At 65.4% G+C, this 56,316-nt stretch carries 52 protein-coding genes, 1 other RNA gene and 1 pseudogene (1 of these 54 only partly in view); 28 read left to right on the forward strand and 26 right to left on the reverse strand.

The genetic code is table 11. The annotated features are described in order from the left end of the window. Together PXJ20_RS16415 and PXJ20_RS16420 are read left to right on the forward strand one after the other, a co-directional pair. Window positions 1-121, forward strand: the 3' portion of a protein-coding gene (locus PXJ20_RS16415; protein WP_421029350.1) for a hypothetical protein. It extends 164 nt beyond the left edge of the window; the window shows 121 of its 285 coding nt (coding positions 165-285); its start codon lies off the left edge, out of view; it ends in the stop codon at window positions 119-121. Between the two features lie 75 nt (window positions 122-196). Next, window positions 197-1,045, forward strand: a complete 849-nt coding sequence (locus tag PXJ20_RS16420; protein ID WP_421029349.1) for a competence protein CoiA — start codon at window positions 197-199, stop codon at window positions 1,043-1,045. Between the two features lie 66 nt (window positions 1,046-1,111). Here the strand turns inward: PXJ20_RS16420 and PXJ20_RS16425 are convergent, their stop codons facing one another. Continuing rightward, window positions 1,112-1,381, reverse strand: coding sequence for a helix-turn-helix transcriptional regulator (locus tag PXJ20_RS16425; protein WP_421029348.1), 270 nt, complete (start codon window positions 1,379-1,381; stop codon window positions 1,112-1,114). 429 nt (window positions 1,382-1,810) lie between these two features. Between PXJ20_RS16425 and PXJ20_RS16430 the strand changes: the two genes are divergently transcribed. Both PXJ20_RS16430 and PXJ20_RS16435 read left to right on the forward strand, forming a co-directional pair. Next, window positions 1,811-2,437 carry a DUF47 domain-containing protein gene (locus PXJ20_RS16430; RefSeq protein WP_421029347.1) on the forward strand — a complete coding sequence of 209 codons (627 nt, stop codon included), beginning with the start codon at window positions 1,811-1,813 and terminating at the stop codon, window positions 2,435-2,437. 12 nt (window positions 2,438-2,449) lie between these two features. Further along, window positions 2,450-3,460 carry an inorganic phosphate transporter gene (locus PXJ20_RS16435; RefSeq protein WP_017776742.1) on the forward strand — a complete coding sequence of 337 codons (1,011 nt, stop codon included), beginning with the start codon at window positions 2,450-2,452 and terminating at the stop codon, window positions 3,458-3,460. A 28-nt stretch (window positions 3,461-3,488) separates the two neighbouring features. Here PXJ20_RS16435 and PXJ20_RS16440 read toward each other — a convergent pair whose 3' ends face one another. The 12 genes from PXJ20_RS16440 to PXJ20_RS16495 all read right to left on the reverse strand — a co-directional run bounded on the left by PXJ20_RS16440 (window position 3,489) and on the right by PXJ20_RS16495 (window position 17,123). Then, entirely contained in the window at window positions 3,489-4,295 is an 807-nt protein-coding gene (locus tag PXJ20_RS16440) for an SDR family NAD(P)-dependent oxidoreductase (RefSeq protein WP_017776743.1), read from the reverse strand. Between the two features lie 88 nt (window positions 4,296-4,383). Beyond that, window positions 4,384-5,619 (reverse strand): NlpC/P60 family protein, encoded by a 1,236-nt coding sequence (locus PXJ20_RS16445; RefSeq protein WP_421029346.1) that lies wholly within the window; start codon window positions 5,617-5,619, stop codon window positions 4,384-4,386. A 269-nt stretch (window positions 5,620-5,888) separates the two neighbouring features. Beyond that, a complete protein-coding gene (locus PXJ20_RS16450) occupies window positions 5,889-7,745 on the reverse strand; it encodes a PhoH family protein (protein WP_421029345.1) in 1,857 nt (618 codons plus the stop codon). 351 nt (window positions 7,746-8,096) lie between these two features. Next, window positions 8,097-8,558 carry a peroxiredoxin gene (locus PXJ20_RS16455; protein ID WP_017776746.1) on the reverse strand — a complete coding sequence of 154 codons (462 nt, stop codon included), beginning with the start codon at window positions 8,556-8,558 and terminating at the stop codon, window positions 8,097-8,099. 203 nt (window positions 8,559-8,761) lie between these two features. Continuing rightward, a complete protein-coding gene (locus PXJ20_RS16460) occupies window positions 8,762-9,658 on the reverse strand; it encodes a polysaccharide deacetylase family protein (protein WP_421029344.1) in 897 nt (298 codons plus the stop codon). A 12-nt stretch (window positions 9,659-9,670) separates the two neighbouring features. Continuing rightward, window positions 9,671-10,738: a bifunctional UDP-4-keto-pentose/UDP-xylose synthase gene (locus tag PXJ20_RS16465; protein ID WP_421029343.1), complete on the reverse strand. Its 1,068-nt coding sequence runs from the start codon at window positions 10,736-10,738 to the stop codon at window positions 9,671-9,673. Beyond that, window positions 10,735-11,670 (reverse strand): formyltransferase, encoded by a 936-nt coding sequence (locus tag PXJ20_RS16470; protein ID WP_017776749.1) that lies wholly within the window; start codon window positions 11,668-11,670, stop codon window positions 10,735-10,737. The genes PXJ20_RS16465 and PXJ20_RS16470 overlap by 4 nt, the downstream gene beginning before the upstream one ends. Next, window positions 11,667-12,743 carry a glycosyltransferase gene (locus PXJ20_RS16475; protein WP_421029342.1) on the reverse strand — a complete coding sequence of 359 codons (1,077 nt, stop codon included), beginning with the start codon at window positions 12,741-12,743 and terminating at the stop codon, window positions 11,667-11,669. The genes PXJ20_RS16470 and PXJ20_RS16475 overlap by 4 nt, the downstream gene beginning before the upstream one ends. A gap of 238 nt (window positions 12,744-12,981) precedes the next feature. Further along, window positions 12,982-14,142: a DegT/DnrJ/EryC1/StrS family aminotransferase gene (locus PXJ20_RS16480; RefSeq protein ID WP_421029341.1), complete on the reverse strand. Its 1,161-nt coding sequence runs from the start codon at window positions 14,140-14,142 to the stop codon at window positions 12,982-12,984. 78 nt (window positions 14,143-14,220) lie between these two features. Next, a complete protein-coding gene (locus PXJ20_RS16485; protein ID WP_017776752.1) occupies window positions 14,221-14,592 on the reverse strand; it encodes an SMR family transporter in 372 nt (123 codons plus the stop codon). 106 nt (window positions 14,593-14,698) lie between these two features. Then, on the reverse strand, window positions 14,699-16,408 hold the full coding sequence (locus PXJ20_RS16490; RefSeq protein ID WP_421029340.1) for a glycosyltransferase family 39 protein: 1,710 nt from the start codon (window positions 16,406-16,408) through the stop codon (window positions 14,699-14,701). Window positions 16,409-16,748: 340 nt separating this feature from the next. Then, on the reverse strand, window positions 16,749-17,123 hold the full coding sequence (locus tag PXJ20_RS16495) for an Mth938-like domain-containing protein (RefSeq protein WP_017776754.1): 375 nt from the start codon (window positions 17,121-17,123) through the stop codon (window positions 16,749-16,751). Window positions 17,124-17,522: 399 nt separating this feature from the next. On the opposite strand from PXJ20_RS16495, the gene PXJ20_RS16500 reads away from it, so the two are divergent. From PXJ20_RS16500 to moaE, 6 genes are all read left to right on the forward strand, one after another. Further along, complete coding sequence (locus tag PXJ20_RS16500) at window positions 17,523-18,770, forward strand: pyridoxal phosphate-dependent aminotransferase (protein ID WP_421030917.1); 1,248 nt, start codon at window positions 17,523-17,525, stop codon at window positions 18,768-18,770. Between the two features lie 103 nt (window positions 18,771-18,873). Next, entirely contained in the window at window positions 18,874-20,211 is a 1,338-nt protein-coding gene (locus PXJ20_RS16505; protein WP_126877364.1) for a homoserine dehydrogenase, read from the forward strand. A gap of 45 nt (window positions 20,212-20,256) precedes the next feature. After that, window positions 20,257-21,708 carry a threonine synthase gene (gene thrC / locus PXJ20_RS16510; RefSeq protein ID WP_421029339.1) on the forward strand — a complete coding sequence of 484 codons (1,452 nt, stop codon included), beginning with the start codon at window positions 20,257-20,259 and terminating at the stop codon, window positions 21,706-21,708. 221 nt (window positions 21,709-21,929) lie between these two features. Then, window positions 21,930-23,165, forward strand: a complete 1,236-nt coding sequence (gene glp / locus PXJ20_RS16515; protein WP_421029338.1) for a gephyrin-like molybdotransferase Glp — start codon at window positions 21,930-21,932, stop codon at window positions 23,163-23,165. Window positions 23,166-23,211: 46 nt separating this feature from the next. After that, window positions 23,212-23,469 carry a molybdopterin converting factor subunit 1 gene (gene moaD, locus PXJ20_RS16520; protein ID WP_421029337.1) on the forward strand — a complete coding sequence of 86 codons (258 nt, stop codon included), beginning with the start codon at window positions 23,212-23,214 and terminating at the stop codon, window positions 23,467-23,469. A 29-nt stretch (window positions 23,470-23,498) separates the two neighbouring features. Continuing rightward, window positions 23,499-23,972 (forward strand): molybdopterin synthase catalytic subunit MoaE, encoded by a 474-nt coding sequence (gene moaE / locus PXJ20_RS16525; protein ID WP_421029336.1) that lies wholly within the window; start codon window positions 23,499-23,501, stop codon window positions 23,970-23,972. 47 nt (window positions 23,973-24,019) lie between these two features. Here moaE and PXJ20_RS16530 read toward each other — a convergent pair whose 3' ends face one another. Next, a complete protein-coding gene (locus PXJ20_RS16530; protein ID WP_421029335.1) occupies window positions 24,020-24,586 on the reverse strand; it encodes a group III truncated hemoglobin in 567 nt (188 codons plus the stop codon). Between the two features lie 234 nt (window positions 24,587-24,820). Between PXJ20_RS16530 and PXJ20_RS16535 the strand changes: the two genes are divergently transcribed. The 3 genes from PXJ20_RS16535 (at window position 24,821) to clpB (ending at window position 28,160) form a co-directional block, all read left to right on the forward strand. Continuing rightward, window positions 24,821-25,303, forward strand: a complete 483-nt coding sequence (locus PXJ20_RS16535; protein ID WP_017776762.1) for an Rrf2 family transcriptional regulator — start codon at window positions 24,821-24,823, stop codon at window positions 25,301-25,303. A gap of 74 nt (window positions 25,304-25,377) precedes the next feature. Further along, complete coding sequence (locus tag PXJ20_RS16540) at window positions 25,378-25,509, forward strand: hypothetical protein (RefSeq protein WP_421057430.1); 132 nt, start codon at window positions 25,378-25,380, stop codon at window positions 25,507-25,509. Window positions 25,510-25,562: 53 nt separating this feature from the next. Then, window positions 25,563-28,160, forward strand: a complete 2,598-nt coding sequence (clpB, locus tag PXJ20_RS16545; protein WP_017776763.1) for an ATP-dependent chaperone ClpB — start codon at window positions 25,563-25,565, stop codon at window positions 28,158-28,160. Between the two features lie 140 nt (window positions 28,161-28,300). Here clpB and PXJ20_RS16550 read toward each other — a convergent pair whose 3' ends face one another. After that, window positions 28,301-28,729, reverse strand: a complete 429-nt coding sequence (locus tag PXJ20_RS16550) for a YidB family protein (protein ID WP_042299070.1) — start codon at window positions 28,727-28,729, stop codon at window positions 28,301-28,303. Between the two features lie 207 nt (window positions 28,730-28,936). Further along, window positions 28,937-29,710: a ComEA family DNA-binding protein gene (locus tag PXJ20_RS16555; RefSeq protein WP_421029334.1), complete on the reverse strand. Its 774-nt coding sequence runs from the start codon at window positions 29,708-29,710 to the stop codon at window positions 28,937-28,939. Window positions 29,711-29,985: 275 nt separating this feature from the next. Between PXJ20_RS16555 and PXJ20_RS16560 the strand changes: the two genes are divergently transcribed. After that, window positions 29,986-30,426, forward strand: coding sequence for a MerR family transcriptional regulator (locus tag PXJ20_RS16560; RefSeq protein ID WP_413211904.1), 441 nt, complete (start codon window positions 29,986-29,988; stop codon window positions 30,424-30,426). A gap of 127 nt (window positions 30,427-30,553) precedes the next feature. Continuing rightward, a complete protein-coding gene (locus PXJ20_RS16565; RefSeq protein WP_421029333.1) occupies window positions 30,554-30,976 on the forward strand; it encodes a carboxymuconolactone decarboxylase family protein in 423 nt (140 codons plus the stop codon). Between the two features lie 44 nt (window positions 30,977-31,020). Here the strand turns inward: PXJ20_RS16565 and PXJ20_RS16570 are convergent, their stop codons facing one another. From PXJ20_RS16570 to trxA, 7 genes and pseudogenes are all read right to left on the reverse strand, one after another. Further along, window positions 31,021-32,376, reverse strand: a complete 1,356-nt coding sequence (locus PXJ20_RS16570; protein ID WP_421030916.1) for an MATE family efflux transporter — start codon at window positions 32,374-32,376, stop codon at window positions 31,021-31,023. A gap of 28 nt (window positions 32,377-32,404) precedes the next feature. After that, the gene (locus tag PXJ20_RS16575) at window positions 32,405-34,159 is read right to left on the reverse strand and encodes an ArnT family glycosyltransferase (protein WP_277596247.1); all 1,755 of its coding nucleotides are present in this window, start codon (window positions 34,157-34,159) and stop codon (window positions 32,405-32,407) included. A gap of 367 nt (window positions 34,160-34,526) precedes the next feature. Then, window positions 34,527-34,790: a type B 50S ribosomal protein L31 gene (locus PXJ20_RS16580; RefSeq protein ID WP_017773745.1), complete on the reverse strand. Its 264-nt coding sequence runs from the start codon at window positions 34,788-34,790 to the stop codon at window positions 34,527-34,529. Between the two features lie 193 nt (window positions 34,791-34,983). Further along, window positions 34,984-35,814, reverse strand: a complete 831-nt coding sequence (locus tag PXJ20_RS16585; RefSeq protein WP_421029332.1) for a M90 family metallopeptidase — start codon at window positions 35,812-35,814, stop codon at window positions 34,984-34,986. Window positions 35,815-35,852: 38 nt separating this feature from the next. After that, window positions 35,853-36,701: pseudogene (locus PXJ20_RS16590) on the reverse strand (MFS transporter); the annotation flags it as partial. An 81-nt stretch (window positions 36,702-36,782) separates the two neighbouring features. Next, complete coding sequence (gene rho / locus PXJ20_RS16595; protein ID WP_017773748.1) at window positions 36,783-38,045, reverse strand: transcription termination factor Rho; 1,263 nt, start codon at window positions 38,043-38,045, stop codon at window positions 36,783-36,785. Between the two features lie 214 nt (window positions 38,046-38,259). Beyond that, on the reverse strand, window positions 38,260-38,586 hold the full coding sequence (gene trxA, locus PXJ20_RS16600) for a thioredoxin TrxA (protein ID WP_017773749.1): 327 nt from the start codon (window positions 38,584-38,586) through the stop codon (window positions 38,260-38,262). 387 nt (window positions 38,587-38,973) lie between these two features. Here trxA and ffs point away from each other — a divergent pair. From ffs to PXJ20_RS16625, 5 genes are all read left to right on the forward strand, one after another. Further along, window positions 38,974-39,072, forward strand: an RNA gene (ffs, locus tag PXJ20_RS16605) — signal recognition particle sRNA small type. A gap of 305 nt (window positions 39,073-39,377) precedes the next feature. Next, a complete protein-coding gene (locus PXJ20_RS16610; protein WP_421029331.1) occupies window positions 39,378-41,936 on the forward strand; it encodes a DNA polymerase III subunit gamma/tau in 2,559 nt (852 codons plus the stop codon). A gap of 70 nt (window positions 41,937-42,006) precedes the next feature. After that, window positions 42,007-42,333, forward strand: coding sequence for a YbaB/EbfC family nucleoid-associated protein (locus PXJ20_RS16615; protein WP_017773751.1), 327 nt, complete (start codon window positions 42,007-42,009; stop codon window positions 42,331-42,333). A 28-nt stretch (window positions 42,334-42,361) separates the two neighbouring features. Then, entirely contained in the window at window positions 42,362-42,958 is a 597-nt protein-coding gene (gene recR / locus PXJ20_RS16620) for a recombination mediator RecR (protein ID WP_126877354.1), read from the forward strand. A 164-nt stretch (window positions 42,959-43,122) separates the two neighbouring features. After that, window positions 43,123-44,406: a CaiB/BaiF CoA transferase family protein gene (locus tag PXJ20_RS16625; protein ID WP_126877353.1), complete on the forward strand. Its 1,284-nt coding sequence runs from the start codon at window positions 43,123-43,125 to the stop codon at window positions 44,404-44,406. Between the two features lie 79 nt (window positions 44,407-44,485). Here PXJ20_RS16625 and PXJ20_RS16630 read toward each other — a convergent pair whose 3' ends face one another. After that, window positions 44,486-45,457 (reverse strand): NADPH:quinone oxidoreductase family protein, encoded by a 972-nt coding sequence (locus PXJ20_RS16630; RefSeq protein ID WP_421029330.1) that lies wholly within the window; start codon window positions 45,455-45,457, stop codon window positions 44,486-44,488. A 179-nt stretch (window positions 45,458-45,636) separates the two neighbouring features. Here PXJ20_RS16630 and surE point away from each other — a divergent pair, with 179 nt between their 5' ends. The 5 genes from surE to PXJ20_RS16655 are packed head-to-tail and all read left to right on the forward strand — an operon-like array spanning window position 45,637 to window position 50,355. Continuing rightward, complete coding sequence (gene surE / locus PXJ20_RS16635; RefSeq protein WP_017773755.1) at window positions 45,637-46,395, forward strand: 5'/3'-nucleotidase SurE; 759 nt, start codon at window positions 45,637-45,639, stop codon at window positions 46,393-46,395. Continuing rightward, on the forward strand, window positions 46,392-47,543 hold the full coding sequence (locus PXJ20_RS16640; protein WP_421029329.1) for a protein-L-isoaspartate(D-aspartate) O-methyltransferase: 1,152 nt from the start codon (window positions 46,392-46,394) through the stop codon (window positions 47,541-47,543). Before surE ends, PXJ20_RS16640 begins: the two co-directional genes overlap by 4 nt. Window positions 47,544-47,548: 5 nt before the next feature. After that, the gene (locus tag PXJ20_RS16645) at window positions 47,549-48,472 is read left to right on the forward strand and encodes a peptidoglycan DD-metalloendopeptidase family protein (protein WP_026121235.1); all 924 of its coding nucleotides are present in this window, start codon (window positions 47,549-47,551) and stop codon (window positions 48,470-48,472) included. 11 nt (window positions 48,473-48,483) lie between these two features. Further along, window positions 48,484-49,575 (forward strand): RNA polymerase sigma factor RpoS, encoded by a 1,092-nt coding sequence (gene rpoS, locus PXJ20_RS16650; RefSeq protein WP_413211897.1) that lies wholly within the window; start codon window positions 48,484-48,486, stop codon window positions 49,573-49,575. Between the two features lie 3 nt (window positions 49,576-49,578). Further along, window positions 49,579-50,355, forward strand: a complete 777-nt coding sequence (locus PXJ20_RS16655; protein ID WP_421029328.1) for a 3'-5' exonuclease — start codon at window positions 49,579-49,581, stop codon at window positions 50,353-50,355. A 66-nt stretch (window positions 50,356-50,421) separates the two neighbouring features. Here PXJ20_RS16655 and PXJ20_RS16660 read toward each other — a convergent pair whose 3' ends face one another. Further along, window positions 50,422-51,327: an endonuclease/exonuclease/phosphatase family protein gene (locus PXJ20_RS16660; protein ID WP_026121236.1), complete on the reverse strand. Its 906-nt coding sequence runs from the start codon at window positions 51,325-51,327 to the stop codon at window positions 50,422-50,424. 132 nt (window positions 51,328-51,459) lie between these two features. Between PXJ20_RS16660 and rlmD the strand changes: the two genes are divergently transcribed. Beyond that, window positions 51,460-52,920, forward strand: a complete 1,461-nt coding sequence (gene rlmD / locus PXJ20_RS16665; protein ID WP_421030915.1) for a 23S rRNA (uracil(1939)-C(5))-methyltransferase RlmD — start codon at window positions 51,460-51,462, stop codon at window positions 52,918-52,920. A gap of 119 nt (window positions 52,921-53,039) precedes the next feature. Here the strand turns inward: rlmD and PXJ20_RS16670 are convergent, their stop codons facing one another. Further along, window positions 53,040-53,828 (reverse strand): outer membrane protein assembly factor BamD, encoded by a 789-nt coding sequence (locus PXJ20_RS16670; protein ID WP_421029327.1) that lies wholly within the window; start codon window positions 53,826-53,828, stop codon window positions 53,040-53,042. 196 nt (window positions 53,829-54,024) lie between these two features. On the opposite strand from PXJ20_RS16670, the gene PXJ20_RS16675 reads away from it, so the two are divergent. Together PXJ20_RS16675 and pgeF are read left to right on the forward strand one after the other, a co-directional pair. Beyond that, the gene (locus PXJ20_RS16675) at window positions 54,025-55,314 is read left to right on the forward strand and encodes an RluA family pseudouridine synthase (protein WP_421029326.1); all 1,290 of its coding nucleotides are present in this window, start codon (window positions 54,025-54,027) and stop codon (window positions 55,312-55,314) included. Beyond that, window positions 55,311-56,177, forward strand: coding sequence for a peptidoglycan editing factor PgeF (pgeF, locus tag PXJ20_RS16680; protein WP_421029325.1), 867 nt, complete (start codon window positions 55,311-55,313; stop codon window positions 56,175-56,177). The genes PXJ20_RS16675 and pgeF overlap by 4 nt, the downstream gene beginning before the upstream one ends. Window positions 56,178-56,316 lie beyond the last annotated feature (139 nt).

The following is a 56,316-nucleotide window of genomic DNA, read 5'->3' on the forward strand; positions in this document are numbered from 1 at the left end:
TCTGTGGCCGGGCAAGACGGCCGAATCGGTCTGGAACGAGTTCAGGAACGGCAACCCGAAGATGAAGGGGGCCGAGCACATCCGATTCGACCGTCCGTACACCGGTCCGCCACAAATATGAACGCACATGAACGCACGGGCGTGGCTCGGCGCAGCGTAGTTACGAACAAGAAATCAGACGCAAAGGGGATGACGGGTGCAGTTCGCCATTGTTGAAGACGAGCGCCGCGAGGCGTTCCCGGGCGGTCACGGCAATTGCCCGACGTGCGGCGCGCCGACCGTCGCGAAATGTGGCCCGCGCGTCATGCATCATTGGGCGCACGCCAGCCGCCGCGACTGCGATCCGTGGTGGGAGAACGAAACGCCGTGGCATCGCGAATGGAAGAATCTGTTTCCTGCCGACTGCCGGGAAATTTCGCACGTCGCGCCTGACGGCGAAATCCATCGGGCCGATATTAAGACGCCAACCGGCATCGTCATCGAGGTTCAACATTCCGCGATGACCGATGCCGAGCGAATTTCCCGCGAAGCGTTCTACGGGAACCTTGTCTGGGTCATCGACGGCAGCGGCTTCCGCCACAATTTCGACATTTATCACCCACTGCCTGACCCGACGTCCGAGCTTGCGCACGATCTAGTCTGGGTCAAGGCCACACGCGAAATGCAGGGTGCGGCGCGTGGTATCTTCTTCCGGTTGTCCGAATGCCAAAAAGAGTATCCGGATGCGACAAAGGCAAACCTGCAAGGGGGCTTGTACCACGGGATCGGCGAAATCGAACAGCAGGTGCTGGAAGCATGTGTCGGCCACCATCAATATGATTGGGTACGCCCGCGTCGCACATGGCTCGATGCAGCGTGCCCGGTGTACATCGATTTCGGCGAGGATTGGCTTGCACAGCTCATGACGTACGACGAATCCGGCTTGCCCTGTATGCGCTACGTCGCGAAACGGAAATTCGTTCACGACGCGATGGTCGAGAGGGGCGCCCGAGCCATCGCAACGCGCTTTTATCCGATCCGAGAATTCGGCGTGTCCACCGAATAAATTCTTGGGCCGCTCAAAAACTGCGCCTCCGTTACATCTCAGGCGGCGCAGTTTTTGCCGGAGCGGTTATGACGCATCGGGCAGCGACGCGATGTAATCGTCAATTTCTGACTCTATCCACCCGACCACGCGCGCACTGAGCTTTTTGCGGGCCGGAAAATTCTCGTCCTGCGCTATCAGTTGGTAAACCTTCGCGCGGCTGATACCCAAGCGTTCCGCGACTTCAACCGGGCGCAAAATGCGATTGCCGCCTTTGGCGCTGTCGTGTTCGCGTCTGACCTTGCCGACCGGTTTGCCTTTCGGCACGAGCCCGGTGATAAAGTCTGCGCGGCTCAAGCGGGCTGGTTCCTTTACCATTTTCGTTTCCTTTGATCCATCTGTTGTCGCTGCATGCGGCCAAAATCTTTCGGGCTATCGACGGCCCGAGACGTTGCTGAACAAATCCGTCCAACGAACTCCATTTACTGGGGCACGCGAAATTCGGCAGTTTTTTTGTGACGGCGGGGCCGCCCTTGCTGGAACGGCGGCGGTTGCGCCGCCACGGACAGGGGCACGCAGGTTGCGATGGTGACGGGGGACAGGTCGCTTTCCGGTACACTGTGCGCCGTCACAAATTTGTCACCTGCCGTGCGAAGTCGCCCACCCAGTCGCATTGTCTGCGGGCGAACGGCCAAATTCGAAATACGTACAGAATGCGTACGAGGCGCACGAGGGGTAGGTGGCGCACTCATAACTGATTGATTTTAAGTGGTTTTAATTAATTTTATGTTTGGTCGCCTACTGCCCACCGAGGGCAAGTTCTTTGAAATTTTCAACGCCCACGCAGAGCACATCGTTTCCGCAAGCCGGGAGCTCGAGCTTCTGATCGACAACCTCGGGGAAGCCGAGGTCCACAAGCAGAACATCCAGGTTTCGGAAAAGGCCGCCGACAGGCTCACGCACGAAGCAATCGACCTGCTGCACAAGACCTTCATTACGCCGCTCGACCGCGACGAGATCCACAAGCTCATCACCACGATGGACGACATCCTCGACTTGATGGAAGACGTCGCCACGGCAATCTGGCTCTACGACGTGCAGTCGGTCACGTCCGAAGCGAGCCAGCTTGCGCACATCTGCTCGGCCACGAGCGCGCAGGTGAAAAACGCGGTCGCGTTGCTCTCGGACATGAAACAGGCGCGCCAGATTCTCAAGGCGTGCGAGGAAATCGACCGCCTCGAATCCGAAGCGGACGCCGTGCTGCGTACCGCGATGTCGAAGCTCTTCCGCGAGGAAGACGACGTCAAGACGCTGATCAAGCTCAAGGCGATCTACGAGTTGCTCGAGTCGATCACCGACAAGTGCGAGGACCTCGCGAACATTATCGAAGGCATCGTGCTGGAAAACGCGTGAGCGGACTAGACGATGCATTCGATACAACTCGCAATCTGGGCGGTGGCCATGCTCGTCATGATCTCGCTCGTGTTCGACTTCATGAACGGCTTTCACGACGCGGCGAACTCCATCGCCACGGTCGTTTCGACGGGCGTGCTCAAGCCGCAGCAAGCCGTGGCGTTTGCCGCGCTCTTCAACGTCATCGCCTATTTCATCTTTCACCTGAAGGTCGCGCAGACCGTGGGCAAGGGCACCATCGACCCCGGCATCGTGGACCACTACGTGGTGTTCGGTGCGCTGGTAGGCGCGATCGGCTGGAACCTCGTCACGTGGTACTACGGCATTCCGTCGAGTTCGTCGCATGCGCTGATCGGCGGCCTCGTGGGCGCCGCGCTCGCGAAGTCGGGGTGGGGCGCGCTGAACGTCGACGGCATTCTGAAGACCGTGGCGTTCATCTTCATTTCGCCGCTGCTCGGCTTCGTGCTGGGCTCGTTCTTCATGCTCACGGTGTCGTGGATCTATTTCCGCACGCCACCCAGCAAGGTGGACCGGCGTTTTCGCCGCCTGCAGCTGATTTCGGCGGGGCTCTATAGCCTGGGCCACGGCGGCAACGACGCGCAGAAGACCATCGGCATCATCTGGATGCTGCTGATCGCCACGGGCTATGCCTCCGCCACGGCGGATGCGCCGCCCATCTGGGTGATCGGGCTCTGCTATCTCTCGATGGGGCTCGGCACGCTCTTCGGCGGCTGGCGCATCGTGCGCACCATGGGCCAGAAGATCACGAAGCTCAAGCCCGTGGGCGGCTTTTGCGCCGAGACGGGCGGGGCGCTGACGCTCTTCATCGCCTCGTCGATGGGCGTTCCTGTCTCGACGACGCACACTATTACCGGCGCCATTGTCGGTGTGGGCGCTACCCAGAAGCTCAGCGCGGTGCGCTGGGGCGTGGCCGGCAATATCGTCTGGGCCTGGGTGCTCACCATTCCGGCGTCCGCGGTGCTCGCTGCCGCGGGATGGTGGCTGGGGCATCGTTTCCTGTAGCCCGCGGCGGGCGGTGGTTGCCGCCCGTTCAGATGAGGGGCGCGGAACCCCCATCCATGGGGATGATTGCGCCCGTTACGTAGCTTGCGCGCCGGCTCGCCAGGAAGAGCGCGACCTCGGCAATTTCCTCCGGCTTCGCGAAGCGCCCGAGCGGGACTTTGCGCTGACCTTGCTCCAGCACCTGGGCCGCGTCCAGGCCTTGCTGTGCGGCTTCGAGCTGAAGCGCCTCCTGTAGCCGCTCGGTGAGCGTAGCGCCGGGGTTGATCGCGTTGATGCGGATGCCGTAGCGGGCGTGATAGTGCGCGAGTCCCACGGTCGCGAGCATCAGCGCCGCATTGGCCGCGCCGCCCGCAATATGGATGTCGCTCGCGATCTTTCCGCCCATCCCGATGATGTTCACGATCGAGCCCGCGTCTTCGGTGCCGGCCGATTTCGCTCGTTCCACCATGCGCCGTAGCACCTCCTGCTGCGTGTAGACGTACGGGAAATATTTGGCCTCCATGGTCGCCTTGAACGCGGCGGCGTCGAGCGTTTCGGGGTCGTAGCGGCGGGCGGCACCGGCGCTGTTGACAAGCACGTCGATGGGCCCGACGGAGGTCGTCACGTCTTCCACCAGATCCGCCACGGCGTGCGGCTCGTGTAGATCGGCGCGGGTCAGATGGACGTGCAGACCTTCGGAGGCAAGCTGCTCACGTGCCCGCGCCAGATTCGCGGGATCGCGCGAGACGATCGCGACCTTGGCGCCTTCGCGCCCGAACGCGCGAGCACAGGCGAGGCCGATGCCTTTGCTCCCGCCCGTGACCAGTACCACCTTGTTACGAAGCTCGAGATCCATCGTGTTGACCCTCCGCGCCAGGAACGCTACGGCGCAACGATAGCAGAGGCTGCGGGCGGCCGCGTGCGAGACGGGCGGCGCGTGTCGCTCAGAAGTTGCCGTTGGCGAAGCGCGCGATGGGATCGTCGCTGGATTGCGTGGGCGCAGGCGTGCCGCGCGATGCCGTGGAGGCGCGCATGACCTGGACGTCTGTTGCTTCGCCTGTGGGTCGGGTTTGCTGGGCCTGCTGGGCTTGCCGGACCGCGACGGTGGCCGGCGGAGGCGGCTCGAACGCGTCGGCGGCAGCATCGATGGGGTCGGCGGCGCGCGCCGCAGTGGCTTGCGCAGGGCGATTCCCCGACGGCTCGAAGGCGGTGCCGGCCGCAGGCGCAGCTTGCGGTGCCGACACGGACGGCGCCGCGGCGACGGTCGGCGTGCCCGACGTAACAGACGAGGGCGACGTGACGGACGCCGAGGGCGCCATCGCGCCTGCCGCCTGAGCTTGTCGCTGCGCGGCGCTCATCTGGGGCGGAGGCGGTTCGAACGCATCAGCTGGCATCGTGGCAGCGGAGGCGGCAGTCACGCTCATACGACCTGCGTCCTGCGGATACGGTGGATAGGTTTGCGCCGAAGCGGGCGACGGCGCTACGTTTGCCGCGACGCGAGGCTCAGGCGGCGCAACCGCTGCCACGCGAGCCGGTGCGGGCGACGGCGCACCCGCCGCGGCAGCCACCCGCGGCGCCGGACCACGCTGGGCCGGTGTCGTCGAGGCTTCGTAAGCCGGCGCATCGAATGGCGTGGGCGCCGTCTTCGGCGGCGCGACGCGGCGAATGCCGTCGAAGCGCTTTGCCCAATAGGGGTTTGTCAGGTAATCGAGGCGCACCGTGCCGCCCGTGGACGGCGCATTCACGAACCGCAACTTGCCGACGTAGATGCCGACGTGCGAGTGCGGCCGCCCCGTCGTGTTGAAGAAAATGAGGTCCCCCGGGGCGATCTCGTCAGGGTCGACGGATTCACCGCGCCCGCTCATTTCCGCCGTCGTGCGTGGCAGATTCACCGACGCGGCACGGGCGATCACGTAGTGCACGAGTCCGCTGCAATCGAAGCCGCTCTCCGGCGTATTGCCGCCCCAGCGGTAGGGCACGCCGACAAGGCTCATCGCCTGGATCGAAATTTCTTCGCGTCCCACGCTGTGATCGACGAAATTCGGCAGACCCGGCGGCCTCGTGCGAAACGCTTCGCCGGATGTACCCGAGCCGCCTGCCGCGCGCGACACGCGCTGCGGAGGGCTCGAACACGCCGCCAGCAGCAATGCGATCAGCAGGACAGTCCAGAGACGGAGCATGGCGGAAGCGGGCGCCTGAGCGGCGCGCGCCGGATACGGGAATGTGCCGATGGTAGCCCGTGCGACGCGGCTCCGGCAAGAAATCCTCATAAGTTACGTGAAGTTTACGCGCTAAGTGTTGTATTGCCGTTCAGTTGGCGGGAGGCGCCGGCGTCGATCCGGCGCCCTTCCGGGACGGACAAAAAAAGAACCGCATCCGGCAATCCGGATGCGGTTCGTGGTGAGACTCGCGCCGCCGGGCGAGCCGGCGACGGCAGACGGCGGGCGGCCTACAGGATGTCTGAGGCGTAGTCTGCGAGCCGCGAGCGTTCGCCACGCGCCAGCGTGACGTGGCCGCTGTGCGCCCAGCCCTTGAAGCGGTCTACGACGTATGTCAGGCCCGAGCTGCCCTCCGTGAGGTACGGCGTATCGATCTGCGCGATGTTGCCAAGGCAGATGATCTTCGTGCCGGGACCCGCGCGCGTGACGAGCGTCTTCATCTGCTTGGGCGTGAGGTTCTGCGCCTCGTCGATGATCAGGTACTTGTCCACGAAGGTGCGGCCGCGCATGAAGTTCATGCTCTTCACCTTGAGCCGCGAGCGGATGAGTTCCTGCGTCGCCGCGCGACCCCATTCGCCGGCGGCGTCGTCGGTCTTCTGAAGCACTTCGAGGTTGTCGTCGAATGCACCCATCCACGGCTGCATTTTTTCCTCTTCGGTACCGGGCAGAAAGCCGATGTCCTCGCCGACAGGCACGGTCGCGCGCGTCACGATGATCTCGTTGTAGCGCTTGTCGTCGAGCACCTGCGCGAGGCCCGCCGCGAGCGCGACGAGCGTCTTGCCCGTGCCGGCCTGACCGAGCAGCGTGACGAAGTCGATTTCCGGATCCATCAACAGGTTCAGCGCGAAGTTCTGCTCGCGATTGCGCGCCGTAATACCCCACACGTTGTTCTTGTGGTGCCCGTAGTCGCGCAAGGTTTGCAGCAGCGCCGTCTTGCCGTTGAGTTCGCGCACGATCGCATGGAACGCCGGCTCGCCGTTCTGCGGCTCCAGGTACACGAACTCGTTGACGAGCATCGACGCGACGAGCGGCCCGGTCACGCGGTAATACGTGGTGCCGGTCTTGGTGTCCTGCCAGCTTTCCATGCCCTTCGCGTGTTTCGTCCAGAAGTCCTGGGGCAGGGCGCGGATGCCGGTATAGAGCAGGTCTTTGTCTTCGAGAACCTGGTCGTTGAAATAGTCTTCTGCGGGCAGGCCGAGCGCGTGCGCCTTGATGCGCATGTTGATGTCTTTCGACACCAGCACGACAAGCTGATCCTGCCGGTCGCGCTGCAGCGCGCGGACCACGCCGAGAATCTGGTTGTCGGCCTTGCCTTGCGGCAGGCCTTCGACGGGTTCGATCTCCGTGAGCTGCGTCTGGAAATACAGGCGGCCCAGCGCTTCGAGGCTGCCCAGGCGCGACAGCGGAATGCCTTCGGTAATCGGCCCCGCGTTCGCGACGAGCGAGTCGAGTGTGCGGCTCACCTGACGCGCGTTGCGTGCGACCTCAGACATCCCCTTCTTGTGGTTGTCGAGCTCTTCGAGCGTCATCATCGGCAGATAGACGTCGTGTTCCTCGAAGCGGAAGAGGCAGGTAGGGTCGTGCATGAGCACGTTGGTGTCGAGCACGAAGAGCTTGCGGACTTCCGTCACCTCTTCGGGGTGAACGCGTTTTTTGCGTGAACCCTGGGCGCGCGGCGCAGCGCCGGCACGTGCCTCGGTCGGCGCGGATTTGCCATCGCGCGCAACCGGTGCGACCGGCCTGCTGGGCGCGAGCGATACGGCAGGCGCTTCGAGTTCGTCTTCGGCGGCGCGGGTTTGCAGCAACGCAGCCGTCTGTTTCTTGCGGGCACGCGGTGCGGGCGCCACGGGCTCGAGCGCGGCGGCCATGGCGGGCGCCGAGGGCAGGGGCACCTGCCGCAAGGTGGTGGCGGCGTTCGCCGCTTCGGTCATCGGCGTGGCAACGCTGGCCGCGCCGTACTCAGCCGTATCGGTGAATTCCCCTTCGGCTGCCTGCTTCTTCACCGGTTTTGCGGGGCGGGCTTTGGCCTTGTACTCGTCAGGCGACAGCAGGTTGCCGAGTTTGCTGGGTGGGGTAGGCAAAGGCATGGTGTCCCTCGAAAAAATCGGGTCGAGTATCGTGCGCCGTCTGCGGCTTCATGCGAACGCCGGATTGGCGTTTCATGAAGGCGTATCGCGGCGCGCTCAGGTCTGAAAATGCCGGTTCGCCTGGTTTTCGATGGGCTCCTTGGGAAAAACGCGTGACCGGAGGGGACTCCGGCGGGGCGCAAACAAAAAAGCCGCTGCCCCGGTAAGCGAGGCAAGCGGCTCGACTACTACCATTGTCGCGTCGTACCTCGCGGCATCAGCGTCGGCGGACTGAACGGCCGGACGGCGGCGGGCACGACTGCGAAAAGAATGGGGTGGACAGGCACTCATTGCAACCCAATATAACGCGCCTCAAAGCGCTTGTACAGCCTCCAGGATTTCCTCGACATGGCCCGGCACACGCACGCCGCGCCACGCCTGGCGAAGCACGCCTTGCCCGTCGATGAGGAAAGTGGAGCGCTCGATTCCACGTACCTCTTTGCCATACATTTTCTTCATTTTGATGACGTCGAAGAGCGAGCAGAGCGCTTCGTCGGCATCCGATACCAAGGTAAACGGCAGTTCCAGCTTGGCCTTGAAGTTGTCGTGCGAACGTACACTGTCGCGCGATACGCCCACGATCTCGGCGCCGGCCTTCTTGAACTTCGGGTACAGGTCGCGGAACTGCAGGCCTTCGGTTGTGCAGCCCGGCGTGTTGTCCTTGGGATAGAAATACAGCACCACCTTCTTGCCCCGAAGACTGGAAAGCGTGAAATCGCCGCCAGTCGCCTGAGCGGTGAAGTCGGGGACGGGTTGGTCGACTGCGATGGGCACGTGTTTCTCCGGTTGTTGGTTTTATGACGGACATGACGGACGACGTGCGCCGCGCGACGGTATCGCGCAGGCCGCACGTCGGGAGCGGGAACGGCCGGCAGGCACGGCGCGTTGCACCTCGATGCGACGCGCGCGTGCTGCGGGGAAACGGGCTTGCTGAAGCGGCGGGATCGACCGGAGATCGATCGGGAATCGATCGACAGTCAATCGGGCTGAACGATCAACTCGCCGGAGCGGCCGGGAATTTCGCCCCACGTGACAGGGTACGATGGCAGCGCGTTGTGGTCCAGCGTCGCGTAGTAGTCGCCCATGGTGGCGAACGTGTGGCCCTGCGCGCGCCAGCCTGCCAGCAGCGCTTCGAACACGGGCGCAAGCTTCTGGCCTTCGAGCTCGGCGTGCAGCGTGAACACCTGGTCGCAGGGATTGTTCTCGGTGCGCTTGAGCATCCAGTCGGCGACGTTGCCCTCGTCGATGCCGTCCACGCCCAACACTTCGTCGAGCGTGGGCAGCGTAGTGGGCATCTGCACGTGCGCGAGCGTGCGGCCGTTGACCACCGGCCGGTACGGTGTATGTCCGCGTCCGTCGGACGCATAGTGCATGCCCCACGCGTCGATCTGCTCGAATGCCGCGTCGTTCATCTGCCAGCCGGCCGCGCCGTGCGTGACGGGCGGCGTGCCGAACACGTCGACGAAGCGCGCATGGCTCTGCTGCATCTGGGTGACGGTCCACTCGCGCGAGCGGCTGCGCACGTTGTCCTGCCAGTAGACATGGTCCCACGTATGGATGCCGCATTCGAAGCCGGCTTCGTGGATGGCGCGCATCTCCGCCGCGGCGCGCACGCCGATGTCAGGACCTGGCAGCAGCACGCCGTACATCAACTGCCTGACACCGTAGTGCTCCACTACGGACGTGCGCGACACCTTCTTGAGAAACCCCGGCCGCAGCACGCGGCGCAGCGCCCAGCCCGTGTGATCCGGGCCGAGGCTGAACAGGAACGTGGCACGGGCCTTGAAGCGGTCGAAGATGCGCGCGAGATTCGGCACGCCTTCGCGCGTGCCGCGCAGCGTGTCGACGTCGATCTTCAGGACGATACGGGCCAAGGCGCGTCCCGCTTACTGCTGCTCGACGAGCGCGCGCGCCTCGGCGACGTGGCCGCGATACGCTTCGAAGATCTTGCGCAGCGCGTCGTCGAAGGTGGACTTCGGCGCCCAGCCGAGTTCCTGCATCGTGTTGTCGATCTTCGGCACGCGGTTCTGCACGTCCTGGTAGCCGGCGCCGTAGTAAGCGCCCGACGACGTTTCCACGAGCTGCACCTGCTTGGCCATATCCGCGTATTCCGCGTACTCGCCGGCGAGCGCAAGCATCTTGTTCGCGAGCTCGCGCACCGAGTAGTTGTTCGACGGATTGCCGATGTTGTAGATCTTGCCGGACGCCACACCGCCCTTGTTTTCGATGATCTTCATGAGCGCGTCGATGCCGTCGTCGATGTCGGTGAAAGCGCGCTTCTGGGCGCCGCCGTCCACGAGGCTGATGTTCTCGCCGCGCACGATGTGGCCGAGGAACTGCGTGACCACGCGCGAGCTGCCTTCCTTCGGCGTGTAGATCGAATCGAGGCCCGGCCCGATCCAGTTGAACGGACGGAACAGCGTGAAGTTGAGCCCTTCCTGCATGCCGTAGCCCCAGATCACGCGGTCCATCAACTGCTTCGAGCACGCGTAGATCCAGCGCGGTTTGTTGATCGGGCCGTAGATGAGCGGCGAGGCGTCCGGGTCGAACTGCTCGTCGGTGCACATGCCGTAGACCTCGGAGGTCGACGGGAACACCAGATGTTTGCCGTACTTCACGGCCGAGCGCACGATGGGCAGGTTCGCCTCGAAGTCGAGCTCGAACACGCGCAGCGGCTGCTTCACATAGGTGGCGGGCGTGGCGATCGCGACGAGCGGCAGGATCACGTCGCATTTCTTCACGTGATACTCGACCCACTCCTTGTTGATCGTGATGTCGCCTTCGAAGAAGTGCATCCGCTCATGATTCACGAGGTCGCCGAGGCGCTCGGTCTGCATGTCCATCCCGAAGACTTCCCAGTCGGTGGTTTCGAGAATGCGTTTGGACAGGTGATGGCCGATGAAGCCGTTGACACCCAGAATCAGGACTTTTTTGGCGAAACCTTCGGTTTTCATGAATGACGGGAAGAATGAATGAGCTGGGCGAATCCGGCCGGCGTGACGACGGTCTCGATGCCGTCGTGCTGGTGCCGCAATTCATGAATGGCGATCGCACGGCCGTCGCCGCAGATCGCGAGGAGGGCATTATCGCTTACCGCGAGGCCCGGCGGCAAATCTGCGGGGACCGCGCCCGGCGGCGCGAGCCGCGCGCGGGCAATCACGAAACGCTGGCCGTCCACGTCGGTGAAAGCGCCCGGGTAGGGCGGCGCCACGGCGCGAATCAGGTTGTAGACCTCGCGGGCGGGCTTCGCGAAGTCGATGCGGCCGTCTTCGGGCTTGCGGCCGCCGAAATAGCTGCCGTGCGCGAGGTCGTTGGGCAGATGCGGCGCCTCGCCCGCGAGCAACCCGGGCAGCACGCGCCACAGCGTCTGCTCGGCCGCGACCGTCACCTTGTCGAACACCTGTGCGGCCGTGTCGTCGGGCAGGATCGGCACGGGCGTCTGGGCAACGATTGCGCCCGCGTCGGGCTTCGCCGCCATCTCGTGCAGCGTCGCGCCGGTTTCGGTCTCGCCGTTGAGCACTGCCCAGTTGACCGGCACGCGGCCGCGGTACTTCGGCAGCAGCGAGCCGTGCATGTTGTACGCGCCGCGCGCGGCGAGCGCGAGCAGGTCGGCGGGCAGCATGTGGCGGTAATAGAACGAGAAGATGAAGTCGGGCCGTGCGGCGCTCACGGCTGCACGCAACTCCGCGCTCTTCGGATCAGCGGGCGTGATGGTGGGAATACCGTGTTCGGCCGCCACCGAAGCGACGCTGCCGAACCAGATGTTCTCGGCGGGGTTGTCCTCGTGGGTGACCACGAGCGCGACGTCCACGCCGCGCGCGAGCAGCACCTGCAGGCAGCGCACGCCGACGTTGTGATAGGCGAATACGACAGCACGCGGTTTCATGGATTCGCCCCCGGATCGGCGAAAGAAGCGGTGGAAGCGGTAGAAACGGTAGAAACGATGGACGGGCTGGCCGCGCTGGTTGCGCGCAAGGCCTGCGCGTCGCGGTCCTCGAGAATGGTCTGGATCAGATAACGCGGACGTGCCCGCACCTGCTGGTAGATGCGTCCGATGTATTCGCCGAGCAGCCCCAGCGCGAAGATGATCACGCCGAGCAGGAAGAACGTGATGGCGAACAGCGTGAACACACCTTGCACTTCCGCGCCGATGATGAAGCGGCGAATCAGCAGCAGCACGAAGAGGGCGGCTGAGCCGAGCGAGAGGATCACGCCGATGAACGAGAGCCACTGCAGCGGCACCACCGAAAAGCCCGTGACGAGGTCGAAGTTCAACCGGATCAGGCTGTAGAGCGAGTACTTCGACTCGCCCGCGAAACGCTCCTCGTGGCCCACTTCGATTTCCACGGGGTTCTGCGCGAAGGTGTAGGCGAGCGCGGGAATGAAGGTGTTGATTTCGCCGCAGCGGTTGATCGTATCGACGATGTGCCGGCTGTAGGCGCGCAGCATGCAGCCCTGGTCGGTCATCTTGATGCGCGTGATGCGCTCGCGCAGCCGGTTCATGGCGCGCGACGCCTTGCGCCGCCACAGCGAGTCCTGGCGCTGCCGGCGGATGGTGCCCACGTAGTCGAAGCCATCGCGCATCTTCGCGACGAGGTTGCCGATTTCTTCGGGCGGGTTCTGCAGGTCGGCGTCGAGCGTGATGACGATGTCGCCGCGCGCATGCTCGAAGCCCGCGAGAATCGCCATGTGCTGGCCGTAGTTGCCGTTGAGCAGGATGGCGCGCGTGGTGTCGGGGCGCACGCGGAACTGCTCGGCGAGCATCGCGGCCGAGCGGTCGCGGCTGCCGTCGTTGACGAAGATCACTTCGTAGCCGGTGCCGAGCGCATCGAGCGCTGGGTAAAGACGCGCGAACAGGGCCGCGAGGCCGGCTTCCTCGTTGTAGACGGGGATGACGACCGAGACCTCGGGCCGTTCGGTCCGGTCCAGCAGCGAGGAGCGATGTTCGGTTTGACTCATGTGTCGTTGTTTTCCGTTTCGAGGGGTTGCGCTTCCATCCGTCTCCGTTCGGCTCTCCGCTCAGGTTCGGCTCACGGAGGGCGGCTCCCAGGTCTTGCGCCTGGTTCAGCGCGTCGGGCTGCCGCGGCGGCCCGACGTACTTCGGTTGCGCGCGCGTGCGTTCATTGCGCGCTCGTTTCGTACTTCTTTCCTGCTTGTTTCGTCGTCGTTTTGCGCCCGTTTCGTACTCAGTGCGTACTCATTTCGCGCAGGTTTCGCAGATTTCGTTCACAGCGCGGCACACGCGCGTGACGTCGTCCGCGCTCATCTGTGTGAAGAGCGGCAGCGTGACCGTGCTCGCGCCGAAGCGCTCCGCGTGCGGGAACATGCCTTCCTTGAAGCCGCGCGCGCGGTACAGCGTGAAAAGGTGAATGGCCGGATAGTGCACGCCCGAGCCGATGCCGCGCGCCTTCAACTGCTCCATGAATTCGCCGCGGCTGATCGAGAGCCGTTCGAGCGGCAGCGTGATCTGGAACATGTGCCAGTTGCTGTTCTCGAAATCCGCGACCGGCAGTCCGACGCCGAGGCGCACCGCGGCGCTGCCTTCGAAGCCGGCGAAATAGGCCCGCGCGAGTGCCTTGCGCTGCGCGGTGAAGCGCGCGAGATGCGGCATCTGGCCGAGCCCGACGCGCGCCGCGACGTCGGTGAGGTTGTACTTGCCGCCCAGCACGTCGCAATCCATGCCGTCGAGCCCCGTGCGCGTGATGCCCTGCAGCCGGTACTTCTGCGCGAGCACGGCTTCGTCCTCGTTGTTGAGCACGAGCGCGCCGCCCTCGATCGAGGTCAGGTTCTTGTTCGGATGGAAGCTGAACGACACGATGTCGCCCAGCTTGCCGATGCGCTCGCCGTGCCACGTGGAGCCCAAGGCCTGGGCCGCGTCTTCGATCACGCGCAGCTGGTGGCGGCGCGCGATCTCGTAGAGACGGTCCATGTCCACAGGCAGCCCCGCGAGGTAGACGGGGATGATCGCCTTCGTGCGCGGCGTGATGGCGGCTTCGACGCGCTCGAGGTCGATGTTGCGCGTGCGCGGATCGATGTCCACGAACACGGGCGTTGCGCCCACCTCCAGGATCACGTTGCTCGTGGCGACCCACGACGCGGGCGTGGTGATGACCTCGTCGCCCGGACCCACGCCGGCAATGCGCAGACCGATTTCGAGCGTGGCGGTGCCGGAGTTGAAGGTCCGCACCGGCCGGCCGCCGCAGAATTCCGACAGCGCGGCTTCGAAGGCGGTGTTCTGCGGGCCCGTCGTGATCCAGCCCGAGCGCAATACGTCGGCTACGCCCGCGATGGTGGCTTCGTCGATTTCGGGGCGCACGAACGGCAGGAACGGCAAGGACGAGTCGGTTGGCTGGGTCATGAGTGGCTGGAATCGAAGAAAAAGGGTGCGACCTGCAAGGATGACGGCCTGCTGCTTACGAAAAGCTTAAGCGGCGCGTCAGCTGCGCGCCAGGATGAACACGCCGATCAGAATGATGCCGATGCCGACGAGCCGCTGGACCGTCAGCGCTTCGCCGAATAAATACCACGCGGCGAACGCGTTGACGACGTAGCCGAGCGAGAGCATGGGGTAGGCAACGGACACGTCCACGCGCGACAGGCCCAGAATCCACACGACGACGCTCACCACATAGCACGCAAGGCCGCCGATGATGGGCAGTTGCATGGCGAGCTTGAGCCCGACCGGAAGGATGTTCGCACGGGTGAATTCGAAGTGTCCAACGGCGCTGACGCCGGCTTTGAGCAGCAGTTGGGCGCAGGCGTTGAGGGCAACGCCGGCGAGGATGCAGATAAGCGAGACGGGATTCATCGAAGGGTGTCCATTTCCTCGGTTCTTGAGGGTTCTTTCGCTGGGTTTCAGAGCGTTTGCCTGCGGGCCGCGCCGGCGCGTGCCGGTGCCGGCCCATCGGTCTGCATCAATACGGCTTCTCGACCACCACGCGGCGCAGATCACGCGCGACCACGCGCATCGGCAGGCCTTGCGCGGCGAACTGCTCGTAGCGCTGCGGCGACATGAGCGCAAGCGCGTAACGGTCGGCCTTCCAGCGCCGCAGCCATTCGTCGATGGTCGGTACCCATTTTTTCGGCTCGACGCTCACGCCGAACGCGAGTTCATCCGGATGCTCGACCATGATCATCGTGTGGTTCACATAGAACGGCAGTGTGTGATCGAGTACGCCCACCGAATAGAAGGGCGTATCGGGCGGCAGTTTCGCGAGTTCGGCCTTCACGGCCGGCGCGAGCGGCGCACCCGAACTCAGGCGGCCGAACACGTCGTGGCCCGTGCCGGCAATCGTGCCGAGCAAGAGCCAGGCGGCGCCGAAGGCGACCGCAGCCGCACCGATGCCGGCGCCGCGGTTGCCATCCGCCGCGCCGCCACGGCGGCGGCCTCGGACCAGCCAGAGCGCCGCAAGCGTGAGCACGAACGCGACCGCGATGGCCGCCTCCACCCACACCTGGAACGCGCGGTACAACGCGTTGGGATTGCGCGCATCGCCGAGCCGCGACAGCCACAGCGCGCCAATCGCCGCGACAACGAGAAACACCGCATAGCCCAGCAGATGGCGCCGGAACGACTCGCGCGGCACGAGCGGCAGGTACAGGCCGATCACGAGCGCGATGGGCGGCGCGATGGGCAGCGTGTACGAGAGCAGCTTGGAATGCGACGCGCTGAAGAATAGGAAGATGAAGGCGGTCCAGACCACCATCACGAGCACCGGCGAAAAGCCGTTCGGCTGGCGCGGCAGCCGCAGCGCATGGCGCAGGCTTTGCCCCGCGACAGAAAGCCACGGCAGGAAGCCGACGAGCAGCACGGGCACGAAGTAGTAGAACGCTCCGGGCCGGTTCTGCTCCGGGGTCAGATAACGGCGGAACTGCTGGACGATGAAGAAGAAATTGAAGAACTCGGGGTTGCGATCCTGCACCAGCACGAACCAGGGCAGCACGATGGCGAGAAATACCACGAGGCCGCTCACGATGTAGAGCCGGCGCCAGAGCGCCCAGTCGCGCGAGACGAGCGTGTAGAGCACGAGCACGGCGCCCGGCAGGATCAGGCCGACCAGGCCCTTCGAGAGTACGGCGAGCCCCATCGCGGCCCAGCACAGCCCCATCCAGAGCCGCGCCTGATTCCTGGGCAGACCGGGGCGCTGGGCGAGCAGCAGCGCGCAGAGCGTGAGTTCCATCCACAGCGACAGGCCCATGTCGAGCGTGTTGAAGTGGCCCATGAGGTTCCAGTACGGCGACGTGGCAAGCACGAGGGCGCCGAACACGCCGGCCGCCGCATTGAACACGCGCGCGCCCGTAAAGCCGATCAGCAGGACGCCCGCGAAGCCGGCGAGCGCCGTGTAGAGCCGCGCCTGCCATTCGCCGATGCCGAACGCCGCGAACGTGAGCGCGTTGGCCCAGGTTTGCAGCGGCGGTTTTTCGAAGTACTTATAGCCGTTGTAGCGCGGCGTAATCCAGTCGCCGGTGAGGAACATTTCGCGCGCCATTTCGGCGTAGCGGCCTTCGTCGCTCGGCAGCAAATGGCGCCAGCCGAGCGGCACGAACCAGATGACGGCGAGCGCCACGACAAGCAGGAGGATGGTGGTTCGATTGAGCGGTAGCCGGGACGGCGTATCGTTCATGGGTGATATGACCTGTTGTTGTTCGGGAATGACAGGGGGCCGGGCGGTCCGGGGAAAGCGGCATGGGGCGGCGTTTCGCTTCACTGCCTCGCCCGGAGCACGGAAGGCTGCGGCATAGCATCGCCATACCGATGGCCCGAAGTTCGGCCGAAACTCGCACGCGCGGATGTTGCCCGACCCTACGGCGGAACGACCCTACGGCGAAGCCGGCCGGCCGCGAATTGCCGCGCAGTTTACGCCATCGCGGCGCGAGGACGGAAAAATGAACGGCTGCAGGCGGGCAGGCGGCCCGTTCGGGCCGATTGCCGCAACCCGTCTTCGGGCCTCGCCGGGACGTTGCTCAGGCTTCGATCAGCAACGCCGCCGCGACCTTGCGGCCTTCGGCCATGAGGATGTTGTAGGTCCGGCAGGCGGCCTTGAAATCCATGGTCTCGACGCCAATGCCGCGGCCCGTCAACACGGCCGTGAGCCGCGGGTGGGGAAAGCGCAGCCGCTCGCCGCTGCCGAACACGACCACCTCGGGCGCGAGGGAAAGCAACTGTTCGAAGAGTTCGGGGGTGAGGGCGTCGAACGAGGAGACGGGCCAGGCGGCAACCGGTGCGTCGGGCCGCACGATGACGCTGCCGGTATGACGTTGGAGATTGATGTCGACGTAGTCGGGGCCGTATCCCGTGACGGTATTGAGCGCGCCGCTCGAGTCCTGATGTAATTTCAAAATCGGTGTTCCGGGTTGTGGCAATGCGGGGCCGCAGTGGGTGTGCCGCCATGGTGCGCCCGCGTGGCAAGCGGGTTGATCGAGACCATCCAGGCTGATCCAGACCGACCTCGAGGCCTGCCGCCGCGGTTCTTGCATTGCGGAAGTCCGACAAAATCCGCTAAATTATAGCTTTTTAGCCGCCCCCGCGGCGCTTCCCGCCTCGCGCGCCGCCCGCCACAAGCCAAGGACCGCGAATACCCAAGCCAAGGCACCCATCGCGCGCCATTGCACCGCTTCACGCTTGCCATCCCATCCATCGTGGGAGCGGGTCGTGAGACCGGGTCAGGTTACGGGGACAGCCTGCCGCGCCACCCGAGCCATTGCCCTGACGAAACTCCTGGCTTCCTATTGCTTCATCTGCTCGCCGTGAAACCGATTCTCAAATCCAACAAGCTGTTGAACGTCTGCTATGACATCCGCGGGCCCGTGCTCGAGCACGCGAAGCGCCTCGAAGAGGAAGGTCATCGCATCATCAAGCTGAACATCGGCAACCTCGCCTCGTTCGGCTTCGACGCGCCGGACGAGATCATTCAGGACATGATCCTGAACCTGCCCGATTCGTCAGGCTATTCGGATTCGAAGGGCGTGTTCTCGGCGCGCAAGGCGATCATGCATTATGCGCAGCAGAAGGGCGTGCGCGGCGTCGAACTGGACGACATCTACATCGGCAACGGCGCATCCGAACTGATCGTGATGGCGATGCAGGCGCTGCTCAACGACGGCGACGAAGTGCTGCTGCCCGCGCCCGACTATCCGCTATGGACGGCCGGTGTGAGCCTCTCGGGCGGCACGCCCGTCCACTACATCTGCGACGAGGCGAACGGCTGGCTGCCCGACCTCGACGACATCCGCGCGAAGCTCACCCCGAATACGCGCGCCATCGTGGTCATCAACCCGAACAATCCCACCGGTGCGCTCTATCCCGACGACCTGCTGCTCGGCCTGATCGAGATCGCGCGCCAGCACGGCCTCATCATTTTCGCCGACGAGGTCTACGACAAGATCGTCTACGACGGCCGCGAGCACACGTCGATCGGCGCACTTTCCGAAGACGTGCTCACGGTTACGTTCAACAGCCTCTCGAAGAGCTACCGCTCGTGCGGCTACCGCGCCGGCTGGATGTTCCTCTCGGGCCTCGGCGGCGAGAACCGCCGGCGTGCGAAGGACTATTGCGAAGGGCTCGGCATTCTCGCCTCCATGCGGCTGTGCCCGAACGTGCCGGGCCAGTACGCGATCCAGACGGCGCTTGGCGGCTACCAGAGCATCAACGAGCTGATTGCACCCGGCGGGCGCCTTTATCGTCAGCGCGAACTTGCGCACGAAATGCTCACGGCGATTCCGGGCGTGAGCTGCGTGAAGCCGCAGGCCGCGCTCTACATGTTCCCGCGTCTGGACCCGAAGCTGTATCCGGTCGAAAACGACCAGCAGTTCATTCTCGACCTGCTGCTCGCCGAACGCGTACTGCTCGTGCAGGGCACCGGCTTCAACTGGAAGTCGCCCGATCATTTCCGCGTGGTGTTCCTGCCGAACGTCGACGACCTCGCCGATTCGATCAACCGCATCGCGCGCTTCCTCGACGGTTACCGCAAGCGCCACGCAACCTGAGCCGGAGCCCGGGCCGGCGCAGGTGAGCACCGCACGTGCGGCATCTGTTTTGTCCCGGCCTGTTCCTTTTCATATCAACCCGCACCTTAGAAACACACGCTGCATGGAACCGATCAAAGTTGGACTGCTGGGCTTCGGCACGGTGGGCAGCGGCACCTTCACGGTACTGCGCCGCAATCAGGAAGAAATCAAACGCCGTGCGGGACGCGGCATCGAAATCACGCGCATTGCGGTGCGCAATCCCGCCAAGGCGACGGCCGCGCTCGCCACGATTGGCGGTGCGGGAGAGGTCGATATCACGAGCGACTTCAACGCCGTGGTCGACGATCCGTCGATCTCGATCATCGCGGAAATGATCGGCGGCACGGGCATTGCGCGCGAACTCGTGCTGCGCGCGATCGCCAACGGTAAGCATGTGGTGACGGCCAACAAGGCGCTGCTCGCCGTGCATGGCACGGAAATCTTCGAAGCCGCGCACGCGAAGGGCGTCATGGTCGCGTTCGAAGCGGCGGTGGCGGGCGGCATTCCCATCATCAAGGCGCTGCGCGAAGGGCTCACGGCGAACCGCATCCAGTACATCGCGGGCATCATCAACGGCACGACGAACTACATTCTTTCCGAGATGCGCGAGCGCGGCCTCGACTTCGCCACCGCGCTCAAGGGCGCGCAGGCGCTGGGCTACGCGGAAGCCGATCCGACCTTCGACATCGAAGGTGTGGACGCCGCGCACAAGGCCACGATCATGAGCGCAATCGCGTTCGGTGTGCCCGTGCAGTTCGACAAGGCCTACGTGGAAGGCATCAGCAAGCTCTCGGCCACGGATATTCGCTATGCCGAGGAACTCGGCTACCGCATCAAGCTGCTCGGCATCGCGCGCCGCACGGATCGCGGCATCGAGCTGCGCGTGCACCCCACGCTGATTCCGGCACGGCGTCTGCTCGCCAACGTGGAAGGCGCGATGAACGCGGTGGTGGTGCACGGCGACGCCGTGGGCACCACGCTCTATTACGGCAAGGGCGCGGGCGCGGAGCCGACGGCCTCGGCCGTGGTCGCCGACCTCGTCGACGTGACGCGCCTGCATACGGCGGACCCGGAGCATCGCGTGCCGCATCTGGCGTTCCAGCCGGACAGCCTCGCGAACACGCCGATCCTGCCCATCGACGAAGTGACGAGCGGCTACTATCTGCGCCTGCGCGTGGCCGACGTGACGGGCGTGCTGGCCAACATCACGCGCATTCTCGCGGACACGGGCATTTCCATCGACGCGCTGCTGCAGAAGGAGTCCGAACAGGTGGACGAACGCGGCCGCGGCGAGACCGACATCATCCTGATCACGCACGAGACGCTCGAAAAGAACATCAACGCCGCGATTGCGCAAATCGAGGCGCTTACGACCGTCGTGTCGAAGGTCACGAAGCTGCGCATGGAATCGCTCGATTGAGCGCAAGCCAGTGACCGCACACGAAACTCACGCAGGAAAGCGCACATGAATTACGTTTCCACACGCGGCGCCGGAGCCGGCGAGCGTCACTCCTTCTCCGACATCCTGCTTGGCGGCCTCGCGAAAGACGGCGGGCTGTATCTGCCGCGTGAGTATCCGCGCGTCACGGCCGAGGAACTCGCGCGCTGGCGCACGCTGTCTTACGCGGACCTCGCATTCGAAGTGCTCGCGAAGTTCGCGGACGACATCGCCCACGACGACCTGCGCGCGCTCACGCGGCGCACCTACACGGCGCAGACGTACTGCAACGTGCGCGCCGGCGAAGACGCTGCGCAGATCACGCCGCTGCACCGGCTCGGCGTGGAAAACGGCACGCCGCTCGCGCTGCTCGAACTGTCGAACGGTCCCACGCTCGCCTTCAAGGACATGGCGATGCAGCTGCTCGGCAATCTGTTCGAGTACACGCTGGCGCGCACGGGCGAGACGCTGAACATCCTTGGCGCCACCTCGGGCGACACAGGCAGCGCCGCCGAGTACGCGATGCGCGGCAAGGCCGGCGTGCGCGTCTTCATGCTCTCGCCGCACCGCAAGATGAGCGCGTTCCAGACGGCGCAGATGTACAGCCTGCAGGACCCGAACATCTTCAACCTCGCGGTGGAAGGCGTGTTCGACGATTGCCAGGACATCGTGAAGGCGGTGTCGAACGATCACGCGTTCAAGGCGAAGCACAAGATCGGCACGGTGAACTCGATCAACTGGGCGCGCGTGGTGGCTCAGGTCGTCTACTACTTCGCGGGCTATTTCGCGGCCACGAAGTCGAACGACGAACGCGTGTCGTTCACGGTGCCCTCGGGCAACTTCGGTAACGTCTGCGCGGGCCACATCGCGCGCATGATGGGCCTGCCGATCGAGAAGCTCGTCGTGGCGACCAACGAGAACGACGTGCTCGACGAGTTCTTCCGCACGGGCGTCTACCGCGTGCGCAAGGCTGCCGAAACGTGGCACACGAGCAGCCCGAGCATGGATATTTCGAAGGCGTCGAACTTCGAGCGCTTCGTCTATGACCTGCTGGGCCGCGACCCGGCCCGTGTGGTCCAGTTGTTCCGCGACGTGGAAGAGAAGGGCGGCTTCGATCTCGCGGCGAGCGGCGACTTCGCGCGCGTGCACGAGTTCGGCTTCGTGTCGGGCCGCAGCACGCACGCAGACCGCATCGTGACGATCCGCGACGTGTTTTCGCGCTACGAGACGATGATCGACACGCACACTGCCGACGGCGTCAAAGTCGCGCGCGAGCATCTGCAACCGGGCGTGCCGATGGTCGTGCTGGAGACGGCGCAGCCGGTCAAGTTCGGCGAGACCATTCGCGAGGCGTTGCAGCGCGAGCCGCAGCGTCCGGCCGCGTTCGAGGGGCTCGAAGCGCTGCCGCAACGGTTCGACGTGCTGCCGGCCGACGCGCAGCGCGTGAAGGACTTCATCGCCACGCATACGGGCGAATGAGGCACGCCAAGGGGCCGCTAGAGGTCCGCTGAACGTTGTGGTTCCACCGCGCGGCGGCCACGGGCAGAAGAGGGCCCGGACGCCCGCCGCGCACGCGGCAGGGCGCGCCGCTACAATGATCTGATCTGTCGTCCGAGCCCATTCGAACCCGCACGATGTCCACGCCCGCTTCTCCGTCCTCCACGCCGTCCACACCGACTTCACCGGGCGCGCGTCCTCCCATGCTGTCGACCGCCGACGCGCTCGCCACGCTGCTTGCCGCGGCCCGGCCGCTCGCCGGCGTCGAAATGCTGCCCACGCTCGATGCGCTCAATCGCGTATTGGCGACTGACGTGGTGTCGCCGCTCGACGTGCCACCCATGAACACCAGCGCCATGGACGGCTACGCCGTGCGGGTGGCCGACCTCGCGCACGGCACGGTCCGTCTGCGCGTGTCGCAGCGCATTCCCGCGGGCCACGCGCCGCAACCGCTCGAGCCCGGCACGGTGGCGCGCATTTTCACCGGCGCGACCGTGCCGCCCGGCGCCGACGCGATCGTGATGCAGGAGCAGGCCGAGCCGACCGGCGATGAAGTCGCGCTGCTGCACACGCCCAAGGCAGGCGAATGGATCACGGCCCAAGGCGCCGACATCCGCCGCGGCTCGGTCATCCTGCCCGCCGGCACGCGGCTCACGCCTCAGTCACTGGGACTCGCGGCCTCGGTTGGATGTGCCGAGCTTGCCGTGGGGCGGCGGCTCAAGGTGGCCGTGTTCTTCACTGGCGACGAGCTGACGATGCCCGGCGAGCCGCTGCGGCCCGGCGCGATCTACAACTCGAATCGCTTCACGCTGCGTGGGCTGCTCGAGAACCTGGGCTGCGAGGTGTCGGACTTCGGCATCGTGCCCGACCGGCTCGACGCCACGCGCGCCACGCTGCGCGACGCCGCGCGCGGGCACGATCTGATTCTCACGTGCGGAGGCGTGTCGGTGGGCGAGGAGGATCACGTGAAGCCCGCCGTGGAAGCCGAAGGGCGGGTCTCGATGTGGCAGATCGCGATGAAGCCAGGCAAGCCGCTGGCCTTTGGCGCCGTGCGGCGTGGCGAGCGCACTGGGGCGCACGATGAAGCCGGCCGCGACGAGGCGTTCTTCATCGGCCTGCCGGGCAATCCTGTCTCGAGCTTCGTCACGTTCCTGTTGTTCGTGCGGCCGTTCGTGCTGCGCCTTGCGGGCGTGAAGCAGGTCGCGCCGCGCGCGCTGTCGCTGCGCGCCGACTTCACGCAGCCGAAGGCCGATCGACGCAACGAGTTCTTGCGCGCGCGCGTCAACCCCGCGGGCGGTCTCGACCTCTTTGCGAACCAGAGCTCGGCCGTGCTGACGTCGACAGTGTGGGGCGACGGGCTCATCGACAACCCGCCGAATCACGCGATCAGCGCAGGCGAGACGGTGCGCTTCCTGCCATTTTCCGAACTGCTCTACTGATGCGGGCGCCCGGCGTTGTCATGCAGGGCCGGCGCCGCTTGATTACATGAAGATCCAGCTGAAATTTTTCGCAAGCGTGCGTGAGGCGTTGGGCGTCGCGCATGAATCCGTCGAGGTGCCGGACGGCATCGCGACCGTCGGCGACGTGCGCGGCTGGCTGCGCGCGCGCGGCGGCGTCTGGGCCGACACGCTCGCCGAAGGGCGCGCGCTGCGTATGGCCTGCAACCACGTGATGACGGACGCCGGCACGCGCATCACCGACGGTTGCGAAGTGGCGTTCTTCCCGCCCGTCACGGGCGGCTGAGCGCGTTGCGCACACTCAGGAGGCAGGCCATGACCGTGCGCGTCCAGATCGAAGACTTCGACCTTTCCGCCGAGGTGGCGGCGCTGCGCGCGCAGAATCCGCGCATCGGCGCCGTGGCCTGTTTCGTCGGCACCGTGCGCGACCTCAACGAAGGCAGCGGCGTCGAAGCAATGGAGCTCGAGCACTATCCGGGCATGACCGAAAAGGCGCTCGCCGACATTGTCGATGCGGCTCGTGATCGCTGGCCGGGTGTGGACGTGCTGATCGTTCATCGCGTGGGCAAGCTTTACCCGCTCGACCAGATCGTGCTCGTGGCGACCACTTCCGCGCATCGTGGTGACGCGTTCGCCTCGTGCGAGTTCGTGATGGATTACCTGAAGACCCAGGCGCCGTTCTGGAAGAAGGAAAAGACCGCGGCCGGCGAGCGCTGGGTGGATGCGCGCGAGTCCGACGACGCGGCGCTGGCGCGCTGGGGAATCAAGTCGGGTAACGCGGCGAAGTAGCCGCTGCCGTGCTGCACCATTGACGCTGTCGCCGCGCGGCGACGTCGTTACGACGCGTCCGCTCCACGTCCAATGATCTTTGCCGGGAAGGGGTCGCCGACTGGGCTATCGCGCCCGGCATCGTGCCCGGCGTGACTGTTGCCGAGAGCCGACCGGCGCGGCGCAACCCGCTCGAGCAGCGCCTGCTGCTCCGGCGGAATCGCGTAGTCCCAGCCGAAGCGGCTCAACTGGAGGCTTTGTGCGATACGCAGTGCGGGCTCCATGAAGCGGACCGCGGCAGCCGGTTCGTAGCGCGCTTCCACGGTATCGAGAAACAGGTAGAGCCAATGGCTGAAGTGCTTCGGCTCGACGCCGGGCAGCGGCTCGTGCGCCTGCTGGACATTGCCGCGATAACCCTTCTCGCCGAGCACGAGACTCGCCCAGAACGTACACATTTTCGGCAAATGGGTGTCCCAGCGGCCGGCGAGCGCGGTGTCGAACACGGGGCCGAGGAGCGGGTCGGCGCGCACGCGTTCGTAGAACGCGTAGACCAGCTCTCGAATATTTCCGGTGGTCGGTTCGGGGTGGCGCGTGGCCGGGGCGGCAGCGCTGGAAAGTGAAGCGGACGGCGTCATGAAGCGTGGCAGTGGTGAGACAGAGGCGCGGCAGCGGCCTTCGTCCGGTCATCGGGAGATATGCCCCATGAATGAGCACAGGCTCCGCAAACAGCGAAACTGAAGGACAATAGCTGACATTGCCCTCAAAAACGAGCATCAACGGCGCATGTTATGGCGCGCCGACGATTGCCGCAACCCCGAAACGGACAAGGTCTTTTACGCGAAACGCGCGTCGAAGGCCGACTCGTTGCCATGAGACTGACTGACTATACCGACTACTCGCTCCGCGTGATCCTGTACCTGGCGGCCCGCGACGAAGGACTTTCGACCATCCAGGAAATTTCCGACGCCTACGGCGTTTCGAAAAATCATCTGATGAAGGTGGTGCAGCAACTCGGCGAACTGGGCTGGGTGGAGACGGTGCGCGGCCGCAATGGCGGGCTGCGGCTCGCTCCCGCCTCGCGCGCACTCACGGTGGGCGAGATCATCCGCGCCACGGAAACCGACTTTGCGCTGGTGGGCTGCTTTCCGGACAGTAAAGGCGTGCGGCGCGGCTGTGTGATCGATCCTCAATGCCGACTCAAGCACGTGCTCGAAGCCGCGCGTGCCGCGTTCTTCGCCGAGCTCGATCGCCACACGGTGGCCGAACTCATCGAGCCGCCGGGCCAGCTTGCGGCGCTGCTCGGTATTCCGGTTGCCGTACCGATCGTGCAGGCGCCCGCCGGTTCGATCTGAGACGTACCGGCTTCAGACGCTCTCATCGACGTTCCGATTAGCCGGTCCGCCCGGATGCCCGGTTCCGGCACCGTTTGACGCTCGTCAACACCCTCGCGCGCCGCGAGCGCACTGTGTTGCAGACCTTCGGCGCAGGACGGTTCCGCGCGCATCGTTTTTCGCAAAAACGTGCCGCCGCGTGCGAAAGCATGCAAAAAGTGCCTTGAAACCGCCCTGAAGCGCCTCATTTTGGTGACAGTCAGAATTGGAGCGCTCATCAATGAGAATCGACAAACTCACCACCAAGTTCCAGGAAGCCCTGTCGGACGCGCAGAGTCTCGCGGTCGGTCACGACAACCAGTACATCGAACCCGTGCACCTGCTGGCGGCGCTCGTCGCGCAAGAAGACGGTTCGGCGCGCTCGCTGCTCTCGCGCGCGGGCGTGCATGTGCAGGCGCTGCAGACCGCGCTTAACGACGCGATCACGCGGCTGCCGCAGGTGCAGGGCACCGACGGCAACGTGCAGATCGGCCGCGAACTGCTCGGCCTGCTCAATCAGGCCGACAAGGAAGCGCAGAAACTCAACGACACCTACATCGCGAGCGAGATGTTCCTGCTCGCCGTGGCCGACGACAAGGGCGAGGCGGGCCGCATCGCGCGCCAGCACGGTCTCACGCGCAAGGCGCTCGAAGCCGCGATTGCGGCCGTGCGCGGCGGTGCTCAAGTGCACAGCCAGGATGCCGAGAGCCAGCGTGAAGCCCTGAAGAAGTACACCGTCGACCTGACCGAACGCGCCCGCGCCGGCAAGCTCGATCCCGTGATTGGCCGCGACGACGAGATCCGCCGCTCCATCCAGATCCTGCAGCGCCGCACGAAGAACAATCCGGTGCTGATCGGCGAGCCGGGCGTCGGCAAGACCGCGATCGTGGAAGGGCTCGCCCAGCGCATCGTCAACGGCGAAGTGCCCGAGACGCTCAAGGGCAAGCGCGTGCTCTCGCTCGACATGGCGGCGCTGCTCGCGGGCGCGAAGTACCGCGGCGAGTTCGAAGAGCGCCTGAAGGCCGTGCTCAACGACATCGCGAAAGACGAAGGCCAGACCATCGTCTTCATCGACGAGATCCACACCATGGTAGGCGCGGGCAAAGCCGAAGGCGCGATGGACGCCGGCAACATGCTGAAGCCGGCGCTTTCGCGCGGCGAACTGCACTGCATCGGCGCCACGACGCTCGACGAGTACCGCAAGTACATCGAGAAGGACGCCGCGCTCGAACGCCGCTTCCAGAAGGTGCTCGTCGACGAGCCGACGGTCGAGGCCACGATTGCGATCCTGCGCGGTCTGCAGGAGAAGTACGAGCTGCACCACGGCGTCGAGATTACCGACCCGGCGATCGTCGCGGCCGCGGAGCTTTCGCATCGCTACATCACGGACCGCTTCTTGCCGGACAAGGCGATCGACCTGATCGACGAAGCGGCTTCGAAGATCAAGATGGAAATCGACTCGAAGCCCGAGGAGATGGACCGTCTGGACCGGCGCCTGATCCAGTTGAAGATCGAGCGCGAAGCCGTCAAGAAGGAGAAGGACGAGGCCTCGCAAAAGCGCCTGCAACTGATCGAAGAGGAAATCGAGCGGCTCAACCGCGAATATTCGGACCTCGAAGAAATCTGGACCGCCGAGAAGGCCGCGGTACAGGGCAGCGCGCAACTGAAGGAAGAGATCGAGCGTACGCGCGCCGACATCGCGCGCTTGCAGCGTGAGGGCAAGCTCGAGAAGGTTGCTGAATTGCAGTACGGCAAACTGCCGCAACTCGAGGCGCAACTGAAGCAGGTCACGCAGGCCGAAGCGAAAGAGCAGCAAAACCCGAGCCGCCCGCGTCTGTTGCGCACCCAGGTGGGCGCGGAGGAAATCGCGGAAGTCGTGTCGCGCGCCACGGGCATTCCCGTTTCGCGGATGATGCAGGGCGAGCGCGAAAAGCTGTTGCAGATCGAGGCGAAGCTGCATGAGCGCGTGGTCGGGCAGGACGAGGCGATCACCGCAGTGGCCGATGCCATTCGCCGCTCGCGCGCGGGTCTCGCGGACCCGAACCGGCCGTACGGCTCGTTCCTGTTCCTCGGCCCGACCGGCGTGGGCAAGACGGAGTTGTGCAAGGCGCTGGCTTCGTTCCTGTTCGATTCGGAAGAACATCTCATCCGCATCGACATGAGCGAGTTCATGGAAAAGCACAGCGTCGCACGGCTGATCGGCGCGCCGCCGGGCTATGTGGGCTACGAGGAGGGCGGCTACCTCACGGAAGCGGTGCGCCGCAAACCGTACAGCGTGATCCTGCTCGACGAAATCGAGAAGGCGCATCCGGACGTGTTCAATGTGCTGCTGCAGGTGCTGGACGACGGGCGTATGACCGATGGCCAGGGCCGTACCGTCGACTTCAAGAACACGGTGATCGTGATGACGTCGAACCTCGGCTCGCACCTGATCCAGGCGATGTCGGGCGAACCGCAGGAAGCGGTGAAGGACGCCGTGTGGGGCGAGGTCAAGCAGCATTTCCGGCCCGAGTTCTTGAACCGCATCGACGAAGTCGTGGTGTTCCACGCGCTCGACCGGTCGAACATCCAGTCGATTGCGAAGATCCAGCTGGAGCGGTTGCACGAGCGGCTCGCGAAGCTCGACATGCAACTCGTGGTATCCGAGGAAGCGCTCGATCAGATCGGCAAGGTCGGCTACGACCCGCTGTTCGGCGCGCGGCCGCTCAAGCGCGCGATCCAGCAGGAGATCGAGAATCCGGTCGCGAAGCTCATCCTCGCGGGCAAGTTCGGTCCGAAGGACGTGATTCCGGTCGACGTGGAAAACGGCAAGTTCGTGTTCGAACGGGTCGTCCACTGACGGGGGCTGGAGGGCCGAGCCGGCCATGACTGTCGCCGGCCGGGCAAGAAAAAAGGGCAACGAAGCGATTCGTTGCCCTTTTTCATGTGTGCGTTATCTGCGGCTGAGCGCGGGTCGGCGCGCCGCGGACGCAGACTGCCTTACGCCTTGCCGAACAACGACGCGAGGCCACCCAGCGTGCCAAGCACCGTGTCGGCGTTGAGCTTGCCTTCGGCCGGCACCTCACCTTCGGGCGTCGCCGCGTTGACTACGTGGGGCAGCACTTGCGCGAGCAGGCCGCTGATCTGATCCGGCTGCATGCCGACTTTTTGCGCGAGACCCGATACCGCGTCCGAGCCCAGCACGTTCTGCAACTGGCTGGAGGAGATCGGCTGGTTCTCGCCGTTGCTGATCCACGACTGGATGATGCCGCCTGCGCCGCCCTGTTCAAACTTCTGGACGAGGCCCATCAGGCCGCCGGGCTGGTTGTTGACGTACTCGAGCGCGGCCGCGATGAGCGCCTGTTGCGCACCGCCGCCGCCCGAAGACGACTGGCCGAGGAGGGAACCGAGGGAATCGAGTAGGCTCATGGCAATTTCTCTTGAAAAAAGGCACGACGTCGTCGCGCCGACAGGGGGAAGACGCCGCGCATTCGCGCGGCGCCATGTTGAGGAGTTTTACTGCGAACCGTTGCCCGCTTTCGACGGCGAGCTTCTGTGGCCGGTTTCTGTGACCGGTTTCTGTCGTGCCGCAGGACGTTTGGTAGCGGCGCGCGCCGGGCTCTGGCGCAACGCCGGTCAGGCGCCTGAAGCGGCCGATGCCGCCTTGCTCTTCCTGGCCTTCTTCGTCTTGCCGGCTTTCGTGCCCGAGGCTTCAGCCGGCGCGCTGGCTGAAGCCGTGCCGGGCGCCGCAGCGGGAGCCGAAGCGGCGGATGCCTGTTCGGCAGCCGCAGCCTTCTTGCTCTTCTTCGATTTCGTTGCCTTGGCGCCCGATGCCGCGCCGGCCGCGGCTGCGCTGGCCGTCGGCGTGGGGGTTGCAGCAGCGGCTGCGGCAGTCCTGGCAGGCGCAGTACCGGTCGACGTTGCCGGCTTCGCCGGGACGGTCGACATGGACGGGGCGGCCGGCGTCATGGATGGGGCCGCCTTGTTAGGTGCCGTCGCAGGTGCCGTCGCCGTGGACGGAGCCGCCGGGACGGTCGAGGGGGGCGCGGACGCAGCCGTGGTTGCGGGCGCCGCCGGTGTGGTTGTCTTCGCAGCGGCTTCCGTGTTCTTCTTCGGCATGGCCTTGCCGGTGGGCGGCACCGACGAGCCGTTGATCGTCAGTCCTGCCGCCTCGAGATTGACCACCGACTTCTGGCCGATGCCCTTCACCCGTGCGGCCAGATCGTCGGCGTCCTTGAACGGACCGTTCTTCGTCCGTTCGTCGATGATCGCCTTGGCATGAACGGGGCCGATGCCCTTCACCGATTCGAGGGCGGCTTCGTCGGCGGTGTTGACCTCGACTGCGGCGGCAAGCGCTGCGGACAGCGACAGCCCGAGGGCGAGACACAGCATGAACAGCTTCTTCAGCATGGCAATCACTCCATTGATGGCAAAACGGGAGGCCGGAACGGACGACGCTCTGTGACGAGCCGCTGTGCTTCCAGCATAGGACAATTGGCCAGTCCTATTCGGTGGGAAGGCACGATTTATACCGATCCGCCCCAGCGAAGTAAATGTCGCCTCACATTCTTTAACCTTTTGCGTCAGGCCATTACGATCTCCGCAATGTCGTCGACGTGTTTTCCAGCCGGCGTCACGCGACGCTTGACCTGGAGTGCACTCGAAGTCCTAACCTGAGTTCCGTCATGTCGAAACCGCTGAACATTGGGGAAGTCGCCGCTCAGCTCGGCGTCTCCACGCACACGCTGCGTTACTACGAGCAGGCTGGCCTGTTGCGTCCCGTGGGGCGTACGGCAGCCGGGCATCGTCTGTATTCGCCGGCCGACCTCGACTGGCTGCAGTTCGTGATGCGCCTGAAGGCGACGGGCATGTCCATTGCCGGCATGCAGGCGTTTGCGGCGCTGCGCAGCCAGGGCGACGTCTCGATCGGGGCGCGCCGCGACATGCTGGAAGCGCATCGCGAGGCCGTGCTTGCACGCATCGCGGAACTGCAGACGAGTCTCGAAACGATCACGGCCAAGATCGAGTTTTACGACGAGGCACAGCGGCGTGCCCAGCAAGCCGGAACATCGAAGCGCAATGAGAAGCGCAACGACCAGCGCAATGAGAAGCGGAAAGTCGCATGACGAAGGACCTCGAACGGACGCCAGGCTGGCGCCATGCCGCAGGCGTCCGGGACGAGGACGCCGTCGTCACGACGGCAAGCCAGTCAGGCAACTGACCGCTGACGCAATGACAGGAAAAGGACACACCATGCAATACGCACAGGACGACCGCTACACGCGGGGCTGGAACAAGCTGAAGGAAATCGACGGCGAGGCGGGAGAGCGCGTGATCGAAGCGCTCGCGCCGGTCGCGCCGGACTTCGGGCGGCTATTGATCGAATTCGGCTTCGGCGACATCTACAGCCGGCCGCAGCTCGATCTGAAATCGCGCGAGATCGCGACGATCGCCGCGCTGGCGGCCATCGGGCATGCCCAGCCCCAGCTCAAGGTGCATATCGAGGCGGCGCTGAACGTGGGCTGCACACGCGACGAAATCGTGGAGGTGTTCATGCAGATGGCGCTCTATGCCGGCTTTCCCGCAGCGCTCAACGCGCTTGTCGCCGCACACGAGGTTTTCACGCGACGCGAGCGTGAAGGGAAGACTGCCGCTGAAGCGGCGCAGGCGGCGTGATGGCCCGGCGGTTTGCGTAACCACGCACCGTTATTGCGCGCCGCTCAACCTTCCGCGCGCAAATATCGTCTGCTGACGCCGCGCAGATAAACGAGCAGTCCGGCGCCAGCCATCATCAGGCTCGCCATGTTCGCGAACCAGAAGCCGCGAGCGCCCGTGAGCCACGCGGGCGCTGCGCCGCTCACATTGAAGCCGAGCGCATAGCCGCCGCCCAGGCCCACGCCCCACAGCGCGACGGCGTAGATCACCGTCGGAATCACCACGACCTTGTAGGCGCGCAGCACGAAGGCGGTCGTCACCTGGATGGCGTCGAAGAAGTGATAGCACGTCACGATCAGCACGAGCGGCATGGCCGCGGCCGCGACGGCCGGGTCCGGCGTATATCCGCCGATGATGAACGGCCGCAGCGCGAGCACGAGGGCGCCGTAACACAGCGCGATGGCAGCGGCCATCGCGATGCCGTGGCGCGCAAGCGTGCGGGCGTCCGCGTGGCGCTGACCGCCCAACGCCTGAGCCACGAGCGTGGACGTCGCAATGCCGATGGAAAGCGGCGTCATGTAGAGCACCGCGCCGACGTTGCCTGCGATCTGGTGGCCCGCCAGCGTCGTCGTACCGAAGCGGGCGATGAAAAGCGCCATGAACGTGTACGACGTCACCTCGATCAGGTACGAGAGTCCCATCGGAATGCCGAGCTTGAGCAACTCGGCCTGGCGCCACCACACCGGCCAGCAGAACCGCTTGAAGATGCCGAAGGGCAAAAACACGTCGAGCCGCGTCATCAGCAGCATGCCGACCATGGCCAGCGTCCAGTTAATGAGCGTGCTCGCGAGCGCGCAGCCGGGGCCGCCCAGCGCGGGTACGCCGAGTCCGCCGAAGATGAACCACGTGTTGAGCGGCACCTTCAGGATCAGCGCGCCGACCTGGAGGATCATCACGAGACGCGGCTGGCCCACTGCGTTCGTGAGCGAGCTGTAGACGCGAAACACGAGGCTCGCCGGCAGTCCGAACGAGAGGATCTTGAGGTAGCCCTCGGTGCGCTCGCGCAGCGCGTCGGGGGCGTGGGCGAGATCGAGCAGTGGGCCCGGAAAATACAGAATCGCGAAGCCTGCGATGGTCAGTGCGAGCGCGAGCCATAGCGCCTGGCGCACTTCCTCGCCTATTTCCGCTTCGCGCCGTGCGCCGTAGAGCTGCGCTGCGACGGGCTGCAGCGCGGTCAGAATGCCCGTGAGGCCGATAAAGACCGAAATGTAGATCGACGACCCGAGCCCGAGCGCGGCGAGGTCGGTGGCCGAGTAGCGGCCTACCATCGCCGTGTCGATCACGCCGAACGCGATGATCGCAAGCTGGCCGATCAGCACGGGCCAGGCGAGCGCCGCGATGCGGCGCGCATCGGCGCGCAGGCTGTGCAGCTGGATCGTCGAGCTCATCCTATTTGTGGCGGTTGCGCCAGACGCGGCGCGTGACGGGCGGCTTCGGACGGTCGATGCGGACATAGAGCCGGAAGCGCTCGTCGCGGTCCGCCGCGCGCCGTCCTTCCCAGACGAGCTTCCAGACGAAGTCCGACATCGAGCTCGGCGCGCCGAAGTCCTGCGAGTCCTGACGCAGAATCACGTCGCAGTCTTCGTCGAACGAAAAATGCATGTCGCCGAAATAGGCGAAGGTGGCGATCTGCGCATCGCCCAGACGCGCGGGCGAGATGCAGTTGTAGTCGGCGGGAAGATGGGCGGCGATCTGCTCCGCGACATCCTTGTAGGTCCGGCTGTAGTTGACGACCGGCAGCCACAGCGTCATGAGCAGCACCCACATGAGCGTGGTGCCGCCGCTCGTCAGCACGACGCTGCGCCACAACACCTTGGGATGCCGCGCCACGCGCCATTGCACGAGCACGAACCAGCACAGCGTGACGGCCACGGCACAGACGAACGAAAGAATCTTGAACTCGGGCGTGAAGCCCGGCGCATAGCGCGCGAGGTTGCGCGCGAGCGGCGCCGGAAAGCCCGTCAACGCGGCGATCCAGACGAGCCAGACCATCGTGCCGACGATCGTGAAGCTCAAGACAGCGAACCAGTCGATGGCGTTGATCGCACCGCGCTTGAGCGTGGGCAGCGCGAACGCCGCGAACACCGCGAGCGCCGGCAGCAGCAGCATGTAGAGCCGGTTCGATTGATGGCTCTGCAGCACCACGAGCACGATGAGCGGCGCGATCACGGAGAGCGGGATCGCCACGTGCGGCGCGCGGCGCAGGCCTGCCCAGCTAAACCAGGCCCAGACGGCGAGCGGCCACGCCGGCCACGTGAACAGCGGCAGGTTCTTGGCCGCATAGCGCAGCGCGGAGCCCGGCGGGCCGGCGAACGCGTTGACGCTGCCGCGCACCCACTGGTTCAGGAACCAGACGGCGTCGTCGGGAAAGCGCTGCAGTGCGGCAATGGGCCACGAAAATCCAATCACGAGCGCGACGGGCAGGCCCGCCAGCAGCAACCAGCGCGTGCGCACCTCCGGCGCGATGACGGCCATCGCGAAGGTGCCGATGAGGAGCGCGCCCACCAGCACGGGGTTGCTCGTCACGGCAACGAGGCCCATCGCGACTCCCCACCACAGCGAACCCTGGATGGGCTTGTCGATGGCACGCACGAGGCCGTACACGAGCATCGCCACGCAGACGAACTGGGCGATCTGCGGCGTGGTTTCGTGGCCGCGTTCGGCAAGACCGAAACAGCCCAGCAGGATCAACAGTGCGCCGTCGGCCAGCGTGCGGCCGTAGTCGCGCGGTTCGGGTTCGCCGCCGAACGCGTACTTGAACGGCTGAACCTCGGCGCGACGGCCAAGCAGATACGCGGCGTACCAGACGAACGCACAGGCCGCGCAGAAAAGCAGGCCGGTGAAGACGCGCGAGGCGTTGCTCGCATCGACCCAGGGCGCGAGCGCGCGGATGGCCGCGGCGCCCAGCCAGTAGCCCACGGGGCCTTCCGAGGTGATGTACTTGCCGACGAGGTTGGGCAGCAGCCAGTCGTGCGTGGTGCCGTTCGCCATCGTCCACATCACGCCGAAGCCCGCCGCGTCCTCGTTCTTCCACGGATCGCGGCCGAAGAGCCCGAACGACGCATAGACGATGCAGATGGTGAGCAGCAGCCAGCGCGGCAGGGCGCTTGTGGCGGAGGCGGTGAGACGGACGACAGGCTTCATGCAGTGTGCGGTGATTGGATGGACGCTCGGGCCGATGGCGAGCGAGCCGGCCCGCCAGGAAGAGACGAATACGCCAAAGAAGGCGGACCGGACTGCCAGGACGGGCTCGATGAAGGCAGGCCTGCGAGCCGGCCGGGCTGGAGCATCCGGCATTGTAGTCGGGGCTGCCGGGGCGCGTCACGGTGGTGCGGGTCGTGCGGACGGTGCGCCAGGCCGTCGGTCAACAGACGGTAAGGCAACCGGTAAGACAGGGATGACAACCGCGGTGAAACAAAATCGCCCGGCGACAAAAAAGGGCAGCGTGCGCTGCCCTTTTGCGGTTCGGACCCGGCGGTAAGAGCCGGCATCGCAGGCGATCCTGCTTCGCTTACTTCGCGACCTTGCCCGTGGCGCGCGAACCGAACTTCTTGTTGAACTTCTCGACGCGGCCGGCCGTGTCCATGATCTTTTGCTGGCCCGTGTAGAACGGGTGCGATTCCGACGACACTTCGATCTTCGCGAGCGGGTAGGTCTTGCCGTTGAACTCGGCGGTTTCGCGCGTCTGGATGGTGGAGCGCGTCACGAAACGGAAGTCGTTCGACACGTCGATGAACAGGACTTCGCGGTAATCCGGATGAATGCCTTTCTTCATGGTCTTTCCTTTAGTCTGGCGGTAGCCAACCCGCGTGCCGCGACGAGGCGCCGTGCTTTCCGGCATTCCCGAGCGCTGGCAGTTCGGCGCGAGCCACTTGCCTAAGGTCGAAAAGCGGCGATTATGCCAGAAAATCAGACGGTTGGCGACTTTTTTGGCGGTCGGTCACGCTTCGCTGAGGCACTCCGACGGCTCACCGCGCCTCCAGCGCGCCGACCTTCGCCGGGTCCTGGCGGTAATAGCGCGCGAGCAGCCGGTAAAGCTCGGGATATTCGACCTCGAACGCCTTCGGTTTGACGAAGAGGGCCTCGCTGCAGACGGCGAAAAACTCCGACGGGTGGTCCGACGCGTAAGGGTCAATCAGCGAATCGCGCTCGAAGCGCGCCCAGCGGCGCTCCGGCACCGCGTCCACCTTCGCGCAGAACTGGTCGTAGGCGTGGTCGAAGACATCGGACCACGCTTTGGTATCGAGCGGCGCGTGCCAGCGCCTGAAGAGCGGCGGATGGCCGTCGGCCTCGCCTGTCAGCATGTCGATCTTGTGCGCGAACTCGTGGATCACGACGTTGTAGGCGTCGGCGCCGTCCGTCATCTGGGCGTCTTCCCAGGAAAGAATCACGGGACCGCCTTCCCAGGCCTCGCCGCTGGCGTCGTGCTCGACCTCGTGGACGATGCCGGCTTCGTCCTCCACCGTCTTGCGGATCACGAACTCGCCCGGATACACGATCACGCCGACCCAGCCGCGATACAGGTCGAGGCTCAGGTTCAGCACCGGCAGCGATGCCTGGGCCGCGATGGCGACCGTCATCTCGTCGGTGAGTGCGAGGTCGTGCGCCGTGGAGAACTCCTTCTGGGCGAGGAACAGGCTCGTCAGTTCGCGCAGCCGCTCGAGGTCCGTCGCGTCGAGATGCGAGAGAAACGGCAAGCCGTCGAGCGTCTTGCGCCACAGCGCGTCGGAAATCGCATGCGTGCGCAGCGCGCGGTCGCGGCGGCGCGTATCCAGCCATTGCGTGAGTTTCGAAAGCATCGGGGTGGGCTTGTCCGGTCGGTGCTGTAACGGTTGCGTTAGTCGATCTGCTGTTGCCACGCCGCGAAGAGCGCGCTGCACACGGCCACGCCGATCAGGAAGTAGAAGCCGTCGAGCGAGGTCAGGAAGCTCGCCTGCCGCGCGACAAGCCGGCTCATCTCCGCCGTGGCGAGTGCGTGCGCTTCGCCCGTGGTGCGGCCGGCCGCTTCGAAGCCCTGGGTCAGCGCGGCGAGCGCGTCGCCAAACAGCGGGTTGAACGGGGTGGCGACTTCCACGAGCCGGGTGCGATGCAGCGCGTCGCGATGCCGCTCGACCACGATGACCGACGTGGTGGCGAATGAAATCGTCAGTTGCCTCACGATGTTCTTCAGCCGGTAGCCGTGCGTGAACTCGTCGATCGCGAATATTCTAAACGTGAGATTGGCGACCGGCAGCACGATGAAGAGCAGCAGCAGGCCACGCAGCAGCAACGGCACGACAAGTGTCGCTTCGCTTGCGTCGGGCGTCATGCGGGTCATCGAAAACGCGGCGAGTGCGGCGACGGCGAAGCCCGAGACGATCAGCCATTTCTTGCGCGGCAGCAGCTTCGCGTAGCGCAGATACACGAACAATGTACTGGCGGAAATCAGCGACGTTACGCCGACGAGCCGGCCCGCGTCCTCGACGGGGTAGCCGAGGACGCTTTCGAGAAAGCGTGAGATCAGACAACTGAAGCCGGTCGACTCGTGGTAGTAGAGAACGTAAAGCGCGAGTCCCATCTGAAAGGTCTTTTCGCGCAACGCATGCAGACGCATGCGCGTCGTCGGATGGTGCCACTGATGCCGGGCAAACCGGCCGAGGGCCCCGATGCCGGCCACGCTGAGCGCGATGAGCGCGGGCGCCATTGCTGCCATCGTACGGTCGGCACACATACAAACGCCCGCGCAAGGCGGGCGTTCAAAACATGCGATTTGTGCGATACGCGGTGATTAGCCGCCGCGTCGCATCATCTCGAAGAATTCGGAATTGCTCTTCGTCTGGCGGATCTTGTCGAGCAGGAATTCCATCGCCTCGACTTCGTCCATGTCGTGGATGAACTTGCGCAGCACCCAGATCTTCTGAAGGATGTCCGGCTTGATCAGCAGCTCTTCGCGGCGCGTACCGGACTTGTTGAGGTTGATGGACGGATAGACGCGCTTTTCCGCCAGGCGCCGCTCGAGGTGCACTTCCATGTTGCCGGTGCCCTTGAACTCTTCGTAGATCACGTCGTCCATGCGGCTGCCGGTTTCGATGAGCGCGGTGCCGATGATGGTGAGCGAGCCACCTTCCTCGATGTTGCGCGCCGCGCCGAAGAAGCGCTTCGGACGCTGCAGCGCATTGGCGTCGACACCACCCGTGAGCACCTTGCCCGACGCCGGCACCACGGTGTTGTAAGCGCGCGCAAGGCGCGTGATGGAGTCGAGCAGAATCACCACGTCATGCTTCATCTCGACGAGGCGCTTGGCCTTCTCGATCACCATTTCGGCGACCTGCACGTGGCGCGCGGCCGGTTCGTCGAACGTGGAGGCGATCACTTCACCCGCCACCGAACGCTGCATTTCCGTCACTTCCTCGGGGCGTTCGTCGATCAGCAGCACGAACAGCACGACGTCCGGATGGTTCTGCTTGATGGCGTGCGCGATGTGCTGAAGCATCACCGTCTTGCCCGACTTCGGCGAGGCGACCAGCAGGCCGCGTTGCCCCTTGCCGATGGGCGCGATCATGTCGATGATGCGGCCCGTCACGTTCTCCTCGCCGCGCATTTCGCGTTCGAGCAGCAGCACCTTGTTCGGGTGCAGCGGCGTGAGGTTCTCGAACATGATCTTGTGCTTCGAGGCCTCGGGCGGCTGGCCGTTGACCTTGTCCACCTTCACGAGCGCAAAGTAACGTTCGCCGTCTTTTGGCGTACGCACTTCGCCTTCGATGGTGTCCCCGGTATGCAGGTTGAAGCGGCGGATTTGCGACGGGCTGATATAGATGTCGTCCGTGCTCGCGAGATACGAGGTTTCCGGCGAACGCAGGAAGCCGAAGCCGTCAGGCAGCACCTCGAGCGTGCCGTCGCCGAAAATCGTTTCACCCGTTTTGGCGCGCTTCTTGAGAATCGCGAACATGAGTTCCTGCTTGCGCAGGCGGTTCGCCGCTTCGATCTCGAGGCCATTGGCCATCTCGATCAGTTCGGACACGTGCAGGGACTTGAGCTCGGATAAATGCATACGGAGAACCCGTCGGGGAGGAATGCGACGAAATGAAATATGGGAGGAGGGTGAGCGGAACCGCTCAAGGACTTAGGCGCCTGTCCGACGCCTTATTGATTCTAGCATAGCACACGCGAAAATCTGCCTGCGCGGCAGACGGGCATGTTGTCATTGCGCGTGTTGCCGGCTGACAACAACGCGCAATGACTCGCGCAACGCGCGTATCAGGCGCTTAGAGATGGCTGTCGAGGAAGGCGGTGAGCTGTGACTTCGACAGCGCGCCCACCTTCTGTGCCGCAACGGCACCATTCTTGAAGAGGATCAACGTGGGAATGCCGCGCACGCCGAACTTGACCGGCGTCGATTGATGTTCGTCGACGTTGATCTTCGCGATCTGCAGGCGGTCGCCGTAATCTTTCGCGACCTCGTCGAGAATCGGCGCAATCATCTTGCAGGGACCACACCACTCGGCCCAGAAGTCGAGCAGCACCGGCTTGTCGGACTTGACGACGTCCTGCTCGAACGATGCGTCGGTAATGTGCTTGATTTGTTCGCTCATTGTGTGAATACCTCTTTCGGATCGAGGCTTGCCAAAAGTGTTCGCCACGATACACCAAAACTGAAAAAACGTCCGTTCGCACCGCTGCTGCGATCAGGCCGAAAGCGTCTGCGATATTCAAAAGACACCGACGTCGGATTCGCGAGAAAACCTTGAATTGCAGCGGCTTTGCCGGTATTTGCAGCGCCAGTGTAGCCTAAATTGCTATGTGCTGCCGGTGGTGATAGTACTCATGCCGGCGGCAGGGTTACCGATGATTCGATCTCGCTACGAGGCCTATCTGGTGGCACCGGGAGCGGATACAAGAGCCCGCGAGCGAGCCCCATGAAACGTGTTTCGACGCAAGAGCAGTCGCGTTGCACGGCGAGCGATGCTAGAATGCAACGTGACGGGCCTCCTCGCATGGAGGGGCGGTCAACCTGGTCAGGTCGGGAACGAAGCAGCCACAGCCGTTTTCCACCAGTGCCGAGGGTCAGGCTCGTCACCTTCCTCTTCTGTCCTTCCTTTGTTTTGCGCGGTTTTGGTTCGCGCCTTCCTACGCCTTTTCGCGGCACTTCTCGCGTTTCCTCGTTGCCGTTTTTCGCTTCTCTCCTGCAATTGCCTTCGTGCGATTTCACGGCGTTGCTTTGCCCGCTCTGCGTTTCGTTTCGCGCGGTTCTCGCAAGCCACGGCGTTCGCCCTGTATCATCCGCGGCAGCCGCGTCTGCGCGCGCTCCGACAGGCCGGCGTCACATCGCGCCGCCGGGCGCGGACAGGTCTTTGCGCACCTGGGTTGCTGATACAATTTCCGGATGACCTATCAAGTTCTCGCACGCAAGTGGCGGCCGAAGGATTTCGCTTCGCTCGTCGGACAGGAGCACGTGGTGCGCGCGCTCACGCACGCGCTCGACGGCGGACGGCTGCATCACGCTTATCTGTTTACCGGAACGCGTGGTGTGGGCAAGACCACGCTCTCGCGGATTTTCGCGAAGGCGCTCAATTGCGAAACCGGCGTGACCGCGACGCCGTGCGGCGTGTGCCGCGCGTGCCGGGAAATTGACGAAGGGCGCTTCGTCGATTACGTGGAAATGGACGCGGCGAGTAATCGCGGCGTGGACGAAATGGCGGCGCTGCTCGAGCGCGCCGTCTATGCGCCGGTGGATGCGCGCTTCAAGGTCTACATGATCGACGAAGTGCACATGCTCACGAACCACGCCTTCAACGCGATGTTGAAGACGCTTGAAGAGCCGCCGCCGCACGTCAAGTTCATCCTCGCCACGACCGACCCGCAGAAGATTCCCGTGACAGTGCTTTCGCGCTGTCTGCAGTTCAACCTCAAACAGATGCCGGCCGGCCATATCGTGTCGCATCTGGAGCGCATTCTCGGCGAGGAGCAGGTGGCGTTTGAACCGCAGGCGCTGCGTTTGCTCGCGCGCGCCGCGGACGGCTCGATGCGCGATGCGCTTTCGCTGACTGATCAGGCCATCGCGTATTCGGCGAACCAGGTGACCGAAGAAGCCGTGCGCGGGATGCTCGGCGCGCTCGACCAGAGCTATCTCATTCGCCTCATCGATGCGCTGATCGCAGGCGACGGCGCTGCCGTGCTCGCGATCGCTGACGAAATGTCCACGCGCAGCCTCTCGTTCTCCACCGCGCTGCAGGATCTCGCCGGCCTGTTGCATCGCGTGGCCTGGGCGCAGTTCGCGCCGTCGTCGGTGCTCGACGAATGGCCCGAAGCCGCGGACCTGCGCCGCTTCGCTGACGCGCTGACTCCCGAGGCCGTGCAGCTCTTCTACCAGATCGCGACGATCGGCCGAAGCGAACTGGGGCTCGCGCCCGACGAATACGCCGGTTTCACCATGACGCTGCTGCGCATGCTGGCCTTCGAGCCCGCTGCGAACGGAGCAGCGGGTGGTGCAGGCGGTGGCGGCAGTGGCGGTGCGCGCGCGGCGAAACCCGCATCGGGCGGCGCAAATGGCTCGCGTTCGACTACCCCCGCCATGGCGACGGCCGCGCAAGCCGCGGCGCCGCTCTCCACGCAACCATCGTCGGCACCCGCGCCTTTGTCCGAGGACACGTCTTCCGTAACCGCAACGCCCGCAACCGCCGACGTTGCGCCGCCAGCGACGCCTTCGCCTGCCCAGTCGCCGGCCGTTGTTCCGCCTTGGGAAACCGGGGCGGACGTAACGACAAAAAGCGCGGCCCATGGGGACGCGCAAGAAACTCAGGCGGCAAGTAACGACACACCTGTCGATGCTGCACCTCCTGTGCCCGAGGCCATGTCGGATAGCGCGTCGGACGGTGCGCCGACTCTCGACGCGCCGGCTGCATCGACAGATCGCTCAGCGCAACCGCCCGCGGCAGCCGCATCGGCAGCGGCAACGGCAGCAGCAACGGCAGCGGCAACGGCAGCAGCCGATACGGCATCCACTGCGCCGCGCCGCGGCGGTGCGAGTGCGGCGCTCGACGTGCTGCGCAACGCCGGCATGAAGGTATCGTCGGATCGCAGCCGTTCCGCTGCTGCATCGGCTGGGCCGGCTGCAACGGCCACGTCAAAGTCCGCTGCACAGTTTTCCGGCCAACCGGCCCCGGAACGCAAGACCGTTGCGCCTCGCGTGAACGTCCCGGTTTCCGCGCCGGCTGCACCGCGGCGCGCTGAAGAGGCGTCGTCGCCAGGCGGCCGTCCGCAGGCCCGCCAGGCAGCCGATGCCGCTACGTCGATGCCACCTTGGGACGACATTCCGCCGGACGACTACCTGCCCGCCGGGGCCGAGGACGCGTACTTCGCGTCCCCCGGCGACCACGACGACCACGACGACCGGTTTATGCCCGTATTCGACAGCGAGCCGGGTTTCCCGCCGTCCGCCGATGCAAGGCCGGCTTCTGCCGGGCCGGCCCCCACGCCGGTGATCGACGTGAGCCAGTTGCCGCCCGGCATCGCACTCGACGCCATCGGTTTTGCCGGCGATTGGCCCGCGCTCGCCGTCGGCCTCGCGCTCAAAGGCATCTCGTATCAGTTGGCGTTCAACAGCGAATTGACAGCGCTCGACGGCACCACGCTCAAGCTCAGTGTGCCGGTGCCGCAATACGCCGAGGCCACGCAGGTCGCGAAATTGAAGTCGGCGCTCGCCGAGCGGCTCGGCAAACCCGTCGAGGTGCAGGTCGAGGTGGGGCCCGCCCGGCGCACAGCGGCTGCGCTCGATGCCGCCGCGCGCGCGCAGCGCCAGCGCGACGCCGAGCGCGAGATCGGCGCCGCGCCATTCGTGCAGCAATTGATCCGCGAGTTCGGCGCGAGCATCGTGCAGGGCTCTATCCGGCCCGTCGTGCCGGACGCAGGCACGAGCGCCGGCGGCGCGCCAGCCGGCCGCTAACCCGCATACGCCTCGTCGCGCGCGAGGCGTTCCGTTTTCGAATCCACAGAATCCACAAGGAGCAGTGACCATGATGAAAGGCCAACTCGCCGGGCTCATGAAGCAGGCCCAGCAGATGCAGGAAAACATGAAGAAGATGCAGGAGCAGCTCGCACAGATCGAGGTGGAAGGGCAGTCCGGCGCGGGTCTCGTGAAGGTGACTATGACTTGCCGCAACGACGTGCGCCGCGTCTCGATCGACCCGAGCCTGCTCGCCGACGACAAGGACATGCTGGAAGACCTCGTCGCCGCCGCCTTCAACGACGCCGTGCGCAAGGCCGAAGCCACCACGCAGGAAAAGATGGGCGGCATGACGTCCGGTCTGCCGCTGCCGCCGGGTTTCAAGTTGCCGTTCTGAGGCGCAGGCCAAGCGGAACCGATTTCGCATGAAGCAACCATCCGCCCTCGCAGCGCTCGTCGAAGCGCTGCGTGCGCTGCCCGGCGTTGGGCCGAAGTCCGCGCAGCGCATGGCGTACCACCTGATGCAGCACGACCTCGAAGGCGCGCAGAAGCTCGGCCGCGCGCTGCTGTTCGCAACGGAGCATCTGCAGCACTGCGAGAAGTGCAATACCTTCACCGAGGCGCGCATCTGCGAAGTCTGCAGCGACACCGAGCGCGACCCGACGCTGTTGTGCGTCGTCGAGACGCCGGCCGACCAGATCATGCTCGAACAGACCCTGACCTATCGCGGCCTGTATTTCGTGCTGATGGGGCGGCTCAGTCCGCTCGACGGCATCGGTCCGAAGGAAATCCATTTCGACCGGCTCGTGAAGCGCGCGTCGGACGGCATCGTCAAGGAAGTGGTGCTCGCCACCAACTTCACGAACGAAGGCGAGGCAACCGCACACTACCTCGGCCAGACGCTCAAGGCACGCGGCCTTACGGTGACGCGACTCGCGCGCGGCGTGCCCGTGGGCGGCGAACTCGAGTACGTGGACGCCGGCACGATCGCGCGCGCGATGCTCGACAGACGCTCGCTTTAGCGGCGCCGCGGGATGGCGCGAGGTCGCCACGCGGCGCCAGGTCCGACCAGCGCGGGCGGCAACGAACGTCGCGAGAAAACGCAGCCGGAAATGGGCGTCCGCAGCGAGCGTTTGCAATCGTCACGAGAACTTCGCGCCGGACATCACCGAGAGACACGAGACAGATGAGCGCAGCTTCCCCCCAATCTCCGCACCATCCTGCCGCACAGGACGACGGCGCCGCACAGCAAGCCACGCCAGCCACCGACAAGCCGCGCGGTCCGCTTGCCGGCGTCAAGGTGCTCGAACTCGGCACGTTGATCGCGGGTCCCTTCGCGGCGCGGCTGCTCGGTGAGTTCGGCGCGGACGTCGTGAAGATCGAAGATCCGAAGGGCGGCGACCCGCTGCGCAAGTGGCGCAAGCTTTATCCCGAGGTGGGCGGCACCTCGCTGTGGTGGGCGGTGCAGGCGCGCAACAAGAAGTCGGTGACGGTGAATCTCAAGGCCGAAGAGGGCAAGGAGATCGTGCGTCGTCTCGCGCGCGAAGCCGACATCGTGGTCGAAAACTTCCGGCCAGGGCTGCTCGAAAAGCTGGGCCTCGGTTACGACGTGCTCTCCGAAGGCAATCCCGGTCTCGTGATGGTGCGTCTTTCCGGTTACGGGCAGAGCGGCCCGTATCGCGACCGGCCGGGATTCGGCGCGATCGCCGAATCGATGGGCGGGCTGCGTCACATCACGGGCTATCCCGATCTGCCGCCGCCGCGCATCGGCATCTCCATCGGCGATTCGATCGCGGCGCTGCACGGCGTGATCGGCGCACTGATGGCGCTGCATCATCGTCAGGTCAACGGCGGCAAGGGGCAGGTGGTCGACGTTGCACTCTACGAAGCCGTCTTCAACATGATGGAAAGCGTGGTGCCCGAATACGGGCTTTACGGCATGGTGCGCGAACGCACCGGCGCATCCCTGCCGGGCATCGTGCCGTCCAACACGTATCCGTGCCGTGACGGCAGCATCGTGATCGGCGGCAACAGCGATCCGATCTTTCGCCGCCTCATGCTCGCCATCGGCCGCGACGACCTGGCCAACGACCCGGCGCTCGCGCACAACGACGGCCGCGTGCCGCGCACGGTGGAAATCGACGGCGCGATCGCGGCGTGGCTCGCGAGCCGCACCATCGACGAGGCGCTCGCGGTGCTCAACGCGGCCGACGTGCCGGCGGGCCGCATCTACAGCGTCGCCGACATGTTCACGGACCCGCAGTACATCGCGCGCCAGATGATCCAGCGCTTCAAGTGGCAGGATGGTGTGGAGGTGGCGCTGCCCGCGGTGACACCCAGATTCTCCGAGACGCCGGGCGAGACGCGCTGGCTCGGCCCGCAGCTCGGCGAACATACGGACGAAGTGCTGGGCGCACTGGGTTACGACGCTCACAGCATCGCGCAGCTGCGAGAGCGGCAGATCATCTAATGCACGAAGGCGGGTGCGGGGCAGAATCCAGACGCAACCCGTCGCGCGCGCACCAAAGAAAAGCACCCGGCGCGCACGCTCACATCTCGATGACGATCTTCCCCGTTACGCGCCGCGACGCCATGTCGGCCAGTGCGCGCGGCGTATCGGCGAGGGCATGGCGCGCCGAAATATGCGGTCGCAGCTTGCCGGCCTTCATCCAGTCGAACATCTGCGCGAACGCCGCGGCATTGCGTTGCGGCTCACGCTTGGCGAACTCGCCCCACGCGACACCGACCACGCTCGCGCCTTTGAGCAGCGCTAGATTGAGCGGCAGCTTCGGAATCTCGCCGTTCGCGAAGCCGACCACGAGATGCCGACCACGCCACGCAATGCTGCGAAAGGCGGGCTCCGTATAAATACCGCCCACGGGATCGTAGATCACGTCGGGTCCCTTGCCGTCGGTCAGCTCGCGAATTCGCGCGCGCAGGTCGTCGCGCGCGTAGTTCAGCGTGGCGTGGGCACCGTGTGCGGTGCAAACGGCGAGCTTCTCGTCCGTGGAGGCAGCGGCGATCACGCGCGCGCCGATCGCCTTGCCGATCTCCACCGCCGCAAGCCCGACGCCGCCCGCCGCACCCAGCACGAGCATCGTTTCGCCGGGCTGCAGCGCGCCACGGTCCACCACGGCATGATGCGAGGTGCCGTATGCGAGCGTGAAAGCTGCGGCCGTCGCGAAATCGGCGTCGTCGGGCAAGGGCATACAGGCCGAAACAGGCGCTGCCACCTGCTCGGCAAATCCGCCGTAACCCACGAATGCGACCACGCGCGTGCCGGGCGCGAGCGTCACACCGTCTCCCGCCGCGCGCACCACGCCCGCCACTTCTGCGCCGGGCGTGAACGGCAGCGGCGGCTTGACCTGATATTTGTTCTCGATGATCAGTACGTCGGGGAAGTTGACGCTCGCGGCTTTCACGTCGATCACGACGTGGCCCGGCGGCGGCACCAGATCGGGCAAATCCTCGAGCGTGAGCGTTGCAGGTGGGCCGTACTGGTTGCAGCGTATTGCGCGCATGACGTCTCCTCACAGTGCAGGCGAATGCCGGACGAGCAGTGTACGGCATGGCGAACGGACGTGCGCTTTTGCGCCTGCGTCGCCCGCTGGAAAACTGCGCACTCGCGCGGTGATGCGTAGACGGCGGCGCGGCAAGCTGTGTCGTTCGCGTGCCTTCTTTCCTCGGTTACAATCGGCCGATGCGAATACTCCTCAGCAACGACGACGGTTATCTGGCACCCGGACTCGCCGCGCTTTACGCGGCGCTCAAGCCGCTTGCCGATGTCACGGTGATGGCACCCGAGCAAAACTGCAGCGGCGCGTCGAACTCGCTCACGCTCTCGCGGCCGCTTTCGGTGCTGCGCTCGGCGAACGGCTTCTACTACGTGAACGGCACGCCCACGGATTCGGTCCACATCGCGCTCACGGGCATGCTGGATCACAAGCCCGACCTCGTCGTATCCGGCATCAACAACGGCCAGAACATGGGCGAGGACACGCTGTACTCGGGCACGGTTGCCGCCGCTACGGAAGGCATCATGTTCGGCGTGCCGGCCATTGCGTTTTCGCTGGTGGACAAGGACTGGGTGCATCTCGAAGATGCGACCCGCGTAGCGGTCGAAATCGTCGCGCACTTTCTCGAGCATCCGCTGCCGGGGCATCCGCTCCTCAACGTCAATATTCCGAACCGGCCTTACGACGAACTCGGCGACTGGCGCGTCACGCGCCTCGGCAAGCGCCATCCGTCGCAGCCCGTGATCCGCCAGACCAATCCGCGCGGCGAGCCGATCTACTGGATCGGTCCGTCGGGCAGCGCGCGCGATGCGAGCGAGGGCACCGACTTTCACGCGGTCGCAACGGGCCACGTGTCCATCACGCCGCTGCAACTCGACCTTACCCACACGCAGATGCTTCCCGTTGCGCGCGACTGGCTTCGCGCAGGCCGCAGGGCTTCATGACAGGCGAGCGCGCAAAGCGTTTTCCGCTGGGGCTCGCCGACCTCGTGCGCGAGCCGCGCAAGCGCGACGCCGGTCCGCTCGATGCGCGCGCCGCTAAGTCGACGAGCGCGGCGGCCGCAGTGAAGCCGGTGGGCGTCGCCAGATCGCCTGCCCTATCACCGAAGCCGCTTGCTGCGGCAAAGCCCGGCGTTGTAGCGAAACCCGCGGCGGCCACGTCGCCACGTGCAGCGCGGCCTGCCGCGGCGAAGTCAGCGCAGCCCATCGCGATCAAGGCGCGTGACGCCGGCACGCCGCAAGGCACGGTGTCGACGAAGCCCCAGAGCGCGGCGCGGCCGCGAGGCGCGTCTGTCGCTTCGCTTGCCGGCGCACCGAAGAAGGCGGCTGGCGCCGCGTCGTTATTGTCGAATCCGGTCCGGGCAGTCGGCGTTGGCGGCGCTCGCGCGACGCTGGCCGGCGCGCCCAATGTCGCCTTGAACGGCGCGCTCGCGCTGACCTCGGAACGGGTGCGCGAGCGTATGGTCGAACGGCTGCGGGCGAACGGCATTGCCGATTCACGCGTGCTCAATGCGATGTCGGTCGTGCCGCGCCACATGTTCGTCGACCCGGGCCTCGCGACCCAGGCCTACGAAGATGCGGCGCTGCCGATCGGCCATCACCAGACGATCTCGAAGCCTTCGGTCGTGGCCCGCATGATCGAGCTTGCTGCCGCGGGCCGGCCGCTGGCGAGCGTGCTCGAAATCGGCACGGGTTGCGGGTATCAGGCCGCGGTGCTGAGCCAGGTGGCACGCGAGGTGTATTCGATCGAACGGATCAAGCCGCTCTACGAGCGCGCGAAGACGAATCTGCGTCCGCTGCGCATTCCGAACATCCGCCTGCATTACGGCGACGGGAGGCTGGGCCTGCCGGCCGCGGCGCCGTTCGACGCCATCGTGATCGCCGCGGCTGGGCTCGACGTGCCGCAGGCACTTCTCGATCAGCTCGCCATCGGCGGGCGGCTCGTGGCGCCGGTGGCCGAGCAGGGCGCTGCGGGCGCGCAGGGCGAGAGCGCCCAGGTGCTCACGCTGGTGGAGCGCACGGGGCCTGCGCAATGGCGCGAGGTGCGGCTTGATCGCGTTTTCTTTGTCCCCTTAAAATCCGGAGTGATTTGAAAACGATGAGTATGTTGCGCGCGATGCAAAGAAACAAAATGAATGTAGATCTGACGGTTTTTCAACGTAGCGCATGCGTGCTCGCGATTTCTCTGCTGACGGCGTGCGCCACGCGGCTCGACAACGCGCCGGTGGTCGATCGCTCCAGTGCGCTCAACACGGCCGCTGCCACGGCGCAGCCCGCCGTGCCGCTCGGACCGCCCCCGCCGGGCTATTACCGGGTGAAGCCGGGCGACACGCTTTATCGCATTGCGCTCGAGAACGGTCAGAACTATCGCGACATCGCCACGTGGAACAACCTGGCGAACCCCAACCAGATCGAGGTCGATCAGCTGTTGCGCGTGGCGCCGCCGGGCGCGAACGTTGCCGGTGCAACGCCTGGCGTGGCCACGTCACCCATCGTGGGCGGCGGCGTGCAAAGCGCACCGCTTGGCGGCTCGACTGCCGCGGGGGCTGCGTCGACGAGCTCGGCAACTGCGCCCTCCACGAACGGTTCAGCCTCCACGGCAACCACGATTCCTCCGCAGCCCGCCGCGAGCGACACGAGCGCGGCAAGTGGCGGCACCATCGCGTTCTCGTGGCCGGTGCGCGGCCCGATCCTCAATACCTTCGACGATTCGAAGAACAAGGGCGTCAACATCGGCGGCTCGCAGGGCCAGGCGGTGAAGGCCGCTGCGGACGGACGCGTGGTCTATGCCGGAAATGGGCTGCGCGGATACGGCAATCTCATTATCATCAAGCATGATGCGACGTACCTCACGGCGTATGCACATAACAGCGCTTTGATGGTAAAAGAGGGGGATGCGGTCACGAAGGGGCAGAAGATCGCCGAAATGGGGAATACCGATTCGGACCGCGTCATGCTGCATTTCGAAGTTCGCCGTCAGGGTAAACCTGTCGACCCGCTGAAGTATTTGCCGCCGCAATAAGCGAGCTGACCATGCCGAAACCGAAGCGCCGCCAGCAGCAAACCGGGAGCGAGTCCGTGAACCGAGCCGCCGAGGCTTCGGTGGACGAGGGCGGCGCATCGGCGAACGAAGACGAATCGCTCGACAGCAACGACGGCGGTCGCGATTTCGACGAGCGGGAATCCGGTGGGGACGAGGCCGAAGAGCAGGAGGGCAGCCGGGAGGCGGCACCCGACGCCGACGACTTTCGCGCGCTCCTGCAGGCCGAACTCACGGCCGACACTATCCAGCATTATCTGAATCGCATCAGCGTGAAGCCGCTCCTCACCGTGGAGGAGGAGCAGCGCTACTCGCGGCTCGCGAAGGCCGGCGAGTTCGAGGCGCGGCAGGTCATGATCGAGCGCAATCTGCGGCTCGTCGTGAGCATCGCGAAGGGTTACCTGAATCGCGGCGTGCCGCTGCTCGATCTGATCGAGGAGGGCAACCTGGGCCTCATGCACGCCATCGAGAAATTCGATCCGGCACGCGGGTTCCGCTTCTCGACGTATGCCACCTGGTGGATCCGCCAGAGCATCGAGCGCGCCATCATGAACCAGGCGCGCACCGTGCGGCTGCCCGTGCACGTGATCCGCGAGCTGAACCAGGTGCTGCGCGCGAAGCGCCACCTCGAAAAGAATTCGCTCAATTCGGGCGAAGCCGCCGAGCGGCGCGACGCCAGCATCGACGACATCGCTTATCTCACCGGCAAGACCACCGAGGAAGTCACGGACATCCTCGCGCTCAACGAGCATACGGCCTCGCTCGACGCGCCGCTCGACCTCGACCCGGCAAGCAGCCTGCTTGACCTCTTGTCCGACGACCAGAGCCAGTCGCCCGATGCCGAAGTCCAGCACCGCGAACTCGAAACGCTCACGCGCGCCTGGCTTGCGCGCCTCTCGGACAAGCACCGCCACGTGATCGAGCGCCGTTTCGGCCTCAACCACATCGAACCGGCCACCCTCGAAGAACTCGCCGACGAAATGGGCCTCACGCGCGAACGCGTGCGGCAGATCCAGCAGGAGGCACTCGTGCGGCTCAAACGTTTCTTCGCCTCCAATGGCGTGCGCAAGGACGCCGTTCTGTAACTGATGACACCCATCCTCGTATTCGACATCGAGACGATTCCCGATGTCGCCGGCATTCGACGCCTCGACGATCTTCCCGCTACGCTGACCGACGCCGAAGTGGCGGAGCACGCCTTCGCGGCTCGCCGCGAAAAGACCGGCAGCGATTTCCTGCCGCACCATCTGCAGCGCGTCGCCGCGATCTCGTGCGTGTTTCGCGACAGCAGCGGATTCCGCGTGCGCTCGCTCGGCACGCTCGCGGACGGCGAGGGCGCGCTGATCCAGTCGTTCTACCGCACCATCGAAAAGTACACGCCGCAACTGGTGTCGTGGAACGGCGGCGGCTTCGACCTGCCGGTCCTCCACTATCGGGCACTCGTGCACGGCATTCGCGCGTCGCGCTACTGGGACCTCGGCGAGGACGATCGCGAGTTCAAGTGGAACAACTACATCAGCCGCTATCACTCGCGCCACACCGACCTGATGGACCTGCTCGCGATGTACCAGGCGCGCGCGAATGCGCCGCTCGACGCACTCGCGAAGCTGTGCGGTTTTCCCGGCAAGCTCGGCATGGACGGCGGCCAGGTATGGCAGGCGTTCCAGGAGGGGCGGATCGAGGAAATCCGTAATTACTGCGAGACGGACGTCGTCAATACCTACCTGCTGTATTGCCGCTTCCAGTTGATGCGCGGCGGCCTCTCCGCCGACGAATACGCGGACGAGATCGCGCTCGTGAAGAATTCGCTCGCGGAGGAACCGGCCGCGCACTGGGCCGAATACCTCGCGGCGTTCGATCAGTGATGCGCCATCGGTGAACGGTCCGCTGCGCTTTGCGCCGTCCCCTTAAGCGCACCTGCTTCAGTCCCGTCAATCCATTTCCAGCACGACCGGCTGATGGTCGGACGCGCGCGTCGCGCCGTCGATTTCGCAGCGCCTCAGCCGGTCACGCAGATCTTCCGTGACGAATACGAAGTCGCAGGCAATCGGCCCATCGCTCCACTGCGCCTTGTCGTAAACGCCGGCCGTGGGCGGCGGCGTCAAGCCCGGGTGCAGCGTGGTCCACGCGTCGATGAAGGAAGGGCTGCCCGCCAGCGGCGCGAGCATGCGCTGATACGCCTCGCTGCCGAAATCGCTGTTGAAGTCGCCGCAGATAACTGCGCTCGCGGGCCGGCTGGTGGGCGCGAACGGTCCCTCGGCATTTTCGGCGGGAGCGGGATGGGCCGCGTGGCCCGCGGCTTCCAGTTGCAGCCTCCGCAGCTCGTCGACCTGCGCCACGCGCTGCTGCATCGAATAGAACTCGAGATGCGTGACGAGCACGCGCACCGGGCCGAGATCCGGCGTGCGGATGATGGCCTCCAGCGCGACGCGCTGCATGGACGGCGCAGCCGGATCGGGAGGCCAGGGCAGCGAATGGCGGATCACGTGCTCGACCGGCAGCCGGGTGGCAATGGCGTTGCCGAATTGCCGCCGGCGCGGGTGGGCCGCGGCGGAGCCCAGGTCAGCGACAGAACCCGAACTGCCGGAGCCGGCCGGCAACGCCGGAAGATCGGCGCCGATCGCATCGAGCACCGTGAAGCCCGGGAGCAACGCAGCGAGTTCGGCGAACTGGTCGTCGCCGGGATGGCCGGGCAGCGCGCCGAAGCCGCGCGTCACCTCCTGCATGCAGAACACGTCGAAGTCCACGAGGCGCCGTGCCTCGGCCACGGTCCGCGCGAGGTCGACCTTGCCGTCGGCGTCGCGTCCCCATTGGACATTCCAGCTGATCAGTCGCATCGTCATCTCCCGGTACGGTTGGTTGCGGTGCCGCGCTGCCGACGGATCGGGACTGCGCGGGCGCACGGTCCACATCGTCTACAATCTCGCCTTTGCCGCGCTGTTGTCCGTTGGTTGTCCGTTTTTCACCGGCTGGCGTGCCACCCATTGTCTGCCAGGAATTCGCAGGTGTCCCAAGCTGCTTCCACCCGTCGCTCCAGAAAAGAAAAGACCGCCGCCGGTGGCGCCCAGGGCGCGTCGCCGCAAACCGCGTTTCAGGCGCCGACCCTCGAAATCGAGTCGCTCGACATGGAGGCGCGCGGCGTGGGCCGCACCGTGACCGACGACGGCCAGCCCGGCAAGGTGATCTTCGTCGAAGGCGCGCTGCCGGGCGAGCGCGTCACGTACTCCAGTTATCGCAAGAAGCCGAGCTTCGAGCAGGCCCAGGTGGTCGACGTGCTGCGCGAAAGCGTGACGCGCACCGTGCCGCAGTGCAAATTCTTCGGCACCTGTGGCGGCTGTTCGATGCAGCATCTCGACGTGCGGGCACAGATCGCCGTGAAGCAGCGGGTGCTTGAAGACAACCTTCAGCATCTCGCGAAGCTGCGCGCCGAAACCATGTTCCGGCCCATCCACGGCCCGTCGTGGGGCTACCGCTATCGCGCGCGGCTCACCGTGCGCAACGTGCCGAAGAAGGGCGGCGTGCTGGTGGGTTTTCACGAGCGCAAGAGCAGCTATGTCGCCGACATGACGAGCTGCGAAGTGCTGCCGCCTCACGTCTCAGCAATGCTCGTGCCGCTGCGGCACCTTGTGGAGGGGCTGTCGATCAAGGAACGCATGCCGCAGATCGAGCTCGCGGTGGGCGCCAGCGTGACGGCGCTGGTGCTGCGCATTCTCGAGCCGATCAACGCCGCCGACGAGGCGCTGCTGCGCGTGTTTGCCGACGAGTACAACGTACAGTTCTGGCTGCAGCCGAAGGGACCGGACACCGTTTTCCCGTTCTATCCGCTCGACGCGCAGCTCGACTACACGCTGCCGGAGTTCGGCATCCGCATGCCGTTCAAGCCGACCGATTTCACGCAGGTGAATCACCAGATCAACCGTGTGCTGGTGGGCCGTGCGTTGCGGCTGTTGGCGCCCGCTGCAAGCGACAGGGTGCTCGATCTCTTCTGCGGCATCGGCAACTTCACGCTGCCGCTCGCGCGACTCGCGCGCGAGGTGGTGGGTATCGAAGGCAGCGAGGCGCTGACCACGCGTGCGCTTGCCAACGCGAAAGAGAACGGTGTGGACGGGCACACGTCGTTCGCGTGCCGCAACCTGTTCGAGGTGAGCGCCGACGACATGCGCGCGCTGGGACATTTCGACAAGTTCCTCGTCGATCCGCCGCGCGAAGGGGCGCTTGCGGTGTCCAAGGCGCTCGCGGAGATCGCGCAGTCGGGCGACGGTCCGCTGCCGTCGCGCATCGTCTACGTGTCGTGCAATCCCGCCACGCTCGCGCGCGACGCGGGTCTGCTCGTGCACGAAGCCGGCTACCGGCTCAAGGGCGCGGGCGTGGTGAACATGTTCCCGCATACGTCGCACGTCGAGTCGATCGCGCTGTTCGAGCGGGACTGAAGGGGGTTAAGCGGGCGGTCGTGCTTGCGGTCCGCCGCAAGCGCAACCCGGGCTGTAAAGAAAAACGCCACGGCGCAATGCCGTGGCGTTTTTGTTTTGAGAACAGCGATGCGGTCAGATCAGAACTGCCACCAGGACTTCGCCTTGGTGGGTCGCGCGTGTCCGGTGACGTACGGGCTGTCCGGGAACGTGGAGGCCAAGACGCGCTTCGTATCGTCTGCGAGTTGCGGCTCGTTGAGCTTCTGATACGACAGCATCATGATGTGCAGCGCGTCTTCGATAGCGGGCGCGTTGCGATACTCCTTGATCGCCAGCTGCGCGCGGTTGATGGCGGCCACATAGGCGCCGCGCCGATAGTAGTAGTCGGCGGCGTGCACTTCGTGCGAGGCGAGCGCGTTCACGATGTAGCGCATGCGCTGCGCCGCATCCGGTGCGTACTTGCTGTTAGGGTAGCGGTCCACCACGGTCTTGAACGCGTCATACGACTCGCGCAGCGACTTCGGATCGCGCTCGCTCATGTCCTGGCCGGAGAAGCGGCCGAACAGACCGAGGTCGTCGTTGAAGTGGATCATGCCCTTCAGGTAGTACGCGTAGGCGATGTCGGGGTGATCCGGATGCAGCCGGATGAAGCGGTCGACGGCGTCGTCGGCGGCAGCCGTTTCGCCGTCCTTCCAGTTGCAGTACGCCACATTGATCTGCGCCTGCTGGGCGAAGTGGCCGAACGGGTCGCGACCTTCAAGCAGTTCGAAGTACTTCGCGCACTTGCCCCAGTCGCTGCCGGAGAGCGCGTCCTGGGCCTCCGTATATAATTTGTTGTTCGGCCAGGCTGCTGTCTCGTCGGTTTTTTCCGGCAGACCATGGCAGGCTGCCACGATGGCCAGCGCCGCGGCGCAAACCGCGTACTTCACGATGCCGCGAGCCGTGCGCGAGACTGCCCGGACCGTTCCTTCGGCCGCTTCCTGCGCTTCATGTTGGGCCCCGCAATGTGCCGCGAGTCGCGCCGCTTGCTGGTCAGTGACCCGTGCGGCGCGTGGGCCGGATGGAGTAGTGGTGTTCAAGGCTCGCATTTTCCAGTTCAGCTTCAGGTCCAGTCGACCCAACTCAATGACCCGTTCAGATCCTCGGGACGCCGCAGCAGCCGGCGCCAAAAACAGCAGCGATTATAGCCTGGGCGGCTCGCCCGACGACGCAGTTGCAGGCGAGCCGCTCGACGACGAACTGGAGAGCGACGAACTCGCGCTTTCCGGCCGCGGAGCGGACGTCGGCGCCGAGGTCCCACAACGCGACGCAGCCGCGCCGCGCGTGGCCGAGGTGCCGCCTCAACTGGCCGGCGAGCGACTCGACAAGGTGGTCGCCAAAGTCTTCCCGGAATTTTCGCGCAGCCGCCTGCAGGCGTGGATCGAGGCGCAGCGTGTGCGCGTGAACGGAGCGCCCGCAAAGATCCGCCAGCCGGTGCCGCTTGGCGCGACGATCGAACTCGTGCCCGACCTCTTGCCCGAGCAACTGGCGTTCACGCCGGAGCCGGTGCCGCTCGAGATCGTCTATGAGGACGACACGCTCGTCGTGATCGACAAGCCGGCCGGGCTCGTCGTGCATCCCGCTGCGGGCAACTGGAGCGGCACCGTGCTCAACGGCCTGCTGCATCGCTATGGCGAAGCGGCGGCGGGGCTGCCACGAGCGGGCATCGTGCATCGGCTCGACAGGGAAACATCGGGCCTGATGGTCGTGGCGCGCACGCTCGAGGCGCAGACCGATCTCGTGCGCCAGTTGCAGGCGCGCACAGTGAAGCGCCGTTATCTCGCGCTCGTGTGGGGCAACATGCCCGAGGAAGGCACCATCGACGCGCCCATTGGACGCGATCCGCGCGAACGCACGCGCATGGCGGTCGTGGCGGGGGCTTCGGGCAAGCCGGCGCGCACGCATTTTCGGCTGGTCGACTCGACGGTCTGGCAGGGTCAGCCCGTCAGCGCGATTCACTGCGATCTGGAGACGGGCCGCACGCACCAGATTCGCGTGCATTGCGCGCACGTCGGTCATCCGCTGCTGGGCGATCCCGTGTATGGACGCGCGCGCGGCAAGCGTTCCGTCACGCCGTTGCCTGGTGGTTTCTCTCGCCAGGCGCTGCACGCGTGGCAGCTCGGCCTCGTGCATCCGCGTACCGGCCGGCCCATGCGCTGGCGCGCCGAGGTACCGCAAGACATGCAGGAACTGATCGCAGCGCTCGGCTTCGGCGCCGAGGACGCAGCTCACGGTTTTGCGGAAGAAGACCTGTACGAAGACGATTCGTACGAACAAGACGCGGACGAAGACACGTACGCAGACGAACCCTATGACGATACCGACGAAGGCGGCTACGATCCGTCTTCCGACGAAGACAAGGACCCTCGCGCATGACCGTGCCTGATCTGACACTCGCCGACGTGCTCCAACCCGGCTGGACCGTCTCGCCGCGCGTGCGCGCATGCGTGACGACACGCAACGGCGGTGTGAGCGAGCCGCCCTACGGCCGCTGGCGCGATGGCGCTGACGGGCCCGGCGGCCTGAACCTCGGCACACATACCGGCGACGATCTCGCGCACGTCGAGGTCAACCGCGCGCGTCTCGTCGCGCTCGCTGGCGCGCGGCCCGCATGGCTCGAACAGATACACGGCAGCGAGGTGGTGCAGGCGGAAGACGCGCTCTCCGCGCTGGACACGGACGGTACGCCGCTGCGCGCCGATGCGAGCGTGACCACCAGGGCAGGCGTGGCCTGCGTGGTGATGGTTGCCGATTGCATGCCGGTGCTGATCTGCGATCCGGCGGGACGTGCCGTGGGGGCCGCGCATGCGGGCTGGCGTGGGCTTGCTGCGGGCGTGATCGAAAAGACCGCTGCACGCGTGGCCGCGCAGGCCGGTTGTGCGGTCGAGTCGCTTCAGGTTTATCTCGGCCCCGCCATTGGTCCGGCCGCGTTCGAAGTCGGCGCAGACGTGCGTGACGTCTTCATGAACAGCTTGCCCGATGTGGACGAGTCGCGACAGGCGAGAGCGTCGTCTGCCATCGCGGCCGGAACGGCGAGTGCGTTCGTCGCGCATCCGCATACGCGCGACAAATATCTGGCCAACCTGCCGGCGCTTGCGCGTTTGCGCCTGAATGCAATCGGCATTGAATCGATTGCAGGCGGCGACCACTGCACAGTCACCGATCGCGAGCACTTCTATTCTTACCGGCGCGATCGCGTGACGGGACGCATGGCGGCCATGATCTGGCTCAACGATTGAAGGGTGACATGCGGGGTGACGTGCGGCATGACCGTGCGATCAATTCGCCGCCGCGCGAGCAAATGCGGGACGTGCGGATGAATGGATACTGCGCGAGTCATTGACGTATCGCGGCTGCAATCACGTATGGCGGCTGCAA

Source organism: Paraburkholderia sp. A1RI_3L (assembly GCF_048957895.1).
GTDB lineage: Bacteria > Pseudomonadota > Gammaproteobacteria > Burkholderiales > Burkholderiaceae > Paraburkholderia > Paraburkholderia kururiensis.

Excerpts from the sequence above, each read along its gene's own strand:
- recR (WP_126877354.1), top strand. The coding sequence starts at position 42,362 with ATGAAGCAACCATCCGCCCTCGCAGCGCTCGTCGAAGCGCTGCGTGCG.
- PXJ20_RS16630 (WP_421029330.1), bottom strand. The coding sequence starts at position 45,457 with ATGCGCGCAATACGCTGCAACCAGTACGGCCCACCTGCAACGCTCACG.
- trxA (WP_017773749.1), bottom strand. The coding sequence starts at position 38,586 with ATGAGCGAACAAATCAAGCACATTACCGACGCATCGTTCGAGCAGGAC.
- PXJ20_RS16675 (WP_421029326.1), top strand. The coding sequence starts at position 54,025 with ATGACCCGTTCAGATCCTCGGGACGCCGCAGCAGCCGGCGCCAAAAAC.
- PXJ20_RS16535 (WP_017776762.1), top strand. The coding sequence starts at position 24,821 with ATGAGACTGACTGACTATACCGACTACTCGCTCCGCGTGATCCTGTAC.
- PXJ20_RS16560 (WP_413211904.1), top strand. The coding sequence starts at position 29,986 with ATGTCGAAACCGCTGAACATTGGGGAAGTCGCCGCTCAGCTCGGCGTC.
- PXJ20_RS16440 (WP_017776743.1), bottom strand. The coding sequence starts at position 4,295 with ATGGATCTCGAGCTTCGTAACAAGGTGGTACTGGTCACGGGCGGGAGC.
- PXJ20_RS16645 (WP_026121235.1), top strand. The coding sequence starts at position 47,549 with ATGAGTATGTTGCGCGCGATGCAAAGAAACAAAATGAATGTAGATCTG.
- PXJ20_RS16615 (WP_017773751.1), top strand. The coding sequence starts at position 42,007 with ATGATGAAAGGCCAACTCGCCGGGCTCATGAAGCAGGCCCAGCAGATG.
- rpoS (WP_413211897.1), top strand. The coding sequence starts at position 48,484 with ATGCCGAAACCGAAGCGCCGCCAGCAGCAAACCGGGAGCGAGTCCGTG.
- rho (WP_017773748.1), bottom strand. The coding sequence starts at position 38,045 with ATGCATTTATCCGAGCTCAAGTCCCTGCACGTGTCCGAACTGATCGAG.
- glp (WP_421029338.1), top strand. The coding sequence starts at position 21,930 with ATGCTGTCGACCGCCGACGCGCTCGCCACGCTGCTTGCCGCGGCCCGG.
- moaD (WP_421029337.1), top strand. The coding sequence starts at position 23,212 with ATGAAGATCCAGCTGAAATTTTTCGCAAGCGTGCGTGAGGCGTTGGGC.
- PXJ20_RS16430 (WP_421029347.1), top strand. The coding sequence starts at position 1,811 with ATGTTTGGTCGCCTACTGCCCACCGAGGGCAAGTTCTTTGAAATTTTC.
- PXJ20_RS16435 (WP_017776742.1), top strand. The coding sequence starts at position 2,450 with ATGCATTCGATACAACTCGCAATCTGGGCGGTGGCCATGCTCGTCATG.
- PXJ20_RS16610 (WP_421029331.1), top strand. The coding sequence starts at position 39,378 with ATGACCTATCAAGTTCTCGCACGCAAGTGGCGGCCGAAGGATTTCGCT.
- PXJ20_RS16640 (WP_421029329.1), top strand. The coding sequence starts at position 46,392 with ATGACAGGCGAGCGCGCAAAGCGTTTTCCGCTGGGGCTCGCCGACCTC.
- PXJ20_RS16555 (WP_421029334.1), bottom strand. The coding sequence starts at position 29,710 with ATGCTGAAGAAGCTGTTCATGCTGTGTCTCGCCCTCGGGCTGTCGCTG.
- PXJ20_RS16660 (WP_026121236.1), bottom strand. The coding sequence starts at position 51,327 with ATGCGACTGATCAGCTGGAATGTCCAATGGGGACGCGACGCCGACGGC.
- PXJ20_RS16585 (WP_421029332.1), bottom strand. The coding sequence starts at position 35,814 with ATGCTTTCGAAACTCACGCAATGGCTGGATACGCGCCGCCGCGACCGC.
- PXJ20_RS16550 (WP_042299070.1), bottom strand. The coding sequence starts at position 28,729 with ATGAGCCTACTCGATTCCCTCGGTTCCCTCCTCGGCCAGTCGTCTTCG.
- PXJ20_RS16565 (WP_421029333.1), top strand. The coding sequence starts at position 30,554 with ATGCAATACGCACAGGACGACCGCTACACGCGGGGCTGGAACAAGCTG.
- PXJ20_RS16475 (WP_421029342.1), bottom strand. The coding sequence starts at position 12,743 with ATGAGTCAAACCGAACATCGCTCCTCGCTGCTGGACCGGACCGAACGG.
- PXJ20_RS16530 (WP_421029335.1), bottom strand. The coding sequence starts at position 24,586 with ATGACGCCGTCCGCTTCACTTTCCAGCGCTGCCGCCCCGGCCACGCGC.
- surE (WP_017773755.1), top strand. The coding sequence starts at position 45,637 with ATGCGAATACTCCTCAGCAACGACGACGGTTATCTGGCACCCGGACTC.
- PXJ20_RS16580 (WP_017773745.1), bottom strand. The coding sequence starts at position 34,790 with ATGAAGAAAGGCATTCATCCGGATTACCGCGAAGTCCTGTTCATCGAC.
- PXJ20_RS16490 (WP_421029340.1), bottom strand. The coding sequence starts at position 16,408 with ATGAACGATACGCCGTCCCGGCTACCGCTCAATCGAACCACCATCCTC.
- clpB (WP_017776763.1), top strand. The coding sequence starts at position 25,563 with ATGAGAATCGACAAACTCACCACCAAGTTCCAGGAAGCCCTGTCGGAC.
- PXJ20_RS16470 (WP_017776749.1), bottom strand. The coding sequence starts at position 11,670 with ATGAAACCGCGTGCTGTCGTATTCGCCTATCACAACGTCGGCGTGCGC.
- thrC (WP_421029339.1), top strand. The coding sequence starts at position 20,257 with ATGAATTACGTTTCCACACGCGGCGCCGGAGCCGGCGAGCGTCACTCC.
- PXJ20_RS16625 (WP_126877353.1), top strand. The coding sequence starts at position 43,123 with ATGAGCGCAGCTTCCCCCCAATCTCCGCACCATCCTGCCGCACAGGAC.
- moaE (WP_421029336.1), top strand. The coding sequence starts at position 23,499 with ATGACCGTGCGCGTCCAGATCGAAGACTTCGACCTTTCCGCCGAGGTG.
- PXJ20_RS16485 (WP_017776752.1), bottom strand. The coding sequence starts at position 14,592 with ATGAATCCCGTCTCGCTTATCTGCATCCTCGCCGGCGTTGCCCTCAAC.
- PXJ20_RS16445 (WP_421029346.1), bottom strand. The coding sequence starts at position 5,619 with ATGCTCCGTCTCTGGACTGTCCTGCTGATCGCATTGCTGCTGGCGGCG.
- PXJ20_RS16465 (WP_421029343.1), bottom strand. The coding sequence starts at position 10,738 with ATGAAAACCGAAGGTTTCGCCAAAAAAGTCCTGATTCTGGGTGTCAAC.
- pgeF (WP_421029325.1), top strand. The coding sequence starts at position 55,311 with ATGACCGTGCCTGATCTGACACTCGCCGACGTGCTCCAACCCGGCTGG.
- PXJ20_RS16450 (WP_421029345.1), bottom strand. The coding sequence starts at position 7,745 with ATGCCTTTGCCTACCCCACCCAGCAAACTCGGCAACCTGCTGTCGCCT.
- PXJ20_RS16655 (WP_421029328.1), top strand. The coding sequence starts at position 49,579 with ATGACACCCATCCTCGTATTCGACATCGAGACGATTCCCGATGTCGCC.
- PXJ20_RS16575 (WP_277596247.1), bottom strand. The coding sequence starts at position 34,159 with ATGAAGCCTGTCGTCCGTCTCACCGCCTCCGCCACAAGCGCCCTGCCG.
- PXJ20_RS16505 (WP_126877364.1), top strand. The coding sequence starts at position 18,874 with ATGGAACCGATCAAAGTTGGACTGCTGGGCTTCGGCACGGTGGGCAGC.
- PXJ20_RS16480 (WP_421029341.1), bottom strand. The coding sequence starts at position 14,142 with ATGACCCAGCCAACCGACTCGTCCTTGCCGTTCCTGCCGTTCGTGCGC.